Raw genomic sequence first — 54,023 nt, forward strand, 5'->3', positions numbered from 1 at the left:
GCTTGCCAGTCGGCGCGGCCTTCCACGTCATGGCGGGGTCGAACCAGATCGTCAGAGAGCCGCGGCGCTTGAGCGCTTGGTTATAGGCGGGCCAGTTCCTGGTCTTGTAGATCGGGGGTGTCGGTCTGCTCATGCAGTCAAGCTACCACGCTGGATTCACGAGATGAATCCCTCACGCGATTTGTGCAACAGAGCCGGTGGCGACATGAACGTCAAGACGGACAGAAGCGGGGCCGGGCGCAGCCCGCCGCGGTTCGGGATCGGCGAATTCGGCTGGATCTGGATCGCCCTTCTGGGGCTTGTGGCGGTCTGCGCTCTGGTTGCGCCGAGCGCGCTGAAACCCGGGTCGATCCAGTCCATGCTGCCGCTGTTTTCGGTGCTGCTGCTGCTGGCGGCGGGGCAGACGCTGATCGTGCAACAGCGCGGCATCGACATGTCCGTGGGCGCACTGGCGACGCTTTCGGGGCTTTTCGTGGCGGTGTTCACCGGCGCGACGGGCAGCGGCCTTGGCGGTGTCGTCTGTGCGCTGGCGCTCTGCGGGGCGTTCGGCGCGGTCAACGGCCTGCTGACGACGCGGCTGAACATCAGCCCCATCGTCGCGACGCTGGCCACCGGCACGCTGATGGCGGGGATCGCACGGCTGATGTCGGGGGGCAGCGCCATGCCGATCCCGCCCGGTTTGCAGGACATCGCCCGGGCGCGTCTGGCCGGGGTGCCGGGCATCGGCATCCTCGCCATCGTCATCGTGCTTGCGGCTTGGTTCGTCATCCGCCGCACCACCCACGGGCGGCGTTTCGTGGCGACCGGCGCCAACCCGGCCACGGCGCGGGCGTCGGGCACGCGGGTCGAGCTGATCCAGGTCGGCACCTATGCCGTCGCGGGCGTGTTCTACGGGGTCGGCGGGTTCCTTCTTGCGGGCTACATCGGCTATGCGACCCCCACCGCCGGCACCAGCTATCTGCTGCCCAGCATCGCCGTGGTGGTGATCGGGGGCACCCCGTTCACCGGCGGGCGCGGCAGCCTTGTCGCCACCATCGGCGCCGCCGCGTTCATGACGCTGCTCGACCAGATGGTGCTGTCCATGGGCGCGCGCATGTCGGAACAGTTGCTGACCCAGGCCGCGGCGATCGTCGTCGCGACAAGCATCCGTCGCTTTTCTCTTTCCAGCATCCGGGGGAGGATCGGACGCGGAAAGCGCTAGGACCGCAACCGACACAGAGCGCCTTTTTGAAGGCGCATAGAATGTGTTCACTTCGACTGAGCCACAACAGGAAGGGGTAAATCCATGCATATCGAACCCGGCGTCGTGAACGGCGCCAAGATTATTCTTAGCTATGCCACCGCCGCCGGGGCATTCGGTCTGGCGACAAAGATGGTTTGGAACGACCTGCGCAGCCACGGCGGCGGTATCAGTCTTGCCGCGCGTAGCGCGCTGGCCACGGCTGCGGTGTTCTGCTTCTTCGAGGTCTTTCCGCACCATGCCGTCGGCGTGTCCGAAGTGCACCTGATTTTGGGTTCCACGCTGCTGCTGTTGTTCGGAGCAGGAGCAGCGGGGATCGGGCTGGCGCTAGGCTTGTTAATCCAGGGTCTCCTCGTTTCACCATTCGACTTGCCCCAATATGGCATGAACGTCACGACGCTTTTGGTGCCGCTCTGGGGCATCCATCTGCTGGCGCGGCGTGTTGTCCCGGCGAGGACTCCTTATGTTGATCTGAAGTACGGTCAGGCCTTGACGCTGTCGATTGCCTATCAGGGCGGCATCGTCGCATGGGTGGCATTCTGGGCCCTGTATGGCCAAGGCTTCACTGGCGAGAACCTGGCTGCGGTTGGCAGCTTTGGCCTTGCCTATATGACGGTCGTCATCGTTGAGCCGCTGGTGGATCTTGGCGTGCTGGCGTTGGCAAAAACGACGCGACGGGTCAGCAGCGGGCCGCTGTTCAACCCACGCTTGCATCTGCCGACCTGACGGATCTGCCGCATTGACTGCCCGCCGCCGATGTCTCGGTGGGCTATGGGCTGATGCTGGCCGACCATCTGGGGCTGGCCGGGGGGGGGAGCCGGCCGTCGCGGCCTATCGGGAACGCCTTCAGGCCCGCGCGGCCTATCGCGCCGCGCTGAAGGCACAGGAGGCCGCCGCCCTTCGGCAAGGCGTCCCGGCCATCCCCGCCCCGCTGATCCGGCCCCGCTGATCCGCGGGCGGCCGCCGCGTTCCGGCTTCGGGCCGCCGGTCCCCTGCGCCCGGCTGCCGCCACCGGCCTGTTCGTCCGCAAAGAACGGCATGGCGCGGCTGTCATCGAAGTTTCATCCATGCGCAGCCTGACTGTCACATCCCGCCGCTATCCCCGCTGCAACCAGTCAGGGGGTGTGCATGCTGGAGGTCAGGGCCGTAACGCGGATGTTCGGCGCCCGGGCGGCGGTGGACGGGGTGAGCTTCACCGTCGACGGCCCGGCCTTCGTCGGCATCATCGGCCGGTCGGGGGCGGGCAAGTCCACCCTGCTGCGGATGATGAACCGGCTGACCGACGCCACATCGGGCCGGATCCTGGTCAACGGGCGCGACGTGCTGGCGCTGCGCGGGGCCGAGGCGCGCGCCTGGCAGGGCCGCTGCGCGATGATCTTTCAGCAGTTCAACCTCGTGCCACGGATGGATGTGGTGTCGAACGTGCTGCACGGCACGCTCAACCGCCGCGCGACGCTGGCCACGCTGTTCAGCCTCTGGCCCCGGGCCGACATCCTGCGCGCGCTCGACATCCTCGACCGGCTCGGCATCGCCGAACAGGCGGCCAAGCGGGCCGAGGCGCTGTCGGGCGGCCAGCAGCAGCGCGTGGCGATCGCCCGCGCCCTGATGCAGGACCCCGAGGTGATCCTGGCGGATGAGCCCATCGCCAGCCTCGACCCGATGAATGCGCAGGTCGTGATGGACACGCTCAGACGCATCAATGTCGAGGACGGGCGGATGGTGATCGCCAACCTGCACACGCTCGACACCGCGCGGCGCTATTGCGACCGGGTGATCGGCATGCGCGACGGGCGCATCGTGTTCGACGGCACCCCTGACCAGCTTTCCACCGGCGCCGCGCGCGACATCTACGGCGCCGATGCGGGCTTCAACGAAGCCGCGACCTCTACCGCCATTCCTGCCGATACCGCCGCCGATGCGGCCTATGCCGGCCGGCTGCTGGCCTGACCCGCCCCATCCGGGGCCCAACACCTGCGGAGCGACCATGACCAGACTGATCCTGACCCTTGCGCTGTCCACCGCGCTGACCGGCGCCGCCGCGGCGCAGGACATCACGCGCTTCAACCTCGGCATCCTCGGCGGCGAGAATGCGCAGGACCGCATGAGTTCCAACGAATGCTACCGCGCCAAGCTGGAAGAGGCGCTCGGCGTGCCGGTCAAGGTGTTCACCCCGGCCGACTACGACGGCGTGATCCAGGGGCTTCTGGGCGGGTCGCTCGACCTCGCCTGGCTCGGCGCCTCGGGCTATGGCAAGATCTTCCTGACCGACCCCGAGGCGGTCGAGGTGCGGCTGACCAAGCAGAACATGGACGGCTCGACCGGCTATTACGCCATCGGCTTTGCCCGCACCGACAGCGGCATCGCCTCGATGGACGACGTCAAGGGCAGGTCCTTCGCCTTCGCCGATCCGAATTCCACCTCGGGCTATCTGATCCCGGGGGCGGAACTGTCCGCGAAATACGGCAAGCTGGATGATTATTTCAGCGCGGTGAAGTTCTCGGGCGGGCATGAACAGAGCCTCGTCGGCGTGCACAACGGCGATTTCGACGCGGGCGTGGCCTGGGCGGACGGCCTGGGCAACTGGGAAGACGGCTACAATTCGGGCGCGATCCGCAAGGCCGCCGATTCCGGGCTGGTCGACATGAACAACCTGGTCGAGATCTGGCGGTCCAAACTGATCCCCGAAGGGCCGATGGTGGTGCGCAAGGCGCTGCCGGATGCGGTGAAGGACAAGGTGACGCAACTGACCGCCGACCTGTGGGAACAGGACCCGGAATGCGCCTATGGCGTCGCCTCGGGGCAGGCGAAGGATTTCGTGCCGGTGGACCACGCCACCTACGAAGGCGTGATCGCGGCGCGCAAGATGCAGGAAAGCAAGTGATTTCGATGACGCAAGGCCGGTTCCCCGCAGGGGGGCCGGCCGCATTCTTTCATCAGGCTGCACATGGTTGACATCGCCTTCGGCCCCGACCCGGACCCCGGCGCCCGGTCGCGCGCGGCCCGCAACGCCGCCTATCTGGACCTCGTGCGCCGCCGCCGGATGTATGGCGGCATCCTGCTGGCGGTGTTCCTCGCGCTGATGGCCTCGGGCTTCGTGATGGCCGACGGCCGCAACGCCGGCGGCTTCTGGGAGGGGCTGCCGATGCTGGGCGCCTTTCCCTCCGAGGTGATGGCGGAGGCCTGGGCGAAACGCGCCAACCTGCCGGGGCTGCTGGTGGCCCATCTGCCCTCGCTGGCCGAGACGCTGAACATCGCCGCCGTCGCCACCATCCTCGGCGCGCTGGCGGCGGTGGTGCTGTCGCTTCTGTCCACGCGGGGGCTGGCGCGCTGGCCGCGGCTGACGGGGCTGTTCCGGCGGATGATGGATGCCTGCCGCGCGGTGCCGGAAATCGTGATCGCGCTGGTGCTGATCTTCATCCTCGGCGGCGGGCCGGTGCCGGCGGTGATCGCCATCGGCATCCATACCGCCGGGGCGCTCGGCAAGCTCTTCTCCGAGGTGGCGGAAAACGCCGACCTGAAGCCGGTCGAGGGCCTCGCCTCGGTCGGCGCGACCTGGGGGCAGCGGATGCTGCTCGGCGTAATCCCGCAGGTGGCGCCCAACTGGCTGAGCTATGCGTTGCTGCGGTTCGAGATCAACCTGCGCGCCAGCGCGATCCTGGGCTTCGTGGGCGAGGGCGGCATCGGCCATGACCTCAAGATCGCGATGCAATGGGGGCAGGGGCGGTATGACCAGGTGGTGGCGATCTTCCTGCTGCTGTTCCTGTCCATCGTGCTGATCGACCGGCTGTCGGATCGCGTCCGCCAGCGGCTTGTCCGGGGGGCAGGGGCATGACCATGAGCACGACCGATACCGCGACCGCGCCCGCCGCCACCGCCCGGGCGCCCGCGGTCATCCGCCGCTTCGCGCGGCTGCGGCGGTTGTCCTTCGGCCTGCCCGCGCTGGTGCTGGCCTATCTTGTCTATGCCGCGATCAGCTTCGATGTCGCGGGTCTTGCGGCGCGGGCGCGGTGGGACAATGCGGCGATCCTGCTGAACGATTTCTGGTCCTACAAGACCCATGTCACGCGCGACAACCGTTCCGGCGCCCTGACCGTCGCCGTCGAGGGCGAGCCGCGGGGCACCTATCCCCCCGGCAGGCTGCCCGGCTGGGTGACGGTGGCCGATGGCGTGACCACCATCGACCTCGGCGGCGGCCATGTCGTCACCTATGACGATGCCGGCGCGCGCTATGTCGTGCCGGGCTATGGCACGCTCGACATCCGCCCGGTGGACGGCAAGCCGGTGCTGGACGCGCCCCTGCCGCTGCCCGGCTGGATCTCGGTCTCGGAAAACCGCGTCGCCGCCACCACCGGGGCCGGGCGCTTCGCCTATTCGCGGTCGAAGGTGGAGACCTTCCACTATGAGCCGGGGTGGGAGCTGTTCTTCTTCACCCTCGACAGCCCCTTTTACGGCAAGGGGCCGCTGGAACTGCTGCGCCTCGCCGTCGCGGGCGAACGGGTGGACCCCGCGCGGCCGAACGCCGTCGCCATCTGGCAAGAATTCTGGGGCAACAAGATGTGGCGGCATGCCGATGTCGCCTGGGCGATTTTCGAGACCGTGCTGATGGCCTTTCTGGGCACCATGACCGCGGCGGCCATCGCGCTGCCCCTCGGGTTCGCGGCGGCGTCGAACTTCATGCCCTTCGCGCTGCTGCGCTTTGCGCTGCGCCGGGTGTTCGACTTCATCCGCGGGGTGGACGGGCTGATCTGGACCATCATCCTGTCCCGCGCCTTCGGGCCCGGGCCGCTGACCGGGGCGCTGGCGATCTTCCTGACCGACACCGGCAGCTTCGGCAAGCTTTTCTCCGAGGCGTTGGAGAACATCGACGAAAAGCAGGTGGAGGGGCTGAAATCCACCGGCGCGAACGGGGTGCAGCGGGCGCGCTTCGGCGTCATCCCGCAGGTGACGCCGGTGCTGCTGAGCCAGGTGCTCTACCATCTGGAATCGAACACCCGCAGCGCCACGGTGATCGGCGCCATCGTCGGCGGCGGCATCGGGCTGCTGCTGACGCAGGCGATCATCACCCAGAAGGACTGGGAAGAGGTCGCCTATTACATGGTGCTGATCGTGCTGATGGTGATGGCGATGGACAGCCTGTCGGGCTGGCTGCGCCGCCGGCTGATCCGCGGGCGAAAGGACATGTGATGCCGAAACTGTCGGAAACCGGACCCCTGCTGCATCCCGGCGCGGTCGCGGTGGATACCACCTTCGGCCGCTGGTGCGAGGTCGGCGCGGGCGCGCGGGTGCTGCATTCCGATTTCGGCGACTATGCCTATTGCGACCGGCTGGCCGACATCGCCAATACCACGGTCGGCCGGTTCGCCAATATCGCGGCGCTGACGCGGATCGGGCCGACGGACCATCCCTTCGCCCATGCGGCGCAGCACCATTTCCTCTATCGCTCGTCCTATTACTGGGACGATGCGGCGGACGACGCCGCCTTTTTCGCCGCCCGCGCGGCGCGCCGCACCGTGCTGGGGCCGGATTGCTGGATCGGCCATGGCGCGATCGTCAAGCCCGAGGTGACGGTGGGCGCCGGCGCCATCGTCGCCGCCGGCGCGGTGGTGACGCGCGACGTGGCGCCCTTCATGATCGTTGCGGGCGTGCCGGCCGTGCCGATCCGCGCGCGGTTTCCGGCGGCGGTGGCGGACCGGCTGCTGGCGCTGGCCTGGTGGGACTGGGACCACGCCCGCCTGCGCGCCGCGCTGGAGGATTTCCGCGCGCTGAAGGCCGAGGCGTTCCTGGAGAAATACGGCGGCTGATGCGGGCGTTGCGCCCGATGCCCGGCCTCTGGCCGGGTGGAAAGATGCGCGCGCCGCGCGGGAGTATTTTGGGAAAGGTGAAGCCGCAAGGCGCACCCCTTTTCCGAAAGGGGCGCCCCTCTTCATTTTCTGTCCGATAAATATCCCCGCGCGGCGCGCGCAGCTTTCCGCCGGGCCGAACGCCGGGTGGGGGCCCGCAGTCCGGCCTATTCCGGTGTCACGGTCAGCGTCACCCGGTCGCCGGCGAACCAGGTGGTGCCGAATTCCACCGGTCTGCCTGCGGGGTCGATGTTGACGCCGACCGACCGCAGGACCGGCGCGCCCTCGGGCAGGGCCAGCGCGAGCGCCATGAGGGCGTCGGCGCGTTTCGCCGTCAGCCGGGTTTCGGCGCGGGTGTAGTCGCGCACCCCGCAGGCGGCCAGCGCGGCCGTCACGGATTGCGTTTGCGCCAGCGCCGCCAGCAGGCCGGGCAGGGCGGCGGCGGGAAACACGCTGCGGAAGGCCGCGACCGGCTGGCCGTCGATCAGCGACACGCCCTCGACCACATGCACCGCCGCGCCGGGGGGCAGGCGCAGCGCCGCGGCCTCTTTCGCGCGTGCGGGGCGGGTTTCCCGGCGCGTGATCCGTTTCGCCGGGGTGCGGCCCGATGCCGTGACCGCCTGGTGGAACCGCACCCTGCGGCCGAGCGGGTAGTCGGTCGGCCGCGCGGTCACGAAGACGCCCGCGCCGCGCCTGGGGCGGACCGTCCCCGCCTCTGCCAGCGCCGCCAGCGCGCGGCGCACGGTATGGCGGTTGACGCCGAAGCGGGCGGCGAGTTCCGCCTCTGTCGGCAGTTTCGCGCCGGGGGGATAGAGGCCCTCGGCGATATCCGTGCCGAGGCTGTCGGCGATGGTCTTCCACAGCGGGGTGGGGGTGGATGTCATGGAAAATTCACAACGCGGCTGTTGAGGCGACTCGGGGTCTGCGGTAAGAATTTGTCGAGTTGTATAGTTATCTAGACAAATCTGCAAGATGTCGAGGACCGCATGACGACAATGCCCGAGACCGCCGAACGCCAGCGCAGGGGCTGGATGGCGCTGCTGGCCAAGGCTCCGCCCGCGCGGCTGGCGGCGCTGCTGCCCGACCTGCCGGCGCACGAGATGCTGCGCCCGCCGGAAACCGGCGCGGTGATGGTGCGGGGCCGCGCGGGGGGCACGGGCGCGGCCTTCAACCTGGGCGAGATGACGGTGACGCGCTGTTCGGTGCGGCTGGCGGGGGGCGCGGTGGGCCATGCCTGGGTGCAGGGGCGCGACCGGGCGCATGCCGCCCGCGCCGCGGTGGCCGATGCGCTGATGCAGACCCCGGCGGCCGACCGCATCCGGGCCGGGGTTCTGGCGCCGCTGGCGGCAGAGGCCGCGGCGGCGCGGGAAGCGCGCGCGGGCAAGGCGGCGGCGACGCGGGTCGATTTCTTCACCCTGGTGCGCGGAGAGGATCAATGACCGCCCGGGCCCCGACCGACAGCCTTGCGGGCGGTTTCGCGGACGCCCCGCGCCAGTCCGCCCGCGCCTTCCGCGCGATGATGGAGGCGATGGCCCGCCCGGGCACGATCCACGCCCTTGCCGGGGCGGCGCCGCCTGCGCCCCTGTCGGTGGCGGCGGGGGTGGCGCTGCTGGTGCTGGCCGACGGCACGACGCCGGTGCATCTGGCCGGCGCCGCCGATTGCGCCGCGGTTCGCGGCTGGATCGCCTTTCACATCGGCGCGCCGCTGGCGGCGGCGGAGGAAGCGGATTTCGCCCTGGGCCGGTGGGCGGACCTCTGCCCGGTGGACCGGTTCCGCACCGGCGATCCGGCATACCCCGACCGGTCGGCCACGCTGATCGTCGAGGTGGCGCGCCTTGCCCCCGAGGGCCCGCGCCTGACCGGCCCCGGCATCCGCGACATCGCGCATCTGTCGCTGCCCGGGGTCGCGGCCTTCCGCGCCAACCGGGCGCTGTTCCCGCGCGGGTTCGATACCTTCCTGACCTGCGGCGACCGCATCGCGGCGCTGCCCCGCACGACCCTGGTGGAGGACGCCTGATGTATGTCGCGGTCAAGGGTGGCGAGCGCGCCATCGACAATGCCCATGCCTGGCTGGCCGAGGAACGCCGGGGCGACCCGGCGGTGCCGGACCTCGGGATGGACCAGATCCGCGAACAGTTGCGGCTGGCGGTCAACCGGGTGATGGCCGAAGGCTCGCTCTACGATCCCGATCTTGCGGCGCTGGCGATCAAGCAGGCGCGCGGCGACCTGATCGAGGCGGTGTTCCTGATCCGCGCCTGGCGCACGACGCTGCCGCGGCTCGGCGCCTCCGTCCCGGTGGAAACGGCGGGCATGGCGGTGGACCGGCGCATCAGCGCCACGTTCAAGGACCTGCCGGGCGGGCAGGTGCTGGGGCCGACCTTCGATTATACCCACCGGCTGCTGGATTTCGCGCTGGCGGCCGAAGGGCTGCCCCCGCCCGCGCCCACCGCCCCCGCCACGCCCGGCCCGGTGCCGCATGTCATGGGCTTCCTGAACCGCGACGGGCTGATCGAGCCCGCGGCCGGGGACGAGGGTGCGCCGCCCGACCTGACGCGCACGCCGCTGGAACTGCCGGCCTGCCGGGCGCTGCGGCTTCAGGCGCTGGCGCGGGGGGACGAGGGGTTCATCCTGTCGCTCGCCTATTCCACGCAGCGCGGCTACGGGCGCACGCATGCCTTCGTGGGCGAATTGCGCATCGGCCGCGTGGCGGTGGAGGTGGAGATCCCCGAACTCGGCTTCGCCGTCGAGATCGGCGAGGTGGAACTGACCGAATGCGAGACGGTGAACCAGTTCACCGGATCCAGGTCCGAGCCGCCGCAGTTCACCCGCGGCTACGGGCTGGTCTTCGGCCAGTCGGAACGCAAGGCCATCGCCATGAGCCTCGTGGACCGCGCGCTGCGCTGGAAGGAACTGGGCGAGGATTATACCGGCGCCCCGGCGCAGGACGAGGAATTCGTGCTGGCGCATTGCGACAACATCCAGGCGACGGGGTTTCTGGAACATATCAAGCTGCCGCATTACGTGGATTTCCAGGCCGAACTGGAACTGATCCGCCGCCTGCGGGCAGAGGCGGCGCAGGTGCAGGCGCAGGAGGCGGCGGAATGAGCGCCCTTCCGTCGACCCCCCTCACCCCGGCCCTCTCCCCCTTGGGGAGAGGGAGGCGGGCAGCGTTAACCCCTTGCTTACCAACCCCGGCGCAGGCTGGCGGGGTCGGCGCGGTTCCTCTGCCCGGCGGGGAGAGGGAGAGGGAACGGATGCGCAGATGCGATGCGGTGACGGCCGAGGTACGCCTTGCGCGCCAGGCGATGACCCCGGCCGAGGCGGTGCTGTGGCCGCTGTTGCGGGGCCGCGGTTTCCGGGGGCTGAAGTTCCGCCGGATGGAGCCGGTGGCCGGCCATGTGGCGCCTTTCGCCTGCCGCCCGGCGCGGCTGATCCTCGATCTGCAGGCGGGTGCGGTGCCGACCGCGAACGACATCCACCGCGTCGCGGCCTTCGCCGCCGCGGGCTGGCGGGTCTGTGTGCTGGCCGAGGCCGAGGTTCTGGCCGCGCCCGCCGCCGCCTTGCAACGACTGTTTCCCGGGGCCCGGACATGACCGATACCGCCTGCAACTTCGCCTATCTCGACGAACAGACCAAGCGGATGATCCGCCGCGCGCTGCTCAAGGCGCTGGCGATCCCCGGTTATCAGGTGCCCTTCGCCAGCCGCGAGATGCCGATGCCCTATGGCTGGGGCACCGGCGGCGTGCAGGTGACGGCGGCCTGTCTGGTGCCCGAGGACCGGCTGAAGGTCATCGACCAGGGGGCGGACGACACCACCAACGCGGTCTCGATCCGCAGGTTCTTTCAGCGCACCGCGGGGGTGGCCGTGACCGAGCGCACGGCAGAGGCGACGGTGATCCAGACCCGCCACCGCATCCCCGAACATCCCCTGACCGAGGGCCAGATCCTCGTCTACCAGGTGCCGATCCCCGAGCCGCTGCGGTTTCTGGAACCGCGCGAGACCGAGACGCGCAAGATGCATGCGCTGGAGGAATACGGGCTGATGCATGTGAAGCTTTACGAGGATATCGCGCGCCACGGGGCGATCGCCACAAGCTATGCCTATCCCGTCAGGGTCGAGGGGCGCTATGTCATGGATCCCTCGCCGATCCCCCGGTTCGACAACCCGAAACTGGGCGGGAACCCGGCGATCCAGCTGTTCGGCGCGGGGCGCGAACAGCGCATCCATGCGCTGCCGCCCTATACCGGGGTGGTGAGCCTCGATTTCGAGGACCATCCCTTCACCGCCAGCAAGGCGCCGCATGACTGCGACCTGTGCGGGGCGGGCGACAGCTATCTGGACGAGGTGATCACCGATGATGCCGGCGGGCGGATGCATGTCTGTTCGGACACCGATTTCTGCGCCACCCGCCGGGCGGCGGGACATGTGGGGCGGTTGGGCGTGCCCGTCGAGGGGGCCGCGTGATGGGGGGCGTCGCTGTGAGTATTTGTGGCAAGATGAAGCCCGATGCGCCGCTTTTGTCGGTGGCGGGGCTGACCAGGCTTTACGGCGCGCGGATCGGCTGTGCCGATGTGTCCTTCGACCTTTACCCGGGCGAGGTTCTGGGGATCGTCGGCGAAAGCGGGTCGGGCAAGTCGACGCTGCTGTCCTGCCTTGCCGGGCACCAGCGGCCCGACGGGGGGCGTGTTCTCTATGACGGGCGCGACGTGCTGGCGCTGGACGAGGCCGCGCGGCGGCGGCTGTCGCGCACCGATTGGGCCTATGTGCACCAGAACCCGCGCGACGGGCTGCGCATGGGGGTTTCGGCGGGCGGCAATGTGGGCGAGCGGCTGATGGCCGTGGGCGCGCGGCATTACGGGACGATCCGCGCCGGGGCGGCCGACTGGCTGAACCGGGTGGAAATCGCCGCCGACCGGATCGACGACCGGCCCACCGCCTTTTCGGGCGGCATGCAGCAACGCTTGCAGATCGCGCGCAATCTGGTGACGGGGCCGCGGCTGGTGTTCATGGACGAACCCACCGGGGGGCTGGATGTCAGCGTGCAGGCGCGGTTGCTGGATCTGCTGCGCGGGCTGGTGCGCGATCTGGGGCTGTCGGTGGTGATCGTCACGCATGACCTTGCGGTGGTGCGGCTTCTGGCCGACCGGCTGATGGTGATGCGGGGGGGCCGGGTGGTGGAACAGGGGCTGACCGACCAGGTGCTCGATGATCCGCAGCACGGCTATACGCAGCTTCTGGTGTCTTCGGTATTGCAGGTCTGAGCCATGATCGAGATCGAGAACCTTTCCAAGACCTTCACCCTGCACAATCAGGGCGGCGCGGTGATCCCGGTGATGGCCGGGGCCGGCCTGCGGGTCGCCCGGGGCGAATGCGTGGGGCTGGCGGGGCCTTCGGGGGCGGGGAAATCCACGCTGATGCGGGTGGTGCACGGCAACTATCTGGCGGCGGGCGGGCATGTCCGCGTGGGCGGGCTGGACCTGACCACCGCCGCCCCGCGCGAGATCATCCGGCTGCGGCGCGAGGTGCTGGGCCATGTCAGCCAGTTCCTGCGCGTCGTGCCCCGGGTGCCCGCGCTGGAGGTGGTGGCCGAGCCCCTGCTGACCCTCGGCACCGCGCCGGAGGCCGCGCGGGCGCGGGCGGCGGCGCTGCTGGCGCGGCTCAATATCCCTGCGCGGCTGTGGGGGCTGTCGCCCACCACCTTTTCGGGGGGCGAGCAACAGCGGGTGAACATCGCGCGCGGTTTCGTCCACGACTATCCTGCGCTGCTGCTGGACGAGCCGACGGCCAGCCTCGACGCCGCCAACCGCGAGGTGGTGCTGCAACTCATCGAAGAGGCGAAGGCGCGCGGCGCGGCGATCCTCGGCATCTTTCACGATGCGGGGGCGCGGGACCGGGTCTGCGACCGGCTGGTGGATGTGGCGGCCTTTGCGCCCGGGGCGGCGGCATGATCGTTGCGGTGGTCGGGCCTTCGGGGGCGGGCAAGGACATGCTGATCGCGGCGGCGGTGGCGCGCGATCCCCGGCTGCGGCGGTTGCGCCGGGTCATCACCCGGCCCGCCGCGGCGGGGGGCGAGGATTTCGAGGGCGTCACCGCCGCCGAATTCGCCGCCCGCAAGGCGCGGGGCGAATTCGCGCTGGACTGGCAGGCGCATGGGCTGTGCTACGGCATCCCGCGCGACCGGATCGCGGGGCCGGGGGTGGCGGTGTTCAACGGTTCGCGCGCGGCGCTGCCGCAGGCTTTGGCGCGGTTTCCGGGGTTGCGGGTGGTGCTGGTGACGGCGCCGCCGGCGGTGCTGGCCGAACGGCTGGCCGCGCGCGGGCGCGAGCCTGCGGCAGAGATCCGCGCCCGGCTGGAACGGGCGGCCTTTGCCCTGCCCGAAGGGGTGGCGGCGGTCACGGTGATGAACGACGCCAGCCCCGAGGCGGGCGTCGCGCGGTTTCTGGCCGCGCTTCAGCCGGAAAGGGCATAGCGGTGCAGCAGATGGAACCGGCCCGCGTCATCCTCGCCGAACAGACACAGATCCTCGACCGCGAAGGGCGCGGGCAGGACGGGGGCGAAATGCGCCGCCAGCACCGGGGCCGCCGCCGCGGCGGTGTCGGCGGGCAGCGCGTCGGTCAGGGTCAGGTGAAAGCGGAATTCCTCCATCACGAAGGGATAGCCCCATCTGTCCAGCAGGTCGCGCTGGCGGGGGCTCAGCCTTTCGGGGCGGCGGCGGGCGGTCTCGGCCGCGGTCAGGGGGGCGCGCAGGGCATCCGTCCCCTCGACCACCGCGGCGGCGAGCGCCATCAGCGCCGCAGTATCGCCCGTGGGCGTAAGCGCAAGGAACCCCGAGAGGTTTTCGAGCCGCAGCCCCTCGCAGCGCACCGGGGCGAGCCGGGCGGCAAGGGCGGCCACCGCCGCCGCGACCGCCGCGCCGTCCATGCCCGCGGCGGGGCGGAAGGGGGCGCGCAGCGTGCCGTGGAAGCCGTATCTGCGCGGCGCGGCGGTCAGGCCGGCCGCGGGCCGGGGCAGGCCGGGCAGATCCGGCTGCGGCAGGGCGCGGCCGGTGGCCGGGTCGTGGCCCAGCCAGCGGGCCGCGCGGTCGGCAAAGGCGCCGGGGCGCGGGGCGTAGTAGACGGCGTAGCGTTTCATCGGGTCCATGCCGGGGATCTAGGGCCGTTGTGTCACACGGGTGTGACAGGATCGTGCGATGGGGGCCAGCCCTTGCGGCCCGCCCCGCCCCGGCCCGGCGGCACTGAAAGACAGGAATGACGAAGATGACCGAGACGATCCTTGCCAATGCCATGCTGGTACTGCCCGAGGGGGTGACGCGCGGGCAGATCCGGCTGACGGGCGGCGTGATCGCCGATATCGCCGGGGGTGCGGGCCTGCCTGCGGGGGCCATCGACTGCGGCGGCGATCTGGTGATGCCGGGGCTGATCGAGCTGCATACCGACAACCTCGAACGCCATATCCAGCCGCGCCCCCGGGTGGACTGGCCGCATGCCGCGGCCATCGTCGCGCATGACGCGGAACTCGCCTCGGTCGGGATCACCACGGTGTTCGATGCGCTGCGGGTGGGGTCGGTCTTTACCAGCACCAATGCGGGCTACGGCGAATACGCCCGCGCGCTGGCCGACGAGATCCTCGACCTGCGGGCGCGGGGCGTGCTGCGGATCAGCCATTTCCTGCACCTGCGGGCCGAGATCTGTTCGGAAACGCTGGTCGAGGAGATGGCGAAGTTCGGCCCCGGCGACCGGGTGGGGATCGTGAGCCTGATGGACCACACCCCGGGCCAGCGCCAGTTCCGCGACATCACCAAGCTGCGCGACTATGTGATGGGCAAGCGCAACCTGTCGCAGGCGGAATTCGACACCCATGTCGCGGCGCAGCAGGCGCTGCGGGCAGAGGTCGGCGACCGGCACGAGGCGGTGGCGGTGGCCGAATCGCGCCGCTATGGCGCGGTGCTGGCGAGCCACGACGACACCACCGCGCCGCAGGTCGCGGCCAGCGCGGCGCATGGCGTGCAGTTCGCCGAATTCCCCACGACCGAAGAGGCCGCGGCCGCCTGCCGCGAAAGGGGCATCCGGGTGATGATGGGCGCGCCGAACCTGATCCGGGGCGGCAGCCATTCGGGCAATGTGGCGGCCTCGGCGCTGGCCGGGGCGGGGCTGCTGGATATCCTGTCGTCGGACTATGTGCCCTCGTCGCTGTTGTCCGGGGCGCTGATGCTGGGGGATCTGTGGGGCGACATGGCGCGCGGCATCGCGACGGTGACGGCGGCGCCCGCGCAGGCCACGGGGCTGGCGGATAGGGGCCGGCTGGCGCCCGGTGCGCGGGCCGACGTGATCCGCGTCGCCCGCGTCGGGCAGGCGGGGGCGGCGGTGCGCGGCGTCTGGGTCGCCGGCGCGCGCGTGGGGTAGGGCGGCGCAGGATTGCAGGGACGGTCCCTGGGGGATAGCCGTCTGGGGGCAATCGGTCCTGTCGTTCTGTCTGGCGAAGGCGCGCGCCTTCGCCACCGCGATACAGATGGAGTTGCCCCGGCCGGGGGCCCCAAGCCCCCGGCCAGCGCCCGCCCCGCCCATGGCGGGCGCTTCTCGCCCGCCGGGGCAGGCGCTGGCCTACCCATTACTCCTGCGATCTCCGTCTCTCACGGCACCGCCGCGCGAACGGACGGGGGAAACGCAATGCGTTTCCTGATCCCGCCCGGCCCGGTGATTGCCCCTGCGACCGCGGCAACCCGGCGGGAAGTCTTCAACAAACCTTCTCCGTCCGGCCATCGAACTGTTACGCAGGGCGACGAAAAGCATCGGCGAAACGGCCGCGCTGCGGCCCCTTCCAAGAGCGAGAGAGCCATGCTTGTCACCCGTCGCCACACCCTCGGCCTTTTCGGCGCCGCCGCCGGAACGCTGATCCTGCCGCGCCGCCTGATGGCGCAGGGCGCCCGCCGTTCGATCACCATCGCGGTGCAGAAGATCAGCAACAACAACACCCTCGACATCTGGCACGAACAGTCGAACGTCGGCGAGAGGGTGTTCTTCCCCAACCTGTGGGAAGGGCTGATCCTGCGCGACTGGATGGGCGATCAGGGTCCCGTTCCGGGCCTTGCCACCGACTGGAAGCGGCTGGACGACAGGACGCTGGAACTCAGCCTGCGGCAGGGGGTGAAATTCCACAACGGCGACGAACTCACCGCCGAGGATGTGGTCTTCTCGTTCTCCGACGAACGGCTGTTCGGCGGCACCGGGCCGGTGGGCGGCGAGACGATCTATGCCGAGAACTTCAAGCCGCAGACCGCCAAGGAACTGCCGGCCTCGGTGCCCGGCACCGGCCGCCGCCTGTGGCCCGCGCTGCGCGGCGTCGAGGCGGTCGACAAATACACCGTGCGTTTCCACAACGCGACGCCGGATGTGACGCTGGAAGGCCGGCTGATGGCCTACGGATCCCAGATCACCTCGAAACGCGCCTGGGACGAGGCGGCGAGCTATGCCGAATGGGCGCGCAAGCCGATCACCACCGGCGCCTATGCGGTCGAGGACTACCGCCCGGACGTGTCGCTGACGCTGGTGGCCTTCGACGATTACTGGGGCGGCCGCCCGCCGCTGGAACGGATCCGCTTCGTCGAGGTGCCGGAAGTCGCCAGCCGCGTGAACGGCCTCATGTCGGGCGAATACGATTTCGCCTGCGACCTGCCGCCCGACCAGATCGCCACCGTCTCGGGCACGCCGGGGCTGGAAGTGCAGTCCTCGACCATCTGGAACCACCGCGTGTCGGTGTTCAACGTGCAGAACGAGATCGTGGCCAATCCGCTGGTGCGCCGCGCCATGACCCATGCGATCGACCGCAAGGCGATCGTCGAGGCGCTGTGGGGCGGGCAGACGGTGATCCCGGCGGGGCTGCAATTCGACAGCTATGCCGCCTCGGACATGTTCGTCGAGGGCTGGGCCGTGCCGGACTACAACCCCGAACTGGCGCGCGACCTGCTGAAGCAGGCCGGCTACAAGGGCGATGCGATCCCGTATTTCCTGCTGAACAACTACTACACCAACCAGACCGCCACCGGCCAGATCCTGACCGAGATGTGGCGCGCGGCCGGGCTGAACATCGAGATCCAGATGAAGGAGAACTGGTCGCAGATCTTCGCGGGCGAAGGCACCCGCGGCGTGCGCGACTGGTCGGCCTCGAACCTGATCAACGACCCGATCACCCCGATGGTCAACCAGTTCGGCCCCAACGGTCAGGCGCAGCAGATGCGCGAATGGGCCAATGACGAACTGAACCGGCTGTCGGTGGTTCTGGAAACCTCGACCGACCGGGCGCTGCGCAGGAAATCCTTCGCCCGGATGCTGGAAATCGCGGAACGCGAGGATCCGGTCTATACCATCCTGCACCAGAACGCGGTCTTTACCGGCATGAAATCCGAACTGAACTGGAAGGCGGCCCCTGCCTTCGCGATGGATTTCCGCGCCACCAACTGGAACGTCTGATCCTTCGGGCAGGGGCGCCGGTCATTCCGGCGCCCCTGGCCTTTTTCGGCCTGATGCGAGGACAGAGCATGGCGTTCGTCTCGATCCGGGATCTGAGGGTGGCCTTCGACGGCGTTCAGGTCCTGCATGGAATTGATCTCGACATCCGCCACGGCGAGGCCGTGGGTCTGGTCGGGGAAAGCGGCTGCGGCAAGTCGGTGACATGGCTGGCCGCGCTCGGCCTGCTGCCCGGCAAGGCGCGGGTGTCGGGTTCCGTCCGTATCGACGGGCAGGAACTGATCGGCGCACCGCGCCGGACGGTGGAACGGATGCGCGGCGCGCGGGTCGCGATGATCTTTCAGGACCCGTCCTCCTCGCTCAACCCCGTGCAGCGGGTGGGGCGGCAGATCGTGGAAAGCCTGACCCTGCACCGCGGCCTGCGGGGGGCGGCGGCGCGGGCAGAGGCGGTCCGGCTGCTGGATCTGGTGGGTATTCCGTCCGCCGCGACGCGGGCGGACCTTTACCCGCACGAATTTTCGGGCGGCCAGTGCCAACGGATCATGATCGCCATGGCGCTGGCGGGCGAACCCGACCTGCTGATCGCGGACGAACCGACGACCGCGCTCGACGCGACGATCCAGGCGCAGATCCTCGACCTGCTGGCGCGGTTGCGGCGTGAAACCGGCATGGCGATGGTGTTCATCAGCCACGATCTGGGGGCGGTTTCGGCCGTCTGCGACCGTGCGGCGGTGATGTATGCCGGCCGGGTGGTCGAGGCCGACAGGATCGACCGGCTGTTTTCGGCGCCGCGCCATCCCTATACCTGCGGGCTTTTCGACGCGATCCCGGACCTTGACGCCGGCCGCGGGCGGCTGCGGCCCATCCAGGGCGTCGTGCCGGATCCCAAGGCGCTGCCCGTGGGATGCGCCTTCGCGCCGCGCTGCGACCGGGCGACGGATTTCTGCCACCGCCACCGGCCGGAACTGAAGCCGCAGGCGACGGGCGGCCCGCTGGCCTGTTTCCACCCCGTCGGCCGCGACGGCGCCCCCCTGCACGCCCCGGTGGAGGAACCGGCATGACCCCCCCGCTGCTGGAGGCGCGCGGCCTGGTTCAGCAATATGCCACGGGCCGGTCCCTGTTCGGCGGCGGGCGGGCGGTGCGTGCGGTGGACGGGATCGACCTGACGGTGCGGGCGGGCGAGATCCTCGGCATCGTGGGGGAATCCGGGTCGGGGAAATCCACGCTCGGCCGGATGCTTCTGGGGCTGGAGACGCCCCATGCGGGCGAGGTGCGCTATCAGGGCGCGCCGATGCCCCGGCCGCGCACCGACGCCTGGCGCCGCCTGCGGGCACAGATGCAGCTGGTGTTCCAGGACCCGCTGGCAGCCCTCGACCGCCGCATGACCATCGCCGCGCAGATCGCCGAACCGCTGGAGATCCACGGCCTGGCGCAGGGGGCCGAACGGCAGGCGCGCGTGGCCGGACTGATGGCGAAGGTCGGCTTGCGCCCCGATCAGGCCGGCCGCTATCCGCACGAATTGTCGGGCGGCCAGCGCCAGCGGGTGGTGATCGCCCGGGCGCTGGCGACGCGGCCGCGGTTTCTGGTCTGCGACGAGCCGGTGTCGGCGCTGGACGTGTCGATCCAGGCGCAGGTGGTCAACCTGCTGCGCGACCTTCAGGCGCAGGAGGCGCTGACCATGGTGTTCATCAGCCACGACCTCAAGGTGGTGCGCAACATCTGCGACCGGGTGGCGGTGATGTATCTGGGCCGGGTGGTGGAAGAGGCGCCGTCGGACCAGATCTTTTCCGACCCCCGCCATCCCTACACGAAGGCGCTGGTGTCATCGGTCCCGCGTGCGGGGGCGGGGCTGTCGGGGCGGATCATCCTTCAGGGCGAACCGCCGAACCCCGCCGCGCGGCCCCCGGGTTGCGCCTTTCACCCGCGCTGCGCGCTGGCCGATGCCGCCTGCGCGCGCGCGGTTCCCGCGCTGGAACGCCATCGCGGCCGCTGGACGGCCTGCCTGAAACAGCGCGCCATCGTGCAGACCGCAGCCTGAGGCCCCCCATGTTGACCTATATCCTGTCCCGGCTGGCGCGCGCGCTGCTGACCATCCTGCTGGTGATGACCTTCGCCTTCGTGGTGCTGCGGATGTCGGGCGATCCGGCGATCATCCTGCTGGGCCCCGACGCGCCGCAGGACGCCATCGACGCCTTCCGCGCGCGGTGGGGGCTCGATGCGCCGCTGTGGCAGCAGTATCTGGCCTATCTGAAACAGCTTGCCACCTTCGATTTCGGCGTCTCGATGCGCGACCGCGCCCCGGCGCTGGATCTGGTGCTGGAACGGGTTCCGGCGACGCTGGCGCTGACGGTGCCGGCGCTGATGCTCAAGATCGGCATCGGCATTCCCGCCGGGGTCTATGCGGCGCTGCACCGGCAGTCGGTGGCGGACCGCGGCGTGATCATGCTGTCGATCTTCGGCTTCACCATCCCGTCCTTCGTGCTGGGGCTGGTGCTGGTGCTGATCTTCGCGGTGCGGCTCGACTGGCTGCCCTCGGGCGGGCAGGACACGTGGCGCCATGCCATCCTGCCCATCGTCACAATGTCGGTCGGCGGCATCGGCATTCTGGCGCGGTTTTCCCGGTCGGCGATGATCGAGGTTCTGGGCCAGCCCTATATCCGCACCGCCATGGCCAAGGGGCTGAGCTGGCGCGACGTGGTGTGGAAACATGCGCTGCCCAATGCGGCAGTGCCGATCGTGACGCTGATCGGCTTCATGGTGGGGGCGCTGATCGCCGGGGCCGTGGTGATCGAAAGCATCTTTTCCTGGCCCGGCGTCGGGCGGCTGATCGTGGTGTCGGTGGCCAACCGGGATCTGGCGGTGGTGCAATGCCTGCTGCTGGTGATCGCCAGTTCGATGGTGGTCGCGAACCTGCTGGTCGATTTCGCCTATGGCCTGCTGGACCCGCGCCTGCGCGCCAGGGCCGCAACGCATTGAGGATCCCGCGATGACCGACACGACCCTTTCCGCCCCCGCCGCGCAGGCCCCCGGCCGGCTGACCCGCCTGCGCCGTGCGATGCCGCTGCTGGTGCTGCTGTCGGCGGTGTGGCTGGGGCTGATGGTGCTGGCCGCCGTTCTGGCCGACGCGATCCGCCCCTATGCGGTCACGCAGATGGACCTGTCGGCGCGGCTGGTGCCGATGGGGACGCCGGGCCATCTGCTGGGCACGGACGAACTGGGCCGGGACGTGCTGTCGCGGCTGATCCAGTCCATCCGGGTGTCGCTGGTGATCGCCTTCGGCGCCACGATCCTGTCGGCGGTGGTCGGCACCGCGCTCGGTTTCCTTGCGGCGCAGTTCCGCGGCTGGGTCGAACAGATGGTGATGGCGCTGGCCGATTTTCAGGCGGCGCTGCCCTTCATGATCATGTCGCTGTCGGTGCTGGCCTTTTTCGGGTCGTCGATGACGCTGCTGGTGTGCCTGATGGGGTTCTATGGCTGGGAACGCTATGCCCGCATCGCGCGGGGGCTGGCGATCTCTGCCTCGGCGCAGGGCTATGCGGGGGCGGTGGTGCAACTGGGGGCGCGGCCCGCGCGGGTCTATCTGCGCCACATCCTGCCCAATGTCGCCTCGACCCTGATCGTGTCGATGACGCTGACCTTCCCGGAAATCATCCTGATGGAATCGGGGCTGAGCTTCCTTGGCCTCGGCGTGCAGCCGCCGGAAACCTCGCTCGGCAACATGGTGGGGTTCGGGCGCGAATACCTGACGCGCGCGCCCTGGATCATGCTGGCCCCCTCGCTGGTGATCGTGCTCACCACGCTCTCCATCTCACTTCTGGGCGACTGGCTGCGCGACCGGCTGGACCCGACGATCCGCTGAATGTCCCGAAAGAGGAAAGACGAAAGATGACGCGTATCATGGCGCATCGCGGCGCACGCGACCTGTGGGCGGAAAACTCGCTGGCCGGGTTCCGCAAGATCCTGCCCTATGGGTTCGCCGCGGTGGAATTCGACGTGCACCTGACGGATGCGGGCGAGATGGCGGTGATCCACGACGCCGCGCTGGACCGCACGACCGACCGCAGCGGCCCGGTGCGGGCGCTGACCCCGGGCGAACGGCGGGCCGCCCGCCTGCGCGGCCCCGGCGGCGCCCTGACGGACCAGCATATCCCGACGCTGGACGAGGTGCTGGACCTGCTGGCCCGGGATCCGGCGATAGAGCCGTGGGTCGAGCTGAAATCCGGTGCGGACGGCAGGCCCTATCCGGGGCTGGTGGCGATGGCGGCCGCGGCGCTCGACCGTCACGGGCTGACCCGCCGCGCCGCGCTGCACAGTTTCGACATCGCGGTGGTGCGCGAGATCCGCGACCGCGCGCCCGGCCTGAAACGGCTGGTTTCGGTGGATGCCGGATGGGCCGACCGTCAGGGCGGCATCGCCGCCTTCCTGCGGCAGGTGGAGGGTCTGGCCGATATCGTCGGCATCCACCACGCGCTTTACGAGGCCGAATTCGACACCATCGCCGCCCTGCGCCCGCCCGAGGGATGTTCCGTCTGGACGGTCAACGACCCCGGCCTGATCCGCCGCTGGATCGGCCGGGGGCCGGGGTTCGTCGTTTCCGACAACCCGGTGCTGGTGCAGGACCTGATAACCGAAGGCGCCGCGGCATGAGGCGGTTCGGCGCGATCCTGTTCGACTGCGACGGCGTGCTGATCGACAGCGAGCCGCAGGGCTGCCTGGCGCTGGCCCGCGCCGTGACCGGGGCAGGGGTGCCGATGACCCCGGCAGAGGCGACGGCGATGTTTTCGGGCTGCGCCGCCGCCGACAGCCGGGCGCGGATGGCGGCGCTCGGCCTCGATGCGGAAACGGTATTCGCCGAAAGCGACCGGCTGCTGTTCGAGATGTTCGACCGCGGGATCCCCCATATCCCGGGGATCGAGGCGGTGCTGGCCGGGGTGTCCGTGCCGGTCGCGATCTGTTCGAATTCCTCGGTGGCGCGGCTGGACCGTTCGATCCTGCGCACGCCGCTGGCGGCGCGGTTCGGCGCGCATGTCTATTCCGCCGATCACGTGGCGGCGGCGAAACCCGCCCCGGATCTGGCGTTGCTGGCCGCCGCCCGCCTTGGCGTGGCGCCCGGGGATGCGATCTTCATCGACGACAACATCCACGGCATCCGCTGCGCCGCCGCTGCGGGCTGTCTGGCCGTGGGGTTCATCGGGCCCTCCGACCACCGCCCCGGCCATGACGACACGCTGCGCGCGGCCGGTGCCGACCATGTGGTGCGGGGCATGGCGGAGTTCCATGCCCTGCTCGACCGTCTTTCCCTGAAACTTGCTGCCTGAAAGAGCCGACATGACCGATCTGCCCCTTCTTGGCGCCGCGATGACCGTGGCCGAACTGGAAACCCTGCAGGATTTCATCCTGTCCCGCGACCGGGATCTGGAATTGCAGGATTTCTGCATCCCCGGCGCGCTCGATGCCGACTGGCGGCCCACGGCCGAACGCGCCCGCGCGCTGCTGGCGGGCTATCAGGGCCGTCTTGGCATCCACGGGCCGTTCTGGGGCCTGCATATCGCCAGCGCCGATGCGGAAATCCGCGCGGTCGTCAGCCGCCGCCTGATGCAGGGGCTGGAGGTCTGCGACTACCTGGGCGCGACCCAGATGGTGATCCATTCGCCCTACATCACCTGGGATTACAACAACCTCGACAATTTCGCCGGCCGCAGCGCCTATCGGTCCGTCATCGACCTGACGCACCAGACGCTGGCCGAGGCGGTGAAGCGTGCCGAAGGCATCGGCGTGACCATGGTGATCGAGAACATCATGGACAAGGACCCCGACATCCGGCGCACGCTGGCGGAAAGCTTTTCTTCCGCCGCCGTCGCGGTGTCGGTCGATACCGGGCATGCGCAATATGCCCATGGCTCGACCGGCGCGCCGCCGGTGGATTATTTCATCCGCCGCGCCGGGGACACGCTGCACCATGTCCATCTGCAGGATGCCGACGGCCATGCCGACCGCCACTGGGCCATCGGCGAGGGCAATATCCACTGGCCGGCGGTGTTCCGCGCGCTTGGCGAACTGACCTCGAACCCCCGCCTGATCCTGGAACTGCGCGACAAATCCGGCATCCTGCCCTCGGCGGCATGGCTGGAGGCGCGGGGCCTCGCCTGCTGAGGGCCGGGGCGGGGCAGGGCGGCGGATGCCGGGGCGCGCCCCGGCCTACGCCCGCCCGGCCCGGGTCATGCGGGTGCCGACCTCCCATTCCAGCGTCGGCACCGCGCGCAGGCGCATCGCATCGTCCAGCGCCATCGTATCCCATTTCACCGACAGCCCGGCGATGCGCTGGCGCACGCAATAGATGCGGAAGGCGTTGAAGAGCCAGTAGTAATCGTAGTTCCGCAAGGGCCGGCCCGCATGCGATTCGTAGATCGCCTTGCACTCGTCCTCGGATGGCACGCCGCCCTGTTCGGGGGCGTGGATGTCGCCGCCATGGGCGATCAGTTGCAGGTGGCGGTGGCAGAAGTGGATATAGGTGAAGTCGATCTCGGGGTCGCCGAAGCACGACATTTCCCAGTCGAGCAGCGCCACGGGCCGGAAATCGCGGTAGATGACGTTGGCAAAGCGCGCATCGCCCCAGACGAAGCTGACGGTTTCCTCGCGCGGCATGTTGGCGCGCAGCCAGCGGCGCAGTTCCACCACGATCGGCACGGGTTCGTCCGGCAGGAAGCCCGCGCCCCAGTCGTAGATGCGTTCCCACCAGTCGAGATGCTGTTCGATGCAACTGCGGTTCCGGTCGGGCCACTGGTAGGCGGCAAGGCCGGTCTTGCGCCAGTCCACCTTCTGCAGGTTGGCCGCCGCCTGGATCGTCGAGGTCCAGAGCCGGCGGCGTTCGTCGTCGCTCGCCTCGTGGATCCAGCCCGAGGTGATGTAGACCGGCTTGTCGGCGGCGGTGCGGCCTTCGGCGAAATCCATGAAATAGAAGGGGCGGCCGAGGACGGATGTGTCGCCCTCGAACCAGCGCACGCGGGCGGCGGGGTAGCCGGGGATCCCCTCCAGCGCCTTCATCGTGCCGTACTGGCGGGCGATGTCGTATTCCATCAGCAGCGATTCGCCCTCGGGCGGCAGGCGCAGGATCAGCTTTTCGGGGGCGGCCCCGGGGGCGGGGGACAGCGATACGCGGTAGGTCTCGTTCGACCAGCCGGCGCCGGCGGTGGCCTCTGCCACCTCGTGCACCACGGCGCCGCCCAGGCCGGGCTGGCGGCGCAGCCAGTCCTGCAGGCGGCGGGCCATGTCGGCGGCGTCGAATTGCGTGGCAAAGATCGGCATGCGTCCCCTCCTCAGCCCAGAATGCGGTCGCGCAGGCGCGCGGCGAAATCGGGCAGGCCCGTCACCCTGTCGGCATAGGCGGCGAGAGAGCCGTCCACGCGGTCGATCTCTGCAAAGGCGGCGCCCAGGTAGTCGGCATGCGCCAGCAGCAGGGGGGCCACCACCTCGGGCGGGAAGATGGCGTTGCCGGAATAGTCCCTGTCCCAGTGGTCGTTGGTCAGGTGATAGTCGGCCAGCACCGTGTCCTCGGGCACGCCGAGAAGCCGCAGCAGCGTGGCGGCGACAAAGCCGGTACGGTCCTTGCCGGCGGTGCAGTGGATCAGCAGGGGGGCCTCCGCCGCCTCGTAGACCCTGACCAGCGCCGCGCCCATCTGCGCCGCCGCGTCGCCGGCGAAGCGGCGGTAGACCCACAGGATGCGTTCGCGGTTCATCTCGGCGGTGATGGCGCTGCCGTCGGGCGCGATCATCGAGGTGAAGGACCCCGGCTCCACCGGCGCGGGCACCACGGCGATGCCCCCGAGGACGGCGGGGTCGGGGGCGTTCTTCAACCGCTCTTCCCGCCCGCGCAGGTCGATGATCGTGCGCAGCCCCAGGGCCGCCAGCGCCGGTGCCGCCGCAGAGGGCACGCGGCCCAGATGGGCGGACCGGAACAGCCGCCCCGCCGGGATCACCGCGCCGTCGCCGGTGGCATAGCCGCCGAAGTCGCGCAGGTTCGACAGCCCCGTGATCTCGATCCGGTTCCGGCCTTGCGCCGCCGTCACATCCATATCGTCGCCCCTTCCGTTCGCCGCCCCACCCTGCCGCGCCCCGCGCGCCGGGGCCGTCCCCGCAGGGTGGGACTGCCGCACCCCCGCCCCCTTCCTAGCCTGTGCCGCACACGAAGACCGGCCCGCGCGGCCCAAGGAGGATCCATGACCAGCCACCGCAGCCCCAACGAGGTCGTCACGCTCTACTGCGAAAAGGCCTGGAACGAATGCCAGACCGACCTGATCCGCGAAATCACCGCCAATCCGGTCGTGCGCCATTATGCCGGGCGCATCCAGACGATGGACCACGACACCCAGATCGCCCGCATCCAGGACCGCCACAAGACCGCCAGGCCGCGGTTCGACGGCATCATCCAGTTCGCCGAGGGGCCCTATGTGGCCTATGTCTGGAACAACACCACCGAACAGGGCGGCAAGAAGAGCGGGATCGAGATCTTCAAGGTCGAGGAAGGCCGCATCACCGAGGTCTGGAACCCCTCGACCGTGGACGAGGGCCACTGGGCCTGAACCCCCCAAAGGGCCCGTACCGTGCGGCGGGGACAGACGCCGGACGGTGCGGGCATTGCACTTTGCGCACTGCTTTCCGACAGGGCCCGGGCCATGGACCCGGCCCCCACACCAACGGGAGACGACACATGAGTTTCGCAAGAACCGCCCGCACCACCGCCGCTGCGCTGGTGCTGGGGGCCGCCGCCGCCCTTCCGGCCGCCGCCGAGAACCTGGTGCTGACCTATACGAGCTACATCGCCAACACCCATCCGGTGAACGCCGATGCGATCCTGCCCTGGGCCGAAGAGGTGGCGAAAGTCACCGAAGGCCGGGTGCGGATCGAGGCGCTGCCCAAGATGGTGGGCACCGCGCCCGCGCAGCACGACGTGATCGCCGAGGGGCTGGCCGATGTCGCCTGGTTCACGCCGGGCTATACGCCGGGCCGCTTTGCCGCGCTGGAACTGGCCGAACTGCCCTTCATCGCCGACGACCCCGAGGTGGGCGCGATCGCGATGCAACGCTGGTTCGAGAAATATTTCGCCGACGGCAAGGTGTTCAAGGAAGTGCACCCGCTGGCGATCATGACCACCAGCGCCGGCACCATGATGTCGAAAAAGCCGGTGAGCACGGTCGAGGATCTCAAGGGCCTCAAGGTCCGCTCGCCGCTGCCGATCACGCTCGGGATGCTGAACACCATCGGCGCCGTGCCGGTGCAGAAACCGGGCAACGAAGCCTACGAGCTTCTGGCGGCGGGCACGCTGGACGCCTCGCTGTCGGGCGCCGAACAGGCGGTGACGTTCAAGCTGGGCGAGGTCACGAAACAGATGCTGATGGTGCCGGGCGGGTTCTACAACTCGGTCTGCGGCGTGATCATCAACAAGGACAAATGGGCCCAGATCTCCGAGGCCGACCGCGCCGCCATCACCGCGATCTCGGGCGAGAAACTGTCGCGCGCGATCGGGAAGAGCTTCCTCGGCCCGATCGAGGAAGCCAAGACGATGATGTCCGAAGGCGGGCGCAGCGTCGACATCGCCTCGGATGAAATGGTGGCCGAACTCAAGACCGCCTGGGCCGGGGTCGAGGCAGAGATCATCGCCAAGGCAGAGGCGTCGGGCGTGCAGGATGCGGCCGCGCTGCTGGCCGACCTGCGCGCGATGGTGGCCGAGGTGCAGAAGGAAATCCGCTGACCGGCAGGACGCCCGCCCGGCCTTTGGCCCGATGGACGGTGCCGGAGCCTCCGGCGGGGATATTTGAAGACAGAAAATGATCAGCGCGCGCCCTTTTTCCGAAAGGGCGCGCGCTTTCTTTCACCTTTTCATAAATACTCCTGCGCGGCGCGCGCAGCTCTCCATCAGGCCAAAGGCCGGGCCTGCCGTATCCGTTCCGGCAAGATCGGGAACATTCTGCGAACAAACCTTTCCCCCCGCCGCAAAGCCGCTATACTGGCCCGCATGACTCGGTTTGACGAACATGATGCCTTCGAAGAGGCCGCCCTGCCGCTCAGCCGCCGCGCGATGGCGGCCCGGCCCGCGCCCTATCTGGACGGGCTGAACCCCGCGCAGCGCGCGGCGGTCGAGGCGCTGGACGGCCCGGTGCTGATGCTGGCCGGCGCGGGCACCGGCAAGACCCGGGCGCTGACCACGCGCATCGCGCATCTGCTGCATACCGGGCGGGCGCGCCCGAACGAGATCCTCGCCGTGACCTTCACCAACAAGGCCGCGCGCGAGATGAAGGAACGGGTCGGCCGCCTTCTGGGCCAGACGGTCGAGGGGCTGCCCTGGATGGGCACCTTCCATTCGGTCTGCGTGCGCCTGCTGCGCCGGCATGCCGAACTGGCGGGGCTCAAGTCGAACTTCACCATTCTGGACACCGACGACCAGATCCGCCTGATGAAACAGGTGATCCAGGCCGCCAACATGGACGAGAAACGCTGGCCCGCGCGGCAGCTGGCGGGGCTGATCGACAACTGGAAGAACCGCGCCTGGACGCCCGAAAAGGTGCCCTCGGCCGAGGCGCCGGCGTTCAACAACCGCGGGACGGAGCTGTACGCCGCCTATCAGGACCGGCTGCGCACGCTGAACGCCTGCGATTTCGGCGACCTGCTGTTGCATTGCGTGACGATCTTTCAGGCGCATCCCGATGTGCTGGAACAGTATCAACGCTGGTTCCGCTATATCCTCGTGGACGAATACCAGGACACCAACGTCGCGCAGTACCTGTGGCTGCGGCTTCTGGCGCAGGCGCATCGCAACATCTGCTGCGTGGGCGACGACGACCAGTCGATCTACGGCTGGCGCGGGGCCGAGGTCGGCAACATCCTGCGGTTCGAAAAGGATTTTCCGGGCGCGCAGGTGATCCGGCTGGAACAGAACTACCGGTCCACCGCGCATATCCTCGCCGCCGCCTCGGGGGTGATTTCGGCCAATCAGGGGCGGCTCGGCAAGACGCTCTGGACCGAAGCCGAGGGGGGCGAGAAGGTCCGCCTCATCGGCCATTGGGACGGCGAGGAAGAGGCGCGCTGGATCGGGGAAGAGATCGAGGCGCTGGAACGCGGCACCCGCGGCGGCGATCCGGTCAGCGCGAACGGCATGGCGATCCTCGTGCGCGCGGCGCATCAGATGCGCGCCTTCGAGGATCGGTTCCTGACCATCGGCCTGCCCTATCGCGTCATCGGCGGCCCCCGGTTCTACGAACGGCAGGAAATCCGCGATGCGATGGCCTATTTCCGCCTCGCCGTCAGCCCCGAGGACGATCTGGCCTTCGAGCGCGTGGTGAACCTGCCCAAGCGGGGCCTGGGCGACAAGGCGCAGGCCGACATCCAGCGCGCGGCGCGCGATCTGGGTCTGCCGCTGCTGGAAGGTGCGCGGGCGCTGGTGGCGCAGGGCGGCATCGGGGGCAAGGGGGGGGCGGCGCTGCGGGTGTTCTGCGCGGCGGTGGACCGCTGGCATGCCGTCGCCGCGACCCCGGGGCACGACCATATCCAGCTGGCGGAAACCATCCTCGACGAATCCGGCTATACCGCGATGTGGCAGGCCGACAAGACGCCCGAGGCGCCGGGGCGGCTGGAAAACCTCAAGGAACTGGTCAAGGCGCTGGAGGCGTTCGACACGTTGCAGGGGTTTCTGGAACATGTCGCGCTGATCATGGAGAACGAGACCGAGGAGGCGGCGGAAAAGGTCACGATCATGACGCTGCATGCCGCCAAGGGGCTGGAATTCCCGGTGATCTTTCTGCCGGGGTGGGAAGACGGGCTGTTCCCCAGTCAGCGCGCGATGGACGAAAGCGGGCAGAAGGGGGTGGAGGAGGAACGGCGGCTGGCCTATGTCGGCATCACCCGGGCGGAACGGCTCTGCACCATCAGCTTCGCCGCCAACCGCCGCGTCTATGGCCAGTGGCAGAGCCAGCTGCCGAGCCGCTTCATCGACGAACTGCCCGAGGCGCATGTCGAGGTGCTGACGCCGCCGGGCCTTTATGGCGGCGGCTATGGCGCGGCGCGGCCCGCCGTGGCGGGGGTGGAAACGCGGGCGGCGGCGGCCAATGTCTACAATTCCCCCGGCTGGCAGCGGATGCAGAGCCGCGCCGCCTCAAGGCCCGTCCACGCCCCGCAGGAATCGCGCCATGTGGTGATCGACCTCGAGGCCGTGTCGGTCTTCGACACCGGCGACCGGGTGTTCCACAAGAAGTTCGGCTATGGCGAGGTCGCGGGGATCGAGGGCGACAAGCTGCGCATCCGCTTCGACAAGGCGGGGGAAAAGCATGTGCTGGCGGGCTATGTGGTGCCCGCCGAACATGCGGATGACGTGCCGTTTTAAGGAATAGGTAATCACGCTACCGCCGGGCCGGGCGGGAGAAGGAAACGCATTGCGTTTCCCCCGCCCGTTGCGCGGCGGTGCCACTGGAAACGGTCACGCCCCAGAAACGGGAGGCCAGCGCCTGCCCCGGCGGGCGAGTAGCGCCCGCCATGGGCGGGGCGGGCGCTGGCCGGGGGCTTTGGGCCCCCGGCCGGGGCAACGGCACCGGCAGGATATGGCGAAGGCACGCGCCTTCGCCAGACAGATCGGCAGGGCTATAGGATGAACCGCCTCAACGCCGCGCCCGCGCCGCCGCCATCCGGTCCAGCGCCAGCGCCGCCAGCCCCGCCGCCAGCCCCCAGAAGGCCGCGCCGATGCCGAAGACCGCGGTGCCCGAGGCGGTGACGATCAGCGTCACCGTCGCCGCGAACCGCTGGTCTCCGGCGGCGAAGGCCCCGGTCAGCGCCCCCGACAGCGGCGCCAGCATCGCCAGCGCCACCATCGCCGCCAGCAGCGCGGGCGGCAGGGCGAGGATCAGCGCGATCAGCACCGGCCCCGCGAGCCCGAGCCCCACCCAGACCGCCGCATAGGCCAGCCCGATGCGCCAGCGGCGGGAACGGTCGGGCTCCACCTCGGGGTCGAGACAGATCGCCGCCGTCATCGCCGCCATGCTGATCGTATGCCCGCCGAACAGCCCCGCCAGCGCCGACAGCCCCCCGGTGGCCAGTTGCGCCAGCCGCACCGGCGGCTCGAACCCCGCGGCGCGCATGGTGGCGAAGCCGGGCAGGTTCTGCGACGCCATCGTCACCAGATAGAGCGGCACCGCCAGCCCCAGCACCGCGCCCGGATCGAAGGCGGGCGGGATGAACACCAGCGCGGGCAGGCCGGGCAGGGGCGCGGGCACCACCGCCTGCCCGCCCGCAAAGGCCAGCGCCAGCCCCGCGGCGAGCGCCGCCAGCACCGCGAAACCGGGGCCGAAGAACCGCACCACCGCATAGACCGCCACCATCGGCAGAACCAGCGCCGGCAGGTCGGCCGCCGCCCCCGCCAGCCGCAGGCAGAAGGGCAGGATCACGCCCGCCAGCATCCCCGCCGCCACGCCGTCGGGGATGCGGGCGATCAGGCGTTCCAAGGGCCGCAGCACGCCGGTCGCCGCCATCAAGAGCCCCGTGACGACGAAGGCGCCCACCGCCTCGGCCAGCGAAATCCCCTCGGTCGCCGCCACCAGCGCCGCGCCGGGGGTGGACCAGGCCAGCACCAACGGCATCCGCGTCCACAGGCTCAGCGCCGCGCTGCCCGCCGCCTTGGCCAGGCACACCGCCAGCAGCCAGCTTGCCGTCTGCGCCGCATCCGCGCCGACCGCCACCGCCGCCGCCAGCACCAGCGGGATCGAGCTGCCGAAGCCGACGAAAGCCGCCACCAGCGCCGCTGAGATCATGGAAAACCGCATGCCGTCCCCCTTTGGTTCCGGGCGACTATGGCCGCCGCCCAAAGGGGCCGCAACCGCATGGCGGGGGGACAGGAAAAAGGCGGCGACCCGGGAGGAGGAGAGGGTCGCCGCCAGAGATGCGCGGCCTGGGAGGAGGAGCGGCCGTTCGCATGCCGTCGGGGGCAAAGCCCCCGGAATTCCGGCGGCGGCCCCATGAGGGAGGAGAGGAGCCGCCGCCACATTCGCCCGGCAGGGAGGAGGAGAGCCGGGACCGAACGCCGGGGCCTTTCGGCCCCAAATAAGGTGCGGCGACCCCAGGGAGGAGGAGAGGGGCCGCCGCTGTCACGACCGGCCCCAGGGAGGAGGAGGGGGCCTTTCGCATCGCGGATCCGGGCCGCAGCCCGGGATATGGGCGGCGACGGCACGGGGAGGAGATCGTGCCGCCGCCAGTCCGCCGGGCCCCAGGGAGGAGGAAAGGGGCCCTGCGTCGGAATTCTATCGTGCGGCGTCCACCGCGCGGCCATAGGCCGCCTCGAGCGAAATCCGCCGGATCATCGAGGGATGGATCCCCATGTCCGCCAGTTGCGCGTTGCTCAGCGCCGACAGGCCGCGATAGGTGCGCGTATAGATCCGGCGCTGTTCCAGCGCCTCGCGGACCCGGCCGAACAGTGCGGCGACCGATCCGGTCGGGCCCTTGCCCGTATGGGTTGCGGTGGTATCCATCGTTTCCGTCTTTCCGTCTGCCTCGCTTCGATGGGATTGAAAATAAACGAATGCTGCGTTTGCACAATGCCCCGTGGGCGCAATGCTGCATTGCAGTAGGGGCATATCGCCCTGCCCATGCCGCGGGCGCCCCGCCTGACGTTTGCGTAAATTACAGGCGGTTACGGGCGGGGTCTTGCCCTTCGGGCGCTTAAGCGCGACCTATGGGGGCGGAAACCGGCGCGCCGACGCGCCCGCAGTCATCAGGAAGGAAGGCCGATGGCCCCCACGCGCGATGCCGTTCTGCAGGTCCTGTCCCGAATCACGCTGCCCGGCGGCGGCACGCTGACGTCGCGCGATATGGTGCGCGCGCTGGTGGTCGAGGGCGGCGATATCCGTTTCGTGCTGGAAGCGCCGAGCGCCGAGGAGGCCCGCGCGCTGGAACCCGCCCGGGCGGCGGCGGAGGCGGCCTTGCGCGCGCTGCCGGGGGTGGCGCGGGTGTCGGTCGTCACCACCGCCCCCGCGGCACCTGCGGCCAAGGCGCCGTCGCTGAAGATCGGCGGCCATCCCACAGGGCAACCGGCGGGGCCGCAGCCGGTGCGCGGGGTGGCGCGGATACTCGCCATCGCCTCGGGCAAGGGGGGGGTGGGCAAGTCCACCGTGTCGTCGAACCTCGCCGTCGCGCTGGCGCGGCAGGGGCGGCGGGTGGGGTTGCTGGATGCCGATATCTACGGCCCCTCGCAGCCGCGCATGATGGGCGTGAACCAGCGCCCGGCCAGCCCCGACGGCAAGACCATCATCCCGCTTCAGGCCCATGGCGTCACCATGATGTCCATCGGCCTGATGCTGAAGGAAGGCGAGGCGGTGATCTGGCGCGGCCCGATGCTGATGGGCGCGCTGCAACAGATGCTGGGGCAGGTGGCCTGGGGCGAGCTGGACGTGCTGATCGTGGACCTGCCGCCGGGCACGGGGGATGTGCAACTGACGCTCTGCCAGCGCACGCAGCTGACCGGCGCCATCGTGGTCTCCACCCCGCAGGATGTGGCATTGCTGGACGCGCGCAAGGCGCTGCACATGTTCGAGACGCTGAAAACCCCCGTTCTGGGTCTGATCGAGAACATGTCGAGCTTCGTCTGCCCCAATTGCGGCCATGAATCGCATATCTTCGGCCATGGCGGCGTGCGGGCAGAGGCGGCGAAACTGGGCCTGCCGTTCCTCGGGGAATTGCCGATCGACCTCGACACGCGGCTGGCGGGCGATGCGGGCACGCCGGTGGCGGCCGGCGACGGCCCGGCGGCGGCGGCCTATGCCCGCCTCGCCGCGGGGCTGGTGGCGGGGGGGATGGCGTAAGGTTCCCCCGCCGTTCCGGCGGCCGAGGGCCGTCATATCCCGAGGGTGCCGTTGCCCCGGTCCAAAAATTTTCGTCCGAAAATTTTTGGATCTTTCCCCTGCGCCGGAGCGATGCCGGCGCGAGCCCCGGCCTGCGGACGCGGGGATACTGGCCTGTCCGGTTTTCCTGCGATCCCCCTCCCCAATGGCACCGCCGCGCGGGCCGGGTTGATCTGCTTCTGGAACTCTCTGGAACCGGCGGGGCGGTTCGCGGGTGACGCGGGCCGCCTTTTGATTTCGGCGCCGGAATCGGGCTCACGGGTCCTCTCGCTGCGGTGATTCGCCGTGACGGGTGCGCGATCCGCCGGTTTTGCCGTGTCTTTCAGGTCACGGTTCTTGATCGCGTGGGTCTGTCTGGAATCTTCTGGAACCGTATCGGCGGCACAACATCTTGCGGCTGTTTGTCCGCAAGTGACGAATTCTTGCATGGCGCCTGTCCCGTGGGTCGCGCCGCGCAAGCTTTCGGCGGAAAATTTCCATCAGGTTCCAGAAAAAACCATTGATTACCACCAGACGGCATGCGATCCATAACCCATCCGAGAGGCGGGCGTCAGAACGAAGGGGCAAAACACAACGACCCCGAAAGGCACCGAGGCAGGTTTCATCAGGCTACCGCCTTCTCGGACAACAAGAATCCGGCTCGTCGGCGAGCGACACATCCCCCCAATGGAAGCGGGCGATGCCGGAGTTGCCCAGTGATGGGACGAGGGCGGCGGATCGGGCACAGGCAGCAGCCCGATCCGCCGTTGTCGTTTCAGGCACCGGGCGGGGACAGGAAAGGGACGGACGGCCGTGAGTTTCTACGGCGAGTTCACGCAGAAGATCGACGGGAAGGGGCGCGTCTCCATCCCGGTCGATTTCCGTCGTGCGCTCGAACAGGGGGACCCGGACTGGACCGAGGGGCTGCGCCCGCGCGTGCGCATCGTCTATGGCGACCCGCGCCGCAAGTTCCTGGAATGCTACACGATTTCCGCCATCCGCGAGGTCGAGGCCCAGATCCGCGCGCTGCCCCGGGGCAGCCAGACGCGGCGGCTGGCCGAACAGTTCATGATTTCCGGGTCCGACACCTGCGAGGTCGACAACGACGGGCGCATCGTGCTGAGCCAGAAGCTGCGCGACCGGATCCGCCTGCGCGACGGCTATGGGGCGAACGAGACCGCGGACGCGCTGTTCGCCGGGACGCTCGACACCTTCCAGATCTGGCGGCCGGACGACTACGAGGACGACAAGGCCGCGCGGATCGCGGCGATGGCGGACGACCTGCCGCCCGATGTCGATGTTCTCACCCTTCTGCCCGCGCTCGGGGGCTAGGCGATGGGCGAACCGGACCGCCCCCCCCATGTTCCCGTCCTGCTGGCGCCGATCCTCGCATTGTGCGCCCCGGTCCGTGGGGTCTGGCTGGATGGCACCTTCGGCGCGGGGGGGTATACGCGCGGATTGCTCGCGGCGGGTGCCAGTCGCGTGATCGCGGTGGACCGCGATCCGACCGCGCTTGCGCGCGCGCGGGACTGGGCGGCGGAATACGGCGACCGGCTGCGGCTGGTGGAGGGCACGTTTTCCGACCTCGACACGCTGGCGGGCGAACCGCTGGACGGGGTGGTGCTGGATCTCGGCGTGTCCTCGATGCAGCTCGATCAGGCCGAACGCGGCTTTTCCTTCCTTCGCGACGGGCCGCTGGACATGCGGATGAGCGGGCAGGGCACATCCGCCGCCGATATCGTGAACGCGGCGGCGGAGGACCATATCGCCGATATCCTCTATCACTACGGCGAGGAACGCGCCGCCCGCCGCATCGCCCGCGCCATCGGGACCGCGCGCACGCAGGCGCCCATCGAGACCACCGGCCAACTGGCCGCCATCGTGGAACGCTGCCTGCCGCGCCCCAAACCGGGGCAGAGCCATCCGGCCACCCGCAGCTTTCAGGCCCTGCGCATCGCGGTGAACACCGAATTCGACGAACTGGTCGAAGGGCTGATGGCCGCCGAACGCGCGCTGCGCCCCGGCGGGCTGCTGGCCGTGGTCAGTTTCCATTCGCTGGAAGACCGGATCGTCAAACGCTTTTTCGCCGACCGCGCGGGCGGGGCGGGGCAGGGCAGCCGCTACGCCCCCGCCGCCGTTGCCGAACCCGCGCGGTTCGCCCCCGTCACCCGCCGCCCCGTGGGGCCCGACGATGCGGAACTGGCCGCCAATCCGCGCGCGCGTTCCGCCCTGCTGCGCATCGGCCGGCGGACGGAGGCGCCCGCGGGGCCGGTCGATCCCCGCGCGCTCGGGGTGCCGCTTCTGCCGCAGATCCACCGCAAGGGAGGCCGCTGAATGCGCTCGCTCTTCTATCTCTGTGCCGCGCTGGCGGTGATGGCGCTGGCCTTCTGGGCCTATCGGGAAAACTATGCGACGCAACAGGCGCTCAAGGATGTGTCCAAGCTGAACCGCGAGATTTCGGCCCTGCGCGAGGCGATCCGCATGCAGCGCGCCGAATGGGCCTATCTGAACCGGCCGGAGCGGCTGTCGGAATTGGCGGCGGTGAATTTCGACCGTCTGGGCCTGCTGCCGCTGCAATCCGAACAGTTCGCCCGCCCCGAAAACCTGCCCATGCCGCCGGTCGATCTGCCCGATGTCACCGATGCCGTCGATGTGATGGCCGCCACCGCCGAGGAGGAGGCGCAACCATGATCCGCACGCCGCTTCGCCCGCTTGCCCGGATCCTGCCCGCGCGCGCGCGCGGCGAGAACCCCGACGTGATCGAGCGCGAGAACATCCGCCTGCGGCATGAAACCATGCGCGAGCGGGCCCGCGAACGGGCGCAGGGGCGGCTCGTGCTGCTGGCGCTCGGGTTCTGCGCGGGGTTCGCGGCGGTGGGCGCGCGGATGGCGGTGCTGGCGGCGTCGGAACCGACCGAACCGCGCAGCGCGCCCGCCACCGCCCAGATCCAGGCGCAGCGCGCCGATATCGTGGACCGCAACGGCCGCGTTCTGGCCACCAACCTTGCCACCCACGCGCTTTACGCCCATCCGCAGGACATGGTGGATCCGGTGCGCGCGGCGCGGGAACTGGCGCGCATCTTCCCCGATCTCGACGCGGAAAAGTTGCAGGCGCAGTTCACCGGCGAGAGCAAGTTCGTCTGGGTGCGGCGCAAGATTTCCCCCGAACAGCGCCAGGAGGTGCACGAGATCGGCGAGCCGGGCCTTCTGTTCGGCACGCGCGAGATGCGGCTTTACCCCAACGGGCGGCTGGCCGCGCATGTTCTGGGCGGCGCGGGCTTCGGGCAGGAGGGCGTGCATTCGGCAGAGGTGATCGGCACCGCGGGCCTTGAAAAGGCGCTCGACGGGCGGCTGCGCGGGCTGGAGGATCCGGCCGAACTGGGCCGGCCCCTGACGCTCTCTCTCGACCTGACGGTGCAGGCCGTGGTGATGGAGGTTCTGGGCGCGGGGATGAAGCTGCTGAACGCCAAGGGCGCGGCGGCGATCATCATGGACGCCAGGACGGGCGAGATCGTGTCGATGGTCTCGCTGCCCGATTTCGACCCCAACGACCGCCCCCGCCCGCCGACCAGCGGCGAGCCGTCCGACAGCCCGCTGTTCAACCGCGCGGTGCAGGGGGTCTATGAACTCGGCTCGGTGATGAAGATCTTTCCGGTGGCGCAGGCGCTGGAACTGGGGCTGGTGAACCCGGACACCAAGGTCAACACCAAGGGGCCGATGACGCTCGGCCGGTTCAAGGTGCGCGATTTCAGGAACTACGGGCCGGAACTGTCGGTCACGCAGGTGATCGTCAAAAGCTCCAACATCGGCACCGCGCGGATCATGAGCGAGATCGGCCCGGTGCGTCAGCAGGCGTTCCTGTCCACCCTGGGCTTTCTGGAACCGATCCCGCTGGAGATGGTCGAGGCCAGCGGCGGCAAGCCGCTGTTGCCGCGCAAATGGGGCGATATCGCCTCGGCCACGATTTCCTACGGCCACGGGCTGTCGGCGACGCCGCTGCATGCGGCGGTGGGCTATGCGGCGATGGTGAACGGGGGCTATCTGGTGCGCCCGACGCTGCTGAAAGGCGACGCGCCCGCGCAGGGGCCGCGGGTGATCTCGCAAAAGACCTCGGACCAGATCCGGGTGATGCTGCGGCAGGTGGTGACGGAAGGCACCGCCCGGATGGCCGATGTGCCGGGCTATATGGTGGGCGGCAAGACCGGGACGGCCGACAAGCTGAAGCCCAACGGCGGGGGGTATTACAAGGACAAGGTGATGGCGAATTTCGCCGGCGCCTTCCCGATGAACGACCCGGCCTATGTCATCGTCGTCTCGCTGGATGAACCCGTGGAAACCTCGGGCTCCGAACCCCGGCGCACCGCGGGCTGGACCGCCGTTCCCGTCACCTCGGAAATCATCCGCCGCGTCGCGCCGCTTCTGGGCCTCAGGCCGGTCATTGAACCCGCCCCCTCTGTTGCGCTAACACGCGCGCGCAACTGAGCCGCCCGGGGGGCGCATCGCAGGGGGCGGGCATGACCGAAAGCGGCAGGACACTGGCGGAACTGGGCCTGACGGCGCGTCCGCCCGCGGCGTCGGGGCTGCGGGTGACGGGGATCGCGGTGGACAGCCGCAAGGTGCGCGAAGGCGTCCTGTTCGCCGCGATGCCGGGCAGCCGGATGCATGGCGCGGAATTCACGGATGCGGTGCTGCGCATGGGCGCGGCGGCGATCCTGACCGATGCCGCAGGGGCGCGGATCGCGGCACCCGCGCTCGCCCGCCATCCCGCGGCCGCGCTGATCGTGGCCGAGGACCCGCGCGAGGCGCTGGCGCGCGCCGCCGCGCTGTGGTCGGGCGCGCAGCCGGGGGTGATGGTCGCGGTCACGGGGACGAACGGCAAGACCTCGGTCGCGTCCTTCACCCGCCAGATCTGGACGGTGCTGGGCCATGCGGCGATCAATATCGGCACCACCGGGGTGGAGGGCGCATGGCACGCGCCCTCGCCCCATACCACGCCCGAACCCCTGACCCTGCACGCCATGCTGGCAGAGGCGGCGGCGGCCGGCGTCACCCATGCGGCGATGGAGGCGTCGAGCCACGGGCTCGACCAGCGGCGGCTGGATGGCGTGCGGCTGGTGGCGGCGGGGTTCACCAACCTGACGCAGGACCATCTGGACTATCACCACACGATGGAAGGCTATCTGGCCGCCAAGGCGGGCCTGTTCACCCGGGTGCTGCCCGATGACGGCGTGGCGGTGGTGAACCTCGACGACGCCAGGGGCCCCGAGGTCGCCGAAATCTGCCGCCGCCGGGGGCTGCGCGTGCTGGCGACGGGGCGCGCGGCGGGAGCCGACCTGCGCATCCTCGGCCAGCGGCCCGACGAGACCGGGCAGGAGGTCCGCTTCCAGTGGCAGGGCCAGCCGGTGCAGGCGCGCATGGGGCTGATCGGCGATTTCCAGGCCGCCAATGTGGCGGTGGCGGCGGGGCTGGCGATCGCCGCGGGCGACGCGCCCGAGGCGGTGTTCGCCGCGCTGCCCCGGCTGGAAACCGTGTGGGGGCGGATGCAGCTGGTGGCGCGGCGGCGGAACGGGGCGGCGGTCTATGTCGATTACGCCCATACGCCCGACGCCATCGCCACGGCGCTGCGGGCCCTGCGCCCGCATGTGATGGGCCGCATCGTCATCGTTTTCGGCGCGGGCGGCGACCGCGACCGGGGCAAGCGGCCGCTGATGGGGGCGGCTGCGGCGGCGGGGGCGGATGTGCTTTACGTCACCGACGACAACCCGCGGTCCGAGGACCCGGCCGCGATCCGCGCCGCCGTGCTGGAAGGCTGCCCCGAGGCGAACGAGGTCGGCGACCGGGCAGAGGCGATCCTGCGCGGGGTCGATGCGTTGCAGCCGGGCGATGCGCTGCTGATCGCGGGCAAGGGGCATGAAAGCGGGCAGGAAATCGGGGGGCAGGTCTATCCCTTCGACGATGCGGAACAGGCAAGCGTGGCGGTGGCCGCGCTGGACGGGATGATCTGATGGACGTGCTCTGGACCTCTGACGACGCCGCCGCCGCGACCGGCGGGCGCGTGACGCGCCCCTGGGCCGCCGCCGGGGTGTCGATCGACACCCGCACGCTGGCGCCGGGCGACCTTTTCGTGGCGCTGCGGGATGTGCGCGACGGGCATGATTTCGTGGCGCAGGCGCTGGAAAAGGGCGCGGCCGCGGCGCTGGTGTCGCGCGTGCCCGAGGGCGTGGCGGCGGATGCGCCGCTGTTGCTGGTGGATGACGTGATGGCGGCGCTGACGGCGCTTGGCGCGGCGGGCCGCGCGCGGGCGGCGGCGCGGGTGGTGGCGGTCACGGGGTCGGTCGGCAAGACCTCGACCAAGGAGATGCTGCGCGCGATCCTTGCCGGGCAGGGCCGGGTGCATGCGGCCGAGGCCAGCTACAACAACCACTGGGGCGTGCCGCTGACGCTGGCGCGGCTGCCCGCGACGGCGGATTTCGCGGTGATCGAGATCGGCATGAACCACCGGGGCGAGATCGCGCCGCTGGCGCAGCTTGCCCGCCCCCATGTCGCACTGGTGACGACCGTCGCCCCCGCGCATCTGGAGGCTTTGGGCACCATCGAGGAAATCGCGGCGGAAAAGGGCGACATCTGCACCGGGCTGGAACCCGGCGGCACCGCGGTGATGCCTGCGGGCCTGCCCGTCAGCCCGATCCTTTTCGCCGCCGCCGCGGGGGCGCGTCTGGTCAGCTTCGGCGCCGATGCGCGCGCGGACTGGCGGCTCGACTCGCTGCATGTGACCGCGGGTGCGACGGTGGTCGGCGCCACCACGCCCGCGGGGCCGCTGCTGTTCAAGGTCATGTCCCCGGGCCGTCATTTCGCCGCCAATGCCCTCGGCGCGCTGGCCGCGGCGGTGGCGCTCGGCGCCGATCCGGCGGTGGCGGCCTGCGATCTGGCGAACTGGGCCCCGCCCCCCGGCCGCGGCACGATCGAGGCGCTGAGCCTCGACCCCGCCGATGACGGCGCGTCCTTCGACCTGATCGACGACGCCTTCAACGCCAACCCCGCCTCGCTGGCCGCGGCGCTCGACGTGCTGGCCGCCGCCACCCCGCGCGACGGCATCGGCCGCGTGGCGCGGGGCCGGCGCATCGCCATTCTGGGCGACATGCTGGAACTCGGCCCCGACGAGGCCGCGCTGCACGCCGGCATGGCCCGCCACCCGGCCTTTGCGGCCATCGCCACCGTCCATTGCGTCGGCCCCCGGATGCGCGCGCTCTGGCAGGCGCTGCCGCCGGGCCAGCGCGGCCAGTGGGTGGGCAGCGCGCCCGAACTGGCCGCCCGCGCGCGCGGGCTGATCGACGCGGGCGACGTGGTGCTGGTCAAGGGATCGAAAGGATCGAAGGTCAGCCTTGTGGCAGAGGCATTGCGCAAGTTGGGCCGGCCGGGCACGGCAGGCCGGAAGGGAGACACCTGAATGCTGTACGGGCTGGTCCAGTTCTCGGACGGGGGCGATATCTTCAACCTCTTCCGCTACATCACCTTCCGCGCCGGGGGGGCGTTCTTCACCGCGCTTTTGTTCGGCTTTCTCTTCGGCCGCCCGCTGATCGCCATGCTGCGGCGCCGGCAGAAGAAGGGCCAGCCGATCCGCGACGACGGGCCGCAAAGCCACTTTTCCAAGGCCGGCACCCCGACGATGGGGGGCCTCTTGATCCTGTCGGCGCTGACGGTGGCGACGCTGCTGTGGGCGCGGCTCGACAATGTCTATGTCTGGGTGGTGCTGGGGGTGACGCTGGCCTTCGGCCTGATCGGCTTTGCCGACGACTATGCCAAGGTGACGAAGATGAACACCAAGGGCGTGTCGGGCCGGCTGCGCTTCGGCATCGGGCTGGTGATCGCGGCCATCGCCTCCTACGCCGCCGCGCAGACCCACCCCGAGGCGCTGGCCAACGGCGTCGCGGTGCCGCTGTTCAAGAACCTGATCATCGACCTCGGGATATTCTTCGTGCCCTTCGCGATGGTGGTGATCGTGGGCGCGGCCAATGCGGTGAACCTGACCGACGGGCTCGACGGGCTGGCGATCATGCCGGTGATGATCGCCTCGGCCACGCTCGGCACCATCGCCTATGTGGTGGGGAACTTCAACTTTTCCGAATATCTGGGCGTGCATTTCGTGCCCGGCACGGGCGAACTGCTGATCTTCTGTTCCGCGCTGATCGGGGGCGGGCTCGGGTTCCTGTGGTACAACGCGCCGCCGGCGGCGGTGTTCATGGGCGATACCGGCAGCCTTGCCCTTGGCGGCGCGCTCGGCGCCATCGCGGTCTGCACCAAGCATGAAATCGTGCTGGCCATCGTCGGCGGCCTTTTCGTGGTCGAGGCGCTGAGCGTGATCATCCAGGTGCTCTACTTCAAGCGCACCGGGCGGCGGGTGTTCCTGATGGCGCCGATCCACCACCATTTCGAGAAGAAGGGTTGGGCGGAACCGCAGATCGTCATCCGCTTCTGGATCATCTCGCTGATCCTGGCGCTGATCGGGCTGGCCACGCTGAAGGTGCGATAGCTTGCGGGCGGCGGGCCGGCGCGGCATGGTCGCGCCGGGGCAGTCGCGGGGGTGGGCATGATTCCGGTGCGCGGATACGAGGGGCGGCGCGTGGGCGTCCTTGGCCTGGGCCGGTCGGGCCTCAGCACGGCGCGGGCGCTGGCGGCGGGCGGGGCGGACCCCGTGGTCTGGGACGACAGCGCCGAGGCCCGCGACCGGGCGGCGGCAGAGGGCTTTGCCCCCGCCGATCCGGGGCGCGATCAGGTGCTGGCGGGGCTGGCGGTGCTGGTGACATCGCCGGGTATCCCGCATCTCTACCCCGGGCCGCATCCGGTGATCGCGCGCGCGATGGCGATGGGCATCCCGGTGGACAACGACATCGGGCTTTTCTTCCGGTCCTTCGCCACCGCCGCCTGGGACGGGTTCGACACCGCGCCCCGGGTGGTGGCGGTGACGGGATCGAACGGCAAATCCACCACCACGGCGCTGATCCACCACATCCTGACGGAATCGGGGCGGCCCGCGCAGATGGCGGGCAACATCGGCCGCGGGGTGCTGGACCTCGACCCCGCGCGCGACGGTGAGGTGGTGGTGCTGGAACTGTCCAGCTACCAGACCGAGCTTGCCCGCGCGCTGACGCCGGATGTGGCGGTGTTCACCAACCTTTCGCCCGACCATCTGGACCGGCACGGCGGCATCGGCGGCTATTTCGCGGCCAAGCGGCGGCTCTTCGCCGAGGGCGGCCCCGACCGCGCGGTGATCGGCGTGGACGAACCCGAGGGCCGGTTTCTCGCCGGCCAGCTGGCCGAGGCGCCGGCGGACGACCGGGTGATCCGGGTGTCCTCGGGGCAAAAGCTCGACGGTTTCGGCTGGTCGGTCTTTGCGCGCAAGGGGTTTCTGGCGGAATGGCGGCGGGGGCGGCAGATGGCGGCGGTGGACCTGCGCGCGATCCCGGGCCTGCCCGGCGCGCACAACCACCAGAACGCCTGCGCCGCCTGGGCCGCCTGCCGCGCCCTGGGCCTTGCCCCGCGCGAGATCGAGGCGGCATTGGCCAGTTTCGCGGGCCTGCCGCACCGCAGCCAGCTGGTGGGCGAACGTGGCGGGGTGCGGTTCGTCAACGACAGCAAGGCCACCAATGTCGACAGCGCCGCCAAGGCGTTGCAGGCCTTCCCCCGCATCCGCTGGATCGCCGGGGGACTGGGCAAGGACGGCGGCATCGCGGCGCTTGCGCCCCACCTGGGGGCGGTGGTGAAGGCCTATCTGATCGGCCATTCCGCGCGCGACTTCGCGCTGCAACTGGGCGCCACGCCGCACGAGATCTGCGAAACGATGGACCGCGCCGTCGCCCGCGCCGCCGCCGAGGCCGAACCGGGCGAGGTGGTGCTGCTGGCCCCCGCAGCGGCGAGCTTCGACCAGTACCCCAATTTCGAGAAGCGCGGCGAGGATTTCACCGCCCGCGTGCAGGCGCTGCCGGCCGCAGGGCAGGGGGCCTGAGCGCGGGCCCGGTGGTTCCGGCAGGGCCGGGGGGCCAGCCCCCCGGACCCCCCGGAGTATTTGGGAAAAGATGAAGCAGAATCCGCGCCGTTCGGGGCAGGGCGGGTGCCTTCAGGGCTGGCCCCGATATCCCCGCCGGAGGCTGCTGCGCTTTCCACAGGCACTGCCGGGCGCCAGAGGCATGCCCCTTTCATTTTCTGTCCCTAAATATCCCGGGGTCCGGGGCAGCGCCCCGGCGCCGCCCTGTCCGTATCCCTGCCGGGCGGCGTTCAGGCCGCCGATCCCCCCACCGTCAGCCCGCCGATCAGCAAGGTCGGCTGGCCCACGCCCACCGGCACCCATTGCCCGGCCTTGCCGCAGTTGCCCATCCCCGGGTCCAGCGCCATGTCGGTGCCGATGGCGCGGATGTGGCGCAGGGCGGTGGCGCCGTCGCCGATCAGGGTGGCGCCTTTCAGCGGTTCCTCCACCCTTCCGTTGCGGACCCGATAGGCCTCGGTGCAGGAGAACACGAACTTGCCGTTGGTGATGTCCACCTGCCCGCCGCCGAAGCCCACGGCCCAGATGCCGTCCCGCATCCCGGCGACGATCCCCGCCGGGTCGTCCTTGCCCGCCAGCATGTAGGTGTTCGTCATCCGCGGCATCGGGATATGGGCATGGCTTTCGCGCCGGCCGTTGCCGGTGGGGGCCACGCCCATCAGGCGGGCATTCTGGCGGTCCTGCATGTAGCCGACCAGAATTCCGTCCTCGATCAGCACGTTGCGGGCCGAAGGCGTGCCCTCGTCGTCGATGCTGATCGAGCCGCGGCGGTCGGGGATGGTGCCGTCGTCCAGCACCGTGACCCCGGGGGCTGCGACCCTTTGTCCCATCAGCCCGGCGAAGGCCGAGGTCTTCTTGCGGTTGAAATCGCCCTCCAGCCCGTGGCCCACCGCCTCGTGCAGCAGGATCCCCGGCCAGCCGGGGCCGAGCGCCACGTCCAGCACCCCGGCGGGTGCTGCCACGGCGTCGAGGTTGACGGCGGCGATGCGCAGGGCCTCGCGCACCACGCCTTCCCAGTGGCCGCGGTCCATCAGGCCCGCCAGTCCGTACCGCCCGCCGCCCCCCGCGCTGCCGGTTTCGCGCCGGCCGGCGCGTTCGACGATGACCGCGACGTTAAGCCGCGCCATCGGGCGCACGTCGGCCAGGCGGATGCCTTCGGGGCGCAGGATCTCGATTTCCTGATGCGTGGCCGACAGGCTCGCCGTCACCTGCACCACGCGCGGGTCGAGCGCGCGGGCGAAGGCGTCGATTTCCCGCAGGAGGTCGATCCTGGCGGCGAAGGCCGCATCGGCAAGCGGATCGGCGTCGGAATAGAGCCGGCGGTTCGTGCCCGCGGGCGGGGGGGCCAGAACGCCGCCGCCAGCACCCACCGCAAGCCGCGCGGTTTCGGCCGCGCGGCGCAGCGAAGCCTCTGATATCTCTGTGGAATGCGCATAGCCCGCAACCTCGCCCCGCACCGCGCGCAGGCCGAAGCCCTCGGAGGCGTCATAGCTCGCCGTGCGGATGCGCCCGTCGTCGAGCACCAGCACCTCGGACCGGCGGCGTTCGAGGAAGATTTCCCCGTCGTCCGCCCCCGCCACGGCATCGCGCAGGATGGTCAGCGCGGCGGTCTCGTCCAGCAGGGTCTCGAAGGGGCGGAAACGGTCGTCGCGCATGGGGGTTCCTTCCGAAGTCATTGATGCAGATCAAACAGCGCGCTTATGCCGCGATGGTTTTGCTTGTGGGCGCGGTGACAATATGGTTCTACCTGAGGCGGGAACAACGGGATTCTTCCCCAAGCGGCGCGATATGCCGCAAACGACACGGGAACCGCACGGGATAAGATCATGCGACTTTGGACACCTCTTCAGGGCTATGCCACCCTCGCACTGGCAGCTGGCTCGTTCCTCGGCTCGGCCGCCGCCGCCCAGGAACTGACGGTGATCGGCCGTCCCACCGACCGCGCGATGGGCTTTCAGCCCGCGGCGACCGAACTGGCGCACGATCTGCACTGGCTCGACGGGATGGTCCTGTGGATCATCACCGCGATCGTGATCTTCGTCACCGCCCTGCTGGTGGTGGTGATGCTGCGCTACAACCGGCGCGCGAACCCCACGCCGGCGCGGTTCAGCCACAACACGCCGCTGGAAATCGCCTGGACGCTGGTGCCGATCCTGATCCTGATCTTCATCGGCGCCTATTCGCTGCCGGTGCTGTTCAAGCAGCAGGAAATCCCCGTTGCCGACATCACCATCAAGGCGACCGGCAAGCAGTGGTACTGGAGCTACGAATATTCCGACCACGAGTTCGAGTTCGACAGCTACATGATCGGCGCCCCGGCCACCGGCGGCGATTTCACCCTGACCGCCGAGGTCGAGGCGCAACTGGTCGAAGCGGGCTACAGCCGCGAGGATTTCCTGCTGGCCGCCGACAATGCGATGGTCGTGCCGGTGAACAAGGTCGTCGTGGTCAACGTCACCGCCGCCGACGTGATCCATTCCTGGGCCGTGCCCGCCTTCGGGGTGAAGCAGGACGGCGTGCCCGGGCGTCTGGCGCAGCTGTGGTTCAGCGCCGACAAGGAAGGCGTCTATTTCGGCCAGTGTTCCGAACTTTGCGGGGTGGCGCATTCCTACATGCCGATCACCGTCAAGGTGGTGAGCGAGGCGGAATATGCCCGCTGGCTGGAAGGCGCCGTCGCGGAATTCGCGGGCGACCCGTCGACGCTGCGCGCGGTCAAAGTGGCCGCGGCGGAGTAAGTCGCGCAACAGGCAGGGCCGCGCGCGACGTGCGGCCCCACCCGAGGAAATACCGATGACCGATGTCCGTACCCACCAGATCGACAGCCCCGCCCTTTCGCCGGAGGCGGGCTTCGGCGACTATGTGGCGCTGCTCAAGCCGCGGGTCATGTCGCTGGTGGTGTTCACCGCGCTGGTCGGGCTTCTGGTGGCGCCGGTGCCGGTGCATCCGTTCGTGGGGCTGACCTCGGTCCTGTTCATCGCGCTCGGGGCGGGGGCTTCAGGGGCGCTGAACATGTGGTACGACGCCGATATCGACCGCGTGATGCGCCGCACCCGCGGCCGCCCCGTGCCCGCCGGCAAGGTCGCGCCGCAAGAGGCGCTGGCGGTCGGGCTGGGCCTGTCGGGGATCGCGGTGGTGATGCTGGGGCTGGCGGCGAACTGGTTCGCGGCGGGGTTCCTAGCCTTCACCATCTTCTTCTACGCCGTCGTCTACACGATCTGGCTGAAGCGCGCGACGCCGCAGAACATCGTCATCGGCGGCGCCGCGGGGGCCTTTCCGCCGATGATCGGCTGGGCCTGCGCGACCGGGGGGATCTCGGTGGAAAGCGTGGCGATGTTCCTGCTGATCTTCATGTGGACGCCGCCGCATTTCTGGGCGCTGGCGCTGTTCATGAAGGGCGATTACGAAAACGCCGGCGTGCCGATGCTGACCGTGACCCATGGGCGCCGCGCGACGCGGGCGCATATCCTGGTCTATTCGGTGCTGCTGGCCCCGGTGTCCGTCGGCGCGGCGCTGACGGGGATCGGCGGGCCGGTGGCGCTGGCCGCGGCGGTGGTGCTGAACGTGCTGTTCGTCGTCGGCGCGCTGCGCATCTGGCGGCGGGACGAGGTGCAGGCCGCGGCCGATGCCTATGCGGTGGAAAAGCGGTTCTTCCGCTTCTCGCTCGCCTATCTCTTTCTCTGCTTCGTGTCCTTCCTGGCCGAGGCGGCGCTGAAATCCTGGGGCCTCGGGGGGTGGTGATGTCGTTTCGTCCAGATCATGAACTGCACCGGCGCCGGATGGGGCGCAACCTCGGGATCGGCCTCGTGCTGGTCGTGTTCGTGGGGCTGGTGTTCGGCCTGACGATCGCCAAGATTTCGGGCGGCGGCCAGATCAGCGGTTTCGACCATAGCGTGCGCCCCGAACTCGTGCCGGAGGAAACGCAATGAAGGGCCCGGCGCGGACGGCGGCGCAACTGGCGGGGGTGGCGGTGGTCATGGCCGCGCTGTCGTTCGCCGCGGTGCCGTTCTACGACTGGTTCTGCCGCGTCACCGGCTTCGGCGGCACCACCGCGACCGCGGTGCAGGCCCCGGCGGGTGTGCTGGACCGCACGGTCAAGGTGCGTTTCGACGCCTCGCTCGGCAAGGACATGCCGTGGCGGTTCAAACCCGCGCAGCGCGAGATGGAGATCCGCATCGGCGAGGTCGGCCTTGCCTTCTACGAGGCCCACAACCCCACCGACCGGCGCATCGCCGGCACCGCCAGCTACAACGTCGCGCCGTTTTCGGCGGGCGGTTATTTCACCAAGATCGACTGTTTCTGCTTCGAGATGCAGGTGCTCGAACCCGGCGAGACGATGCAGATGCCCGTCACCTTCTACATCGACCCGGATATCGTGACCGACCGCGAGGGCAAATACGTCCGCGAGATCACGCTTTCCTACACCTTCCACACGACCGACCTTCCCGCGGACACGGCGGCGGCCACAAAGCCGCCGGCCACGGGAACGAACTGACCAGCCAGCGAGGGACCGCGACATGGCGCATTCCAAGAACCACGACTACCATATCCTTCCCCCATCCATCTGGCCCCTGCTGGGTGCGGTCGGCGCCTTCGTGATGCTGTTCGGGGGCGTCCTGTACATGAAGGGCATCACGCCCTGGATGTTCTTCATCGGCCTCGCGCTGGTGCTCTACACCATGTACGGCTGGTGGTCCGATGTGGTGCGCGAGGGCGAGACCGGTGATCACACCCCGGTGGTGCGCATCGGCCTGCGCTATGGCTTCATCCTGTTCATCGTGTCCGAGGTGATGTTCTTCTCGGCCTGGTTCTGGAGCTTCTTCAAGCACGCGCTCTACCCGATGGGGCCGGACAGCCCGATGAAGGATGGCGTCTGGCCGCCGGCCGGGGTCGAGGTGTTCGATCCCTGGCACCTGCCGCTGATCAACACGCTGATCCTGCTGTGTTCGGGTGCGGCGGCGACCTGGGCCCACCATGCGCTGGCCCATGACAACAACCGCCGCGACCTGAAGAACGGCCTGATCCTGGCGGTGATCCTGGGCGTGCTTTTCACCCTGCTGCAAGCCTACGAATACAGCCACGCCGCCTTCGGTTTCGCCGGGAACATCTATGGCGCGAACTTCTTCATGGCGACGGGCTTCCACGGGTTCCACGTCGTCATCGGGACGATCTTCCTGCTGGTCTGCCTGATCCGCGCCTACAAGGGCCATTTCACGCCGACCCAGCATGTGGGCTTCGAGGCTGCGGCGTGGTACTGGCACTTCGTCGACGTGGTCTGGCTGTTCCTCTTCGCCTCGATCTACGTCTGGGGCCGCTGAGCCCCGCCCCGCCGCCGGGCGACCGGCGGGGGCTTGCCGGAAAGGGGCGCGGGCCGCAGGGTCCGCGCCTTGCCGTTGGAACGATGCGAAAGGGGGGCCGGGTGTGGCATTGCGTCGGCTGATTGCGCCGCTGGTCTTTGGCCTGGGCGGCGCCGCGATCCTGATCGGGCTCGGGTTCTGGCAGGTGCAGCGCCTGTCCTGGAAGGAAGGCGTGCTGGCGGAAATCGACGCCCGCATCGCCGCCTCCCCGGTGGCGCTGCCCGAGGCGCCCGATGCGGACCGCGACCGTTTCCTGCCGGTGCAGGTCGCGGGGCGGTTCACGGGCGAGGCGCTGGACGTGCTGACCAGCCGCAAGGGGCAGGGCGCGGGGTTCCGCATCGTCGCGGTGATGGAAACCGATGCGGGCCGCCGCATCCTGATCGACCGCGGCTTTTTGCCCGAGGCGCGCCGGGCCGACCCGCGCGCCGAAGGCCCCGCGACCGTGACCGGCAACCTGCACTGGCCCGACGACAAGAGCAGTTCGACCCCGCCCCCCGACCTGGCGCGCGGCATCTGGTTTTCCCGCGATGTGGCGGACATGGCGGCGGCGCTGGATACGGAACCCGTGCTGGTCGTGCTGCGCGCGGGCGGGCCGCAGGACGGGGTGACGCCGATGCCGCTCGATACCTCGGGGATCCCGAACGACCATCTGGGCTATGCGGTCACATGGTTCCTGCTGGCGGTGGTGTGGTTGGGGATGACAGTCCTGCTGGTCTGGCGTATCTGGCGCAGGTCGGCGTAAGGAGACAGGCATGAAATACGTATCCACCCGCGGCACGGCGCCGGAACTGGATTTCGGCGCGGCGATGATGACGGGTCTGGCGCGCGACGGCGGGCTTTACGTGCCCGCCGCGGTGCCGCAGATGGCACCCGCCGACATCGCGGCGCTGGCGGGGGCGAGCTATGAGGACGCGGCCTTCCGCGTCATGCGCCCCTTTCTGGGCGATACCTTCACCGACGACGAATTCCGCGCCCTGATCGCGCGCGCCTATGCCGGTTTCGGCCATGCCGCCCGCGCGCCGCTGGTGCAGCTGGCGCCGAACCATTTCCTGCTGGAACTGTTCCACGGCCCCACGCTGGCGTTCAAGGATTTCGCCATGCAGCTGATCGGGCAGATGATGCAGGCGGCGCTGGCGAAATCGGGAAGCCGGATCACCATCGTCGGCGCGACCTCGGGCGATACCGGGTCTGCGGCGATCGAGGCGTTCCGGGGCCTGTCGAACGTCGATGTGTTCATCCTCTTCCCCCATGGCCGGGTGTCAGAGGTGCAGCGCCGGCAGATGACGACGCCGTCGGAATCGAACGTGCATGCGCTGGCGCTGGAGGGCGATTTCGACGATTGCCAGGCGCGGCTGAAGGACATGTTCAACCATTTCGAGTTCCGCGATGCCGTGGGCCTCGCCGGGGTGAACTCGATCAACTGGGCGCGGGTGCTGGCGCAGGTGGTCTATTACTTCACCGCCGCGGTGTCGCTCGGCGCGCCGCACCGGCAGGTGAACTTCACCGTGCCGACGGGGAATTTCGGCGACATCTATGCCGGCTCCATCGCCCGGGCGATGGGCCTGCCCATCGGGCAGCTGGTGGTGGCGACGAACCAGAACGACATCCTGCACCGCGCGCTGACCACGGGTGTCTACAGGACCGAAGGGGTGCGCCCCTCGATCAGCCCGTCGATGGACATCCAGGTGTCCTCGAATTTCGAACGCGCGCTGTTCGATGCGCTGTCGCGGGATGGCGCGGCGGTGGCGGGGCTGATGGCCGACCTGCGCGACACCGGGGCCTTCACCATCCCGCAGGGTGCGCTGGAAGGGCTGCGGGCCGGTTTCGCATCGGGCCGCTGTTCGGAGGATGAAACCGCTGCCGCCATCGCCCGCACGCTGGAAACCTCGGGCGAGTTGCTGTGCCCGCATTCCGCCGTGGGCGTGCATGTGGCCGAACCGTATCTGGGCGATGTGCCGATGGTGACGCTCGCCACCGCCCATCCCGCCAAGTTCCCCGATGCGGTAGAGGCCGCGACCGGCATCCGTCCCGCGCTGCCGCCCCGCATGGCGGGTCTGTTCGACCGGCCCGAGCGTGTGACCCGGGTGCCCAACGACCTCGCCGCGCTCGAAGCCCTCATCCTCGAAAGGACCGGCCGGAAATGATCCGCATCGCCACGCTGCCCAACGGTTTCCGCATCGTGACCGAAACGATGCCGGGGCTGAAATCCGCGTCCATCGGGCTGTGGATCAACGTGGGCGGCCGGCACGAGGCGGCGGACCAGACCGGGGTGGCGCATTTTCTCGAACATATGGCGTTCAAGGGCACCACAAGGCGCAGCGCCCTGCGCATCGCCGAGGAAATCGAGGATGTGGGCGGCTATATCAACGCCTATACCAGCCGCGAGATGACCGCCTATTACGCCCGCGTGCTGGAGGCGGATGTGCCGCTGGCGCTCGACGTGATCGCGGATATCGTGCTGAACCCGGTGTTCGACCCGCGCGACGTGGAAACCGAACGCCATGTGATCCTGCAGGAAATCGGCCAGGCGCTGGACACGCCCGACGATGTGATCTTCGACTGGCTGCAAGAGGTGGCCTATCCCGACCAGCCGATGGGCCGCCCGATCCTTGGCCCGGCGGAACGGGTGGAACGGTTCACCCGCGACGACCTGCGCCGCTTCGTGGGCGACCATTACGGGCCCGACCAGATGATCCTGTCCGCCGCCGGCGCGGTGGACCATGACCGCATCGTGGCGGCCGCGACGGCGATCTTCGGCGGCCTTTCCCCGGTGGGCATGCCGCGGCTGGAACCCGCGCGCTTCACCCCCGGCGAGCGGCGGGAACTGCGCGATCTGGAACAGGTCCATTTCACGCTGGCGTTCGAGGCGCCGGGCTATCGCGACGATGCGGTCTATACCGCGCAGGTCTATGCCACCGCGATGGGGGGCGGCATGTCCTCGCGCCTGTTCCAGAAGATCCGCGAGGACCGGGGCCTGTGCTATTCCATCTTCGCGCAGTCGAGCGCGCATGAGGATACCGGGCTGATGACGATCTACGCCGGCACCGGCGCGGCGGAAATCGCGGAACTGGCCGACCTGACGGTGGCGGAACTGAAACGCGCCGCCGACGACATGACCGAGGCAGAGGTCGCCCGCGCCCGCGCGCAGATGAAGGCCGGGCTGCTGATGGGGCTGGAAAGCCCCTCGGCCCGGGCGGAACGGCTGGCGCGGATGCTGGCGATCTGGAACCGCGTGCCGGATGTCGAAGAGGTGGTGGCCAAGATCGACGCGGTGACGGTCGGCGCGGTGCGCGACCACGGCGCGGCGCTGGCCGCGGGCGGGCGGGCGGCGATGGCGCTTTACGGCCCCGCCGATGCGGCGCCCGACCTGACCACGATCCGCGACAGGCTCGCCGCCTGATGTGGTCGCTGCGCCGCAAGCCGTTCATCGAGACGGAGCGGTTGACGCTGCGCCTGCCGGTACAGTCCGACTTCCGGGCCTGGGCGGCACTGCGGCAGGACAGCGCCGGGTTCCTGCAACCGTGGGAGCCGACCTGGTCCGACGACCACCTGACCCGGCGCGCCTTCGCCAACCGCGTCGCCTGGGCCGCGCGGGCGCAATCGCAGGGCACGGCGCTGCCGTTGCTGCTGATCCGGCGCGAGGGGCAGGTGCTGGTGGGGGCGATCACGCTCGACAACATCCGGCGGGGGCCGGCGCAGGCGGGGACGATCGGCTATTGGGTCGGCGCGCCCTTCGCCCGCAAGGGCCTCATGCGCGAGGCGCTGATGGCGGTCTGCCACCATGCCTTCACGGTGCTGGACCTGTCGCGGCTGGAGGCCGCCTGCCTGCCGGAAAACGCGCCCTCGCGCGGGCTGCTGGAAAAATGCGGCTTCAAGTACGAGGGCGTGGCGCAAAGCTATCTCCAGATCGCGGGGCGCTGGCGCAACCATGTGCTCTACGCCAATCTGCGCGGCGACCGGCGCGGGCGGTCCGACGCGGGGTAGGGCACGGAAAGTTTTCGGGTGGAAATCCTGCATCCCCGATCACGCATGCGCGAGCGGCCGGATTGATGCGTGACGGACGGGCATCCTGCCGTATCCTTGCGGGCAGGAGGTCCCGCCATGTTCCGCCGCGCCGCCGCCTTTGCCCTGACCTGCCTTGCCCTGTTCGGCCCCGCCGCGCCCGCCGCGGCGCAGGACCGTATCCCCAGCCATTGCATCGCGCTGGCGCAGGCCCCGGGGCTGGAGGTGATCCACCGCGCCAGTTTCGGCCAGCCCCTGGCCGCCGACCGCGTGCGCATCAGTTTCGTCGGCCATGCCACCTTCGTGCTGGAAACCCCGGGCGGGCTGGTCGCGGCCACCGACTATACCGGCCATCTGGGCCGGGGCGATGTGGTGCCCGATGTGGTGACGATGAACAACGCCCATTCCACCCACTGGACGCCCTACCCGGATGACCGCATCCCCCATGTCCTGCGCGGCTGGGACGATGGCGGGGGCGCGGCCGAGCACCTGCTGGATCTGGGCGAGATGCTGGTGCGCAACGTGCCCACCGATGTGCGCGACTGGCAGGGCGGGGTTCGGCCCAACGGCAATTCCATCTTCGTGTTCGAGGTGGCGGGGCTCTGCATCGGCCATCTGGGGCATCTGCACCACGAACCCTCGGTCGAACAATATGCGGCGCTCGGCCGGCTCGACGTGGTGATGGCGCCGGTGGACGGGGGCTATACGCTCGATCTGCCGACGATGATGCGGGTGGTGTCGCGGCTGCGGTCCTCGGTGGTGCTGCCGATGCACTGGTTTTCCGGCGCCTCGCTGGAGGTGTTCCTGGCCGAGATGGTGAAGGAGTTCGAGGTGGTGCGGCTCGACCAGAGCCATGTCGAACTGGGGCTGCACATGCTGCCCGGGCGGCCGACGATCATGGTGCTGGATCCCCGGGCCCTGCGCTGAGCCTTGCATTGCCCGCCCCCCTGCGCCAAGCAGGGGGAAACCCCAAAGGCGCGCCCCATGCTGCACCCCGCCGATCCCGCCTTCGCGGCCCTCTTGGCCGCGCGCCTGCCCCCGGGGCGGGTCCGCACACCCGAACCCCGGCATCTGGAGGAACCCCGGGGCCGCTGGCACGGGCAGGGCGGCTGCCTCGCCCTGCCGCGCAGCACGGCAGAGGTGGCCACGATCGTCGCCGCCTGCGCCGCGGCCCGGGTGGGGATCGTGCCCTGGGGCGGGGGCACGGGGCTGGTGGGCGGGCAGGTGGCCGGGC

55 protein-coding genes and 1 pseudogene (1 of these 56 running past the window's edge) are annotated in these 54,023 nt (G+C 69.8%); 47 read left to right on the top strand and 9 right to left on the bottom strand.

The genetic code is table 11. The annotated features are described in order from the left end of the window. A pseudogene (locus RGD00_RS15790) lies at nucleotides 1-133 on the bottom strand (IS5/IS1182 family transposase); the annotation flags it as partial. 72 nt (nucleotides 134-205) lie between these two features. Here RGD00_RS15790 and RGD00_RS15795 point away from each other — a divergent pair. The 7 genes from RGD00_RS15795 (at nucleotide 206) to RGD00_RS15825 (ending at nucleotide 7,041) form a co-directional block, all read left to right on the top strand. Then, nucleotides 206-1,201: an ABC transporter permease gene (locus tag RGD00_RS15795; RefSeq protein WP_310458250.1), complete on the top strand. Its 996-nt coding sequence runs from the start codon at nucleotides 206-208 to the stop codon at nucleotides 1,199-1,201. Between the two features lie 84 nt (nucleotides 1,202-1,285). After that, nucleotides 1,286-1,966 carry an energy-coupling factor ABC transporter permease gene (locus RGD00_RS15800; RefSeq protein WP_310458251.1) on the top strand — a complete coding sequence of 227 codons (681 nt, stop codon included), beginning with the start codon at nucleotides 1,286-1,288 and terminating at the stop codon, nucleotides 1,964-1,966. 402 nt (nucleotides 1,967-2,368) lie between these two features. Then, a complete protein-coding gene (phnC, locus tag RGD00_RS15805; protein ID WP_310458252.1) occupies nucleotides 2,369-3,187 on the top strand; it encodes a phosphonate ABC transporter ATP-binding protein in 819 nt (272 codons plus the stop codon). Nucleotides 3,188-3,224: 37 nt separating this feature from the next. Then, complete coding sequence (gene phnD / locus RGD00_RS15810; protein WP_310458253.1) at nucleotides 3,225-4,121, top strand: phosphonate ABC transporter substrate-binding protein; 897 nt, start codon at nucleotides 3,225-3,227, stop codon at nucleotides 4,119-4,121. A gap of 63 nt (nucleotides 4,122-4,184) precedes the next feature. Beyond that, entirely contained in the window at nucleotides 4,185-5,072 is an 888-nt protein-coding gene (gene phnE, locus RGD00_RS15815; RefSeq protein ID WP_425603424.1) for a phosphonate ABC transporter, permease protein PhnE, read from the top strand. Nucleotides 5,073-5,074: 2 nt separating this feature from the next. After that, complete coding sequence (gene phnE, locus RGD00_RS15820; RefSeq protein ID WP_310458254.1) at nucleotides 5,075-6,424, top strand: phosphonate ABC transporter, permease protein PhnE; 1,350 nt, start codon at nucleotides 5,075-5,077, stop codon at nucleotides 6,422-6,424. Beyond that, nucleotides 6,424-7,041, top strand: a complete 618-nt coding sequence (locus tag RGD00_RS15825; RefSeq protein WP_310458255.1) for an LbetaH domain-containing protein — start codon at nucleotides 6,424-6,426, stop codon at nucleotides 7,039-7,041. Before phnE (RGD00_RS15820) ends, RGD00_RS15825 begins: the two co-directional genes overlap by 1 nt. 206 nt (nucleotides 7,042-7,247) lie before the next feature. Here the strand turns inward: RGD00_RS15825 and phnF are convergent, their stop codons facing one another. After that, nucleotides 7,248-7,964, bottom strand: coding sequence for a phosphonate metabolism transcriptional regulator PhnF (gene phnF / locus RGD00_RS15830; RefSeq protein WP_310458256.1), 717 nt, complete (start codon nucleotides 7,962-7,964; stop codon nucleotides 7,248-7,250). Nucleotides 7,965-8,075: 111 nt separating this feature from the next. Between phnF and phnG the strand changes: the two genes are divergently transcribed. The 8 genes from phnG to phnN all read left to right on the top strand — a co-directional run bounded on the left by phnG (nucleotide 8,076) and on the right by phnN (nucleotide 13,550). After that, entirely contained in the window at nucleotides 8,076-8,519 is a 444-nt protein-coding gene (gene phnG, locus RGD00_RS15835) for a phosphonate C-P lyase system protein PhnG (protein ID WP_310458316.1), read from the top strand. Continuing rightward, nucleotides 8,516-9,097 (top strand): phosphonate C-P lyase system protein PhnH, encoded by a 582-nt coding sequence (gene phnH / locus RGD00_RS15840; RefSeq protein WP_310458257.1) that lies wholly within the window; start codon nucleotides 8,516-8,518, stop codon nucleotides 9,095-9,097. The genes phnG and phnH overlap by 4 nt, the downstream gene beginning before the upstream one ends. Then, a complete protein-coding gene (locus tag RGD00_RS15845; protein WP_310458258.1) occupies nucleotides 9,097-10,185 on the top strand; it encodes a carbon-phosphorus lyase complex subunit in 1,089 nt (362 codons plus the stop codon). The genes phnH and RGD00_RS15845 overlap by 1 nt, the downstream gene beginning before the upstream one ends. A 149-nt stretch (nucleotides 10,186-10,334) precedes the next feature. Next, nucleotides 10,335-10,673 carry an endonuclease domain-containing protein gene (locus RGD00_RS15850; RefSeq protein ID WP_310458259.1) on the top strand — a complete coding sequence of 113 codons (339 nt, stop codon included), beginning with the start codon at nucleotides 10,335-10,337 and terminating at the stop codon, nucleotides 10,671-10,673. Continuing rightward, nucleotides 10,670-11,545, top strand: a complete 876-nt coding sequence (locus RGD00_RS15855; protein WP_310458260.1) for an alpha-D-ribose 1-methylphosphonate 5-phosphate C-P-lyase PhnJ — start codon at nucleotides 10,670-10,672, stop codon at nucleotides 11,543-11,545. Before RGD00_RS15850 ends, RGD00_RS15855 begins: the two co-directional genes overlap by 4 nt. A gap of 32 nt (nucleotides 11,546-11,577) precedes the next feature. Further along, a complete protein-coding gene (phnK, locus tag RGD00_RS15860; RefSeq protein ID WP_310458317.1) occupies nucleotides 11,578-12,342 on the top strand; it encodes a phosphonate C-P lyase system protein PhnK in 765 nt (254 codons plus the stop codon). A 3-nt stretch (nucleotides 12,343-12,345) separates the two neighbouring features. Beyond that, nucleotides 12,346-13,029: a phosphonate C-P lyase system protein PhnL gene (phnL, locus tag RGD00_RS15865; protein WP_310458261.1), complete on the top strand. Its 684-nt coding sequence runs from the start codon at nucleotides 12,346-12,348 to the stop codon at nucleotides 13,027-13,029. After that, the gene (gene phnN, locus RGD00_RS15870) at nucleotides 13,026-13,550 is read left to right on the top strand and encodes a phosphonate metabolism protein/1,5-bisphosphokinase (PRPP-forming) PhnN (protein ID WP_310458262.1); all 525 of its coding nucleotides are present in this window, start codon (nucleotides 13,026-13,028) and stop codon (nucleotides 13,548-13,550) included. Before phnL ends, phnN begins: the two co-directional genes overlap by 4 nt. Here the strand turns inward: phnN and RGD00_RS15875 are convergent. Further along, nucleotides 13,532-14,212, bottom strand: coding sequence for a DUF1045 domain-containing protein (locus RGD00_RS15875; protein WP_310458263.1), 681 nt, complete (start codon nucleotides 14,210-14,212; stop codon nucleotides 13,532-13,534). The two genes, phnN and RGD00_RS15875, sit on opposite strands and share 19 nt — an antisense overlap. A 125-nt stretch (nucleotides 14,213-14,337) precedes the next feature. Here RGD00_RS15875 and RGD00_RS15880 point away from each other — a divergent pair, with 125 nt between their 5' ends. The 9 genes from RGD00_RS15880 (at nucleotide 14,338) to RGD00_RS15920 (ending at nucleotide 23,697) form a co-directional block, all read left to right on the top strand. After that, the gene (locus RGD00_RS15880) at nucleotides 14,338-15,483 is read left to right on the top strand and encodes an alpha-D-ribose 1-methylphosphonate 5-triphosphate diphosphatase (protein ID WP_310458318.1); all 1,146 of its coding nucleotides are present in this window, start codon (nucleotides 14,338-14,340) and stop codon (nucleotides 15,481-15,483) included. 432 nt (nucleotides 15,484-15,915) lie between these two features. After that, nucleotides 15,916-17,547 (top strand): ABC transporter substrate-binding protein, encoded by a 1,632-nt coding sequence (locus RGD00_RS15885; protein ID WP_310458264.1) that lies wholly within the window; start codon nucleotides 15,916-15,918, stop codon nucleotides 17,545-17,547. 68 nt (nucleotides 17,548-17,615) lie between these two features. Next, a complete protein-coding gene (locus RGD00_RS15890; protein WP_310458265.1) occupies nucleotides 17,616-18,605 on the top strand; it encodes an ABC transporter ATP-binding protein in 990 nt (329 codons plus the stop codon). Continuing rightward, nucleotides 18,602-19,582: an ABC transporter ATP-binding protein gene (locus RGD00_RS15895; RefSeq protein WP_310458266.1), complete on the top strand. Its 981-nt coding sequence runs from the start codon at nucleotides 18,602-18,604 to the stop codon at nucleotides 19,580-19,582. Before RGD00_RS15890 ends, RGD00_RS15895 begins: the two co-directional genes overlap by 4 nt. Before the next feature lie 8 nt (nucleotides 19,583-19,590). Next, nucleotides 19,591-20,520, top strand: coding sequence for an ABC transporter permease (locus RGD00_RS15900; protein WP_310458267.1), 930 nt, complete (start codon nucleotides 19,591-19,593; stop codon nucleotides 20,518-20,520). Nucleotides 20,521-20,530: 10 nt separating this feature from the next. Further along, the gene (locus RGD00_RS15905; protein WP_310458268.1) at nucleotides 20,531-21,403 is read left to right on the top strand and encodes an ABC transporter permease; all 873 of its coding nucleotides are present in this window, start codon (nucleotides 20,531-20,533) and stop codon (nucleotides 21,401-21,403) included. A 26-nt stretch (nucleotides 21,404-21,429) separates the two neighbouring features. Next, on the top strand, nucleotides 21,430-22,191 hold the full coding sequence (locus tag RGD00_RS15910) for a glycerophosphodiester phosphodiesterase family protein (RefSeq protein WP_310458269.1): 762 nt from the start codon (nucleotides 21,430-21,432) through the stop codon (nucleotides 22,189-22,191). Next, entirely contained in the window at nucleotides 22,188-22,862 is a 675-nt protein-coding gene (locus RGD00_RS15915) for an HAD family hydrolase (protein ID WP_310458270.1), read from the top strand. Before RGD00_RS15910 ends, RGD00_RS15915 begins: the two co-directional genes overlap by 4 nt. A gap of 10 nt (nucleotides 22,863-22,872) precedes the next feature. Further along, on the top strand, nucleotides 22,873-23,697 hold the full coding sequence (locus RGD00_RS15920) for a sugar phosphate isomerase/epimerase family protein (protein WP_310458271.1): 825 nt from the start codon (nucleotides 22,873-22,875) through the stop codon (nucleotides 23,695-23,697). A 45-nt stretch (nucleotides 23,698-23,742) separates the two neighbouring features. Here RGD00_RS15920 and RGD00_RS15925 read toward each other — a convergent pair whose 3' ends face one another. Further along, complete coding sequence (locus RGD00_RS15925) at nucleotides 23,743-24,849, bottom strand: phosphotransferase family protein (protein WP_310458272.1); 1,107 nt, start codon at nucleotides 24,847-24,849, stop codon at nucleotides 23,743-23,745. Between the two features lie 11 nt (nucleotides 24,850-24,860). Next, nucleotides 24,861-25,616, bottom strand: a complete 756-nt coding sequence (locus RGD00_RS15930) for a tyrosine-protein phosphatase (RefSeq protein ID WP_310458273.1) — start codon at nucleotides 25,614-25,616, stop codon at nucleotides 24,861-24,863. A 144-nt stretch (nucleotides 25,617-25,760) separates the two neighbouring features. Between RGD00_RS15930 and RGD00_RS15935 the strand changes: the two genes are divergently transcribed. From RGD00_RS15935 to RGD00_RS15945, 3 genes are all read left to right on the top strand, one after another. Then, nucleotides 25,761-26,123, top strand: coding sequence for a hypothetical protein (locus RGD00_RS15935; RefSeq protein ID WP_310458274.1), 363 nt, complete (start codon nucleotides 25,761-25,763; stop codon nucleotides 26,121-26,123). Between the two features lie 128 nt (nucleotides 26,124-26,251). Continuing rightward, nucleotides 26,252-27,292 (top strand): TRAP transporter substrate-binding protein, encoded by a 1,041-nt coding sequence (locus RGD00_RS15940; protein ID WP_310458275.1) that lies wholly within the window; start codon nucleotides 26,252-26,254, stop codon nucleotides 27,290-27,292. Between the two features lie 264 nt (nucleotides 27,293-27,556). Then, nucleotides 27,557-29,917: an ATP-dependent helicase gene (locus RGD00_RS15945; RefSeq protein WP_310458276.1), complete on the top strand. Its 2,361-nt coding sequence runs from the start codon at nucleotides 27,557-27,559 to the stop codon at nucleotides 29,915-29,917. Between the two features lie 271 nt (nucleotides 29,918-30,188). Here the strand turns inward: RGD00_RS15945 and RGD00_RS15950 are convergent, their stop codons facing one another. Together RGD00_RS15950 and RGD00_RS15955 are read right to left on the bottom strand one after the other, a co-directional pair. Continuing rightward, nucleotides 30,189-31,346 carry a benzoate/H(+) symporter BenE family transporter gene (locus RGD00_RS15950; protein WP_310458277.1) on the bottom strand — a complete coding sequence of 386 codons (1,158 nt, stop codon included), beginning with the start codon at nucleotides 31,344-31,346 and terminating at the stop codon, nucleotides 30,189-30,191. A 474-nt stretch (nucleotides 31,347-31,820) separates the two neighbouring features. Continuing rightward, on the bottom strand, nucleotides 31,821-32,048 hold the full coding sequence (locus RGD00_RS15955; RefSeq protein ID WP_310458278.1) for a YjiS-like domain-containing protein: 228 nt from the start codon (nucleotides 32,046-32,048) through the stop codon (nucleotides 31,821-31,823). 258 nt (nucleotides 32,049-32,306) lie between these two features. On the opposite strand from RGD00_RS15955, the gene RGD00_RS15960 reads away from it, so the two are divergent. Further along, complete coding sequence (locus RGD00_RS15960; RefSeq protein ID WP_310458279.1) at nucleotides 32,307-33,377, top strand: Mrp/NBP35 family ATP-binding protein; 1,071 nt, start codon at nucleotides 32,307-32,309, stop codon at nucleotides 33,375-33,377. 32 nt (nucleotides 33,378-33,409) lie between these two features. On the opposite strand, the gene RGD00_RS15965 is transcribed toward RGD00_RS15960, so the two are convergent. Next, nucleotides 33,410-33,844: a hypothetical protein gene (locus RGD00_RS15965; RefSeq protein WP_310458280.1), complete on the bottom strand. Its 435-nt coding sequence runs from the start codon at nucleotides 33,842-33,844 to the stop codon at nucleotides 33,410-33,412. Between the two features lie 364 nt (nucleotides 33,845-34,208). Here RGD00_RS15965 and mraZ point away from each other — a divergent pair, with 364 nt between their 5' ends. The 8 genes from mraZ to murD are packed head-to-tail and all read left to right on the top strand — an operon-like array spanning nucleotide 34,209 to nucleotide 43,397. Further along, the gene (gene mraZ, locus RGD00_RS15970; RefSeq protein ID WP_310458281.1) at nucleotides 34,209-34,727 is read left to right on the top strand and encodes a division/cell wall cluster transcriptional repressor MraZ; all 519 of its coding nucleotides are present in this window, start codon (nucleotides 34,209-34,211) and stop codon (nucleotides 34,725-34,727) included. Nucleotides 34,728-34,730: 3 nt separating this feature from the next. Further along, nucleotides 34,731-35,729, top strand: coding sequence for a 16S rRNA (cytosine(1402)-N(4))-methyltransferase RsmH (rsmH, locus tag RGD00_RS15975; protein ID WP_310458282.1), 999 nt, complete (start codon nucleotides 34,731-34,733; stop codon nucleotides 35,727-35,729). Beyond that, the gene (gene ftsL, locus RGD00_RS15980; protein WP_310458283.1) at nucleotides 35,730-36,086 is read left to right on the top strand and encodes a cell division protein FtsL; all 357 of its coding nucleotides are present in this window, start codon (nucleotides 35,730-35,732) and stop codon (nucleotides 36,084-36,086) included. Beyond that, nucleotides 36,083-37,876 (top strand): peptidoglycan D,D-transpeptidase FtsI family protein, encoded by a 1,794-nt coding sequence (locus tag RGD00_RS15985; protein ID WP_310458284.1) that lies wholly within the window; start codon nucleotides 36,083-36,085, stop codon nucleotides 37,874-37,876. Before ftsL ends, RGD00_RS15985 begins: the two co-directional genes overlap by 4 nt. Before the next feature lie 32 nt (nucleotides 37,877-37,908). Next, nucleotides 37,909-39,399, top strand: coding sequence for a UDP-N-acetylmuramoyl-L-alanyl-D-glutamate--2,6-diaminopimelate ligase (locus tag RGD00_RS15990; RefSeq protein ID WP_310458285.1), 1,491 nt, complete (start codon nucleotides 37,909-37,911; stop codon nucleotides 39,397-39,399). Beyond that, the gene (locus tag RGD00_RS15995; protein ID WP_310458286.1) at nucleotides 39,399-40,841 is read left to right on the top strand and encodes a UDP-N-acetylmuramoyl-tripeptide--D-alanyl-D-alanine ligase; all 1,443 of its coding nucleotides are present in this window, start codon (nucleotides 39,399-39,401) and stop codon (nucleotides 40,839-40,841) included. The genes RGD00_RS15990 and RGD00_RS15995 overlap by 1 nt, the downstream gene beginning before the upstream one ends. Further along, nucleotides 40,842-41,924: a phospho-N-acetylmuramoyl-pentapeptide-transferase gene (gene mraY / locus RGD00_RS16000; RefSeq protein ID WP_310458287.1), complete on the top strand. Its 1,083-nt coding sequence runs from the start codon at nucleotides 40,842-40,844 to the stop codon at nucleotides 41,922-41,924. A gap of 57 nt (nucleotides 41,925-41,981) precedes the next feature. Then, nucleotides 41,982-43,397: a UDP-N-acetylmuramoyl-L-alanine--D-glutamate ligase gene (murD, locus tag RGD00_RS16005; protein WP_310458288.1), complete on the top strand. Its 1,416-nt coding sequence runs from the start codon at nucleotides 41,982-41,984 to the stop codon at nucleotides 43,395-43,397. Between the two features lie 269 nt (nucleotides 43,398-43,666). Here murD and tldD read toward each other — a convergent pair whose 3' ends face one another. Then, nucleotides 43,667-45,088: a metalloprotease TldD gene (gene tldD, locus RGD00_RS16010; protein WP_310458289.1), complete on the bottom strand. Its 1,422-nt coding sequence runs from the start codon at nucleotides 45,086-45,088 to the stop codon at nucleotides 43,667-43,669. Between the two features lie 171 nt (nucleotides 45,089-45,259). Here tldD and coxB point away from each other — a divergent pair, with 171 nt between their 5' ends. The 11 genes from coxB to RGD00_RS16065 form a co-directional block, all read left to right on the top strand. Continuing rightward, nucleotides 45,260-46,168 carry a cytochrome c oxidase subunit II gene (gene coxB / locus RGD00_RS16015; RefSeq protein ID WP_310458290.1) on the top strand — a complete coding sequence of 303 codons (909 nt, stop codon included), beginning with the start codon at nucleotides 45,260-45,262 and terminating at the stop codon, nucleotides 46,166-46,168. Between the two features lie 55 nt (nucleotides 46,169-46,223). Then, on the top strand, nucleotides 46,224-47,171 hold the full coding sequence (cyoE, locus tag RGD00_RS16020) for a heme o synthase (RefSeq protein WP_310458291.1): 948 nt from the start codon (nucleotides 46,224-46,226) through the stop codon (nucleotides 47,169-47,171). Continuing rightward, nucleotides 47,171-47,359: a hypothetical protein gene (locus RGD00_RS16025; protein WP_310458292.1), complete on the top strand. Its 189-nt coding sequence runs from the start codon at nucleotides 47,171-47,173 to the stop codon at nucleotides 47,357-47,359. Before cyoE ends, RGD00_RS16025 begins: the two co-directional genes overlap by 1 nt. Beyond that, nucleotides 47,356-47,925, top strand: a complete 570-nt coding sequence (locus RGD00_RS16030; protein WP_310458293.1) for a cytochrome c oxidase assembly protein — start codon at nucleotides 47,356-47,358, stop codon at nucleotides 47,923-47,925. The genes RGD00_RS16025 and RGD00_RS16030 overlap by 4 nt, the downstream gene beginning before the upstream one ends. Nucleotides 47,926-47,947: 22 nt before the next feature. After that, a complete protein-coding gene (locus RGD00_RS16035; RefSeq protein WP_310458294.1) occupies nucleotides 47,948-48,748 on the top strand; it encodes a cytochrome c oxidase subunit 3 in 801 nt (266 codons plus the stop codon). Nucleotides 48,749-48,857: 109 nt separating this feature from the next. Beyond that, on the top strand, nucleotides 48,858-49,529 hold the full coding sequence (locus RGD00_RS16040) for an SURF1 family protein (protein WP_310458319.1): 672 nt from the start codon (nucleotides 48,858-48,860) through the stop codon (nucleotides 49,527-49,529). 10 nt (nucleotides 49,530-49,539) lie between these two features. Continuing rightward, on the top strand, nucleotides 49,540-50,931 hold the full coding sequence (gene thrC / locus RGD00_RS16045; protein ID WP_310458295.1) for a threonine synthase: 1,392 nt from the start codon (nucleotides 49,540-49,542) through the stop codon (nucleotides 50,929-50,931). Then, nucleotides 50,928-52,187 (top strand): M16 family metallopeptidase, encoded by a 1,260-nt coding sequence (locus tag RGD00_RS16050; RefSeq protein WP_310458296.1) that lies wholly within the window; start codon nucleotides 50,928-50,930, stop codon nucleotides 52,185-52,187. Before thrC ends, RGD00_RS16050 begins: the two co-directional genes overlap by 4 nt. Then, nucleotides 52,187-52,771, top strand: coding sequence for a GNAT family N-acetyltransferase (locus RGD00_RS16055; RefSeq protein WP_310458297.1), 585 nt, complete (start codon nucleotides 52,187-52,189; stop codon nucleotides 52,769-52,771). The genes RGD00_RS16050 and RGD00_RS16055 overlap by 1 nt, the downstream gene beginning before the upstream one ends. 117 nt (nucleotides 52,772-52,888) lie before the next feature. After that, nucleotides 52,889-53,716 carry an MBL fold metallo-hydrolase gene (locus RGD00_RS16060; protein ID WP_310458298.1) on the top strand — a complete coding sequence of 276 codons (828 nt, stop codon included), beginning with the start codon at nucleotides 52,889-52,891 and terminating at the stop codon, nucleotides 53,714-53,716. 57 nt (nucleotides 53,717-53,773) lie between these two features. After that, nucleotides 53,774-54,023 carry the beginning of an FAD-binding oxidoreductase gene (locus tag RGD00_RS16065; protein ID WP_310458299.1) on the top strand. Its footprint extends 1,187 nt past the window's final position, so only the first 250 of its 1,437 coding nucleotides appear in the window; its start codon is at nucleotides 53,774-53,776; its stop codon lies off the right edge, out of view.

The sequence above is a fragment of the Ruixingdingia sedimenti genome (genome assembly GCF_031432425.1).
Taxonomy (GTDB): Bacteria; Pseudomonadota; Alphaproteobacteria; order Rhodobacterales; family Rhodobacteraceae; genus Ruixingdingia; species Ruixingdingia sedimenti.

What these genes read in the sequence shown, in the direction of transcription:
- RGD00_RS15795 (WP_310458250.1), top strand. Translation starts at nt 206, where the DNA reads ATGAACGTCAAGACGGACAGAAGCGGGGCCGGGCGCAGCCCGCCGCGG.
- RGD00_RS15800 (WP_310458251.1), top strand. Translation starts at nt 1,286, where the DNA reads ATGCATATCGAACCCGGCGTCGTGAACGGCGCCAAGATTATTCTTAGC.
- phnC (WP_310458252.1), top strand. Translation starts at nt 2,369, where the DNA reads ATGCTGGAGGTCAGGGCCGTAACGCGGATGTTCGGCGCCCGGGCGGCG.
- phnD (WP_310458253.1), top strand. Translation starts at nt 3,225, where the DNA reads ATGACCAGACTGATCCTGACCCTTGCGCTGTCCACCGCGCTGACCGGC.
- phnE (WP_425603424.1), top strand. Translation starts at nt 4,185, where the DNA reads ATGGTTGACATCGCCTTCGGCCCCGACCCGGACCCCGGCGCCCGGTCG.
- phnE (WP_310458254.1), top strand. Translation starts at nt 5,075, where the DNA reads ATGAGCACGACCGATACCGCGACCGCGCCCGCCGCCACCGCCCGGGCG.
- RGD00_RS15825 (WP_310458255.1), top strand. Translation starts at nt 6,424, where the DNA reads ATGCCGAAACTGTCGGAAACCGGACCCCTGCTGCATCCCGGCGCGGTC.
- phnF (WP_310458256.1), bottom strand. Translation starts at nt 7,964, where the DNA reads ATGACATCCACCCCCACCCCGCTGTGGAAGACCATCGCCGACAGCCTC.
- phnG (WP_310458316.1), top strand. Translation starts at nt 8,076, where the DNA reads ATGCCCGAGACCGCCGAACGCCAGCGCAGGGGCTGGATGGCGCTGCTG.
- phnH (WP_310458257.1), top strand. Translation starts at nt 8,516, where the DNA reads ATGACCGCCCGGGCCCCGACCGACAGCCTTGCGGGCGGTTTCGCGGAC.
- RGD00_RS15845 (WP_310458258.1), top strand. Translation starts at nt 9,097, where the DNA reads ATGTATGTCGCGGTCAAGGGTGGCGAGCGCGCCATCGACAATGCCCAT.
- RGD00_RS15850 (WP_310458259.1), top strand. Translation starts at nt 10,335, where the DNA reads ATGCGCAGATGCGATGCGGTGACGGCCGAGGTACGCCTTGCGCGCCAG.
- RGD00_RS15855 (WP_310458260.1), top strand. Translation starts at nt 10,670, where the DNA reads ATGACCGATACCGCCTGCAACTTCGCCTATCTCGACGAACAGACCAAG.
- phnK (WP_310458317.1), top strand. Translation starts at nt 11,578, where the DNA reads ATGAAGCCCGATGCGCCGCTTTTGTCGGTGGCGGGGCTGACCAGGCTT.
- phnL (WP_310458261.1), top strand. Translation starts at nt 12,346, where the DNA reads ATGATCGAGATCGAGAACCTTTCCAAGACCTTCACCCTGCACAATCAG.
- phnN (WP_310458262.1), top strand. Translation starts at nt 13,026, where the DNA reads ATGATCGTTGCGGTGGTCGGGCCTTCGGGGGCGGGCAAGGACATGCTG.
- RGD00_RS15875 (WP_310458263.1), bottom strand. Translation starts at nt 14,212, where the DNA reads ATGAAACGCTACGCCGTCTACTACGCCCCGCGCCCCGGCGCCTTTGCC.
- RGD00_RS15880 (WP_310458318.1), top strand. Translation starts at nt 14,338, where the DNA reads ATGACCGAGACGATCCTTGCCAATGCCATGCTGGTACTGCCCGAGGGG.
- RGD00_RS15885 (WP_310458264.1), top strand. Translation starts at nt 15,916, where the DNA reads ATGCTTGTCACCCGTCGCCACACCCTCGGCCTTTTCGGCGCCGCCGCC.
- RGD00_RS15890 (WP_310458265.1), top strand. Translation starts at nt 17,616, where the DNA reads ATGGCGTTCGTCTCGATCCGGGATCTGAGGGTGGCCTTCGACGGCGTT.
- RGD00_RS15895 (WP_310458266.1), top strand. Translation starts at nt 18,602, where the DNA reads ATGACCCCCCCGCTGCTGGAGGCGCGCGGCCTGGTTCAGCAATATGCC.
- RGD00_RS15900 (WP_310458267.1), top strand. Translation starts at nt 19,591, where the DNA reads ATGTTGACCTATATCCTGTCCCGGCTGGCGCGCGCGCTGCTGACCATC.
- RGD00_RS15905 (WP_310458268.1), top strand. Translation starts at nt 20,531, where the DNA reads ATGACCGACACGACCCTTTCCGCCCCCGCCGCGCAGGCCCCCGGCCGG.
- RGD00_RS15910 (WP_310458269.1), top strand. Translation starts at nt 21,430, where the DNA reads ATGACGCGTATCATGGCGCATCGCGGCGCACGCGACCTGTGGGCGGAA.
- RGD00_RS15915 (WP_310458270.1), top strand. Translation starts at nt 22,188, where the DNA reads ATGAGGCGGTTCGGCGCGATCCTGTTCGACTGCGACGGCGTGCTGATC.
- RGD00_RS15920 (WP_310458271.1), top strand. Translation starts at nt 22,873, where the DNA reads ATGACCGATCTGCCCCTTCTTGGCGCCGCGATGACCGTGGCCGAACTG.
- RGD00_RS15925 (WP_310458272.1), bottom strand. Translation starts at nt 24,849, where the DNA reads ATGCCGATCTTTGCCACGCAATTCGACGCCGCCGACATGGCCCGCCGC.
- RGD00_RS15930 (WP_310458273.1), bottom strand. Translation starts at nt 25,616, where the DNA reads ATGGATGTGACGGCGGCGCAAGGCCGGAACCGGATCGAGATCACGGGG.
- RGD00_RS15935 (WP_310458274.1), top strand. Translation starts at nt 25,761, where the DNA reads ATGACCAGCCACCGCAGCCCCAACGAGGTCGTCACGCTCTACTGCGAA.
- RGD00_RS15940 (WP_310458275.1), top strand. Translation starts at nt 26,252, where the DNA reads ATGAGTTTCGCAAGAACCGCCCGCACCACCGCCGCTGCGCTGGTGCTG.
- RGD00_RS15945 (WP_310458276.1), top strand. Translation starts at nt 27,557, where the DNA reads ATGACTCGGTTTGACGAACATGATGCCTTCGAAGAGGCCGCCCTGCCG.
- RGD00_RS15950 (WP_310458277.1), bottom strand. Translation starts at nt 31,346, where the DNA reads ATGCGGTTTTCCATGATCTCAGCGGCGCTGGTGGCGGCTTTCGTCGGC.
- RGD00_RS15955 (WP_310458278.1), bottom strand. Translation starts at nt 32,048, where the DNA reads ATGGATACCACCGCAACCCATACGGGCAAGGGCCCGACCGGATCGGTC.
- RGD00_RS15960 (WP_310458279.1), top strand. Translation starts at nt 32,307, where the DNA reads ATGGCCCCCACGCGCGATGCCGTTCTGCAGGTCCTGTCCCGAATCACG.
- RGD00_RS15965 (WP_310458280.1), bottom strand. Translation starts at nt 33,844, where the DNA reads ATGCAAGAATTCGTCACTTGCGGACAAACAGCCGCAAGATGTTGTGCC.
- rsmH (WP_310458282.1), top strand. Translation starts at nt 34,731, where the DNA reads ATGGGCGAACCGGACCGCCCCCCCCATGTTCCCGTCCTGCTGGCGCCG.
- ftsL (WP_310458283.1), top strand. Translation starts at nt 35,730, where the DNA reads ATGCGCTCGCTCTTCTATCTCTGTGCCGCGCTGGCGGTGATGGCGCTG.
- RGD00_RS15985 (WP_310458284.1), top strand. Translation starts at nt 36,083, where the DNA reads ATGATCCGCACGCCGCTTCGCCCGCTTGCCCGGATCCTGCCCGCGCGC.
- RGD00_RS15990 (WP_310458285.1), top strand. Translation starts at nt 37,909, where the DNA reads ATGACCGAAAGCGGCAGGACACTGGCGGAACTGGGCCTGACGGCGCGT.
- RGD00_RS15995 (WP_310458286.1), top strand. Translation starts at nt 39,399, where the DNA reads ATGGACGTGCTCTGGACCTCTGACGACGCCGCCGCCGCGACCGGCGGG.
- mraY (WP_310458287.1), top strand. Translation starts at nt 40,842, where the DNA reads ATGCTGTACGGGCTGGTCCAGTTCTCGGACGGGGGCGATATCTTCAAC.
- murD (WP_310458288.1), top strand. Translation starts at nt 41,982, where the DNA reads ATGATTCCGGTGCGCGGATACGAGGGGCGGCGCGTGGGCGTCCTTGGC.
- tldD (WP_310458289.1), bottom strand. Translation starts at nt 45,088, where the DNA reads ATGCGCGACGACCGTTTCCGCCCCTTCGAGACCCTGCTGGACGAGACC.
- coxB (WP_310458290.1), top strand. Translation starts at nt 45,260, where the DNA reads ATGCGACTTTGGACACCTCTTCAGGGCTATGCCACCCTCGCACTGGCA.
- cyoE (WP_310458291.1), top strand. Translation starts at nt 46,224, where the DNA reads ATGACCGATGTCCGTACCCACCAGATCGACAGCCCCGCCCTTTCGCCG.
- RGD00_RS16025 (WP_310458292.1), top strand. Translation starts at nt 47,171, where the DNA reads ATGTCGTTTCGTCCAGATCATGAACTGCACCGGCGCCGGATGGGGCGC.
- RGD00_RS16030 (WP_310458293.1), top strand. Translation starts at nt 47,356, where the DNA reads ATGAAGGGCCCGGCGCGGACGGCGGCGCAACTGGCGGGGGTGGCGGTG.
- RGD00_RS16035 (WP_310458294.1), top strand. Translation starts at nt 47,948, where the DNA reads ATGGCGCATTCCAAGAACCACGACTACCATATCCTTCCCCCATCCATC.
- thrC (WP_310458295.1), top strand. Translation starts at nt 49,540, where the DNA reads ATGAAATACGTATCCACCCGCGGCACGGCGCCGGAACTGGATTTCGGC.
- RGD00_RS16050 (WP_310458296.1), top strand. Translation starts at nt 50,928, where the DNA reads ATGATCCGCATCGCCACGCTGCCCAACGGTTTCCGCATCGTGACCGAA.
- RGD00_RS16055 (WP_310458297.1), top strand. Translation starts at nt 52,187, where the DNA reads ATGTGGTCGCTGCGCCGCAAGCCGTTCATCGAGACGGAGCGGTTGACG.
- RGD00_RS16060 (WP_310458298.1), top strand. Translation starts at nt 52,889, where the DNA reads ATGTTCCGCCGCGCCGCCGCCTTTGCCCTGACCTGCCTTGCCCTGTTC.